Genomic DNA, 57,671 nt, shown 5'->3' with positions numbered 1-57,671 from the left:
ATAGTTGCACCAGCACCGGCAAAGTCGGCAAACGGCTCATACAGACCTAGTCCATCTAATATAGCACCTGCCACAACTAAAGTCGTTAAAGTATGTGCTGGTGTACGCTTGGCCACATCAAACATTAGCTGGCCAATTACACAAATCAAGCCTCCTATTACAAATGCCCAAAAAAACATTGGCAGCATACTCAATTTCCTCCCTTCTATATTTCGATTGATACTGCATGAGCAATACATGGAATAGATTCTCCCTGCTGAACCGTAAGCGGAGATAACAATGCACCTGTCGCCACGACAAGTATCCGCTTATAAACACCTCTTTTCATTTCGTTCAACAAGTGACCGTATAATACAGTCGCAGAACATCCAGGACCGCTAGCGCCTGATTGGACTGGCTGATCAGCTTTATAGATAAGTAAACCGCAGTCATTAAATTTATTTTTATCAATATGAATTCCTTTTTCCTCAAGAAGTGCGAGTGCAGAATCTCTGCCAATTTTACCCAAATCACCAGTAACAATTAAATCATAATGAGATGCATCAACACCTAAGTCATTGAAATGGGCACAAATAGTATCAGCAGCAGCTGGAGCCATTGCCCCGCCCATATTAAATGGATCAATTAAACCCATATCCATTACTCTTCCTATTGTTGCTGACGTCGTGTACGGGCAATTTTCATGCGTTCCGTCATTTTCTGTTAACAAAGCAACGCCTGCGCCTGTGACAGTCCATTGTGCTGTCGGCGGCTTTTGACCGCCATATTCTGTTGGATAGCGGAACTGCTTTTCAACAGCTGCGTTATGGCTCGAAGCACCTGTAAGGATATTCTTAGCACCTTTGTAGTTGATTATAAAAGAAGACATTGCCAGCCCCTCCATCGAGGTAGAACAAGCGCCAAACAAGCCGAAATAAGGCACTTTCAGGTCACGGGCAGCAAAGCTGGTTGGTGTGATTTGATTGATAAGGTCGCCTGCAATAAAAAATTGGGCATCCTCTGCAGACAGTCCGCTTTTTTTTAAAGCAGTCTCTGTTGCTTCCTCCAAAAGCACTCTATGCGCTTGCTCATAAGATGTCTTGCCCATCCATAAGTCTTCATGCAAAATATCAAAATCCTTCGCTAAGTTTCCGTTCCCTTCAAATGGACCGCCTGCTACACCTGTAGACTGTATGACAGGATGATTGTCAAAAAGCCATGACTGTTTTCCTTTAAGCAATTACATAACCCCCCTGGCCATTAGAATAAGCGTTTTAATTAAAGCAACAACAAAGGCAGCAAAGACACCAAATAAAATAACGGAGCCTGCTAATTTGAAGATATTTCCTCCTACACCTAATACAAAGCCTTCGGTCCGATGCTCTATTGCCGCAGAAATAATGCTGTTCCCGAACCCTGAAACCGGCACTGCACTTCCAGCTCCGGCAAACTGGCCAAGCCGGTCATAAATGCCAAATCCGGTGAGCAGCATAGACAGGAATATGATTGTGGCACTTGTAGGGTTTCCGGAAGTTTGCTCTGTAAAGTGGAAAAAATAAATATACATAAAAGACAGCAGCTGTCCGAGCATACAAATAAAGCCTCCGACAAAAAAAGCCTTTATGCAGTTCTTTACTACTGGTCTTTTCGTTTCGTATTTTTTCTCTAATTGTTCATACTGTTTTTGCTGTGGTGTTTTCTTTTTCTTCGCCATTAATACCTTCTCCTTATGTTAGTTCATTGGTGAGATTGATTATTTGCTTAAGCCGCTTATCCGCATTTTTTTCACTGTAATCGGCATTCTTCATCTTATCCCCAAGCCTTATCGCTTCTAGAAATATCTTATAGTCACTTGATACAGTGAATGTATGGTCGGGAAACTTATCACTTAAGATTTTGTTCAAGTCACTCTCAATGCCCTTCATTCTAAACCTGGACATATGCTTTACTTTATAAGCAACCAGAATTTCCTTTTGGCCTTTAATCACCGCTACGTCATAGATGGATTTAACCGAACTTGCTTCATCTTTTACTTGACGCACTAATATTTGTTCAAGCTGATCTGGATTTTTGGTAACTGTTAATGGAGCAGGATCAACCCTTTTGAATAAAGCGGTCCGGCTGGAAGGAGATGATTCTTCACAACCGGCCAGAAGAAAGCACATGAAAATAAAAAATACAAAAAAACGTTTTTGATGTGTCATATTTGTCCCTTCCTATGTAAAAGATGTATGTTTTTCCTTTGTTTATTTTTTTCGTTTTTACTGTTTTTTATGAAAAAAAAAAGGAAGCATACAGCCCCAATTTTTGTAAAGACAAAAAAAAGAACGGCAGATCCGCTCTTCTTTCTTGGCTTTTAGCCATTTGTTTTAACTTTTTTCCCACAGCCGCAGCCTTTCTTTTTCACCTTTTTTTTCCGGGAAATAGCAGCAGGTGCTTCTTCTTTTTTTGTCAGTTTTTTCATCATTACAAGCACTCCCGTTTTTTTAGAATGACATTAGAATATGTCTACCATATTGTATGAGGCTCTTTTTGTCTATGTGTAAACAACTAGCCTAAATATAGAAAATGAATTTCAATGTTATTCCGTCAATTTCTGCACGATAGCCTCGATTATAGAAGCAGCCCCTGCAATGGCAAGTATCAGTACAACTGGTGTGCAAATGCTTGGAAGGAAATAATACAATAGGACAAGAAAGCCAGTTGACCAAACTCCAGTACACCAATAACAGCTAATCAATTCCCCTAAAAAGCCTCTAACCAAACCGTCCTTTGGAACATAATATATCTCATCTTCACCATTTTCATTTTTTTCAAGCTTTTCATCAAGCACTAACATGCGAAGGAATTCCGTTATGCGGTCAAACACTAATAATCTAGTCAGGCGAAATGTGGCTAACACTAACAGCAGCAGTTCTATCCACTCTATATTCACTTTTATTACCCTCCTCTATACACACACTAATATGAAGAAAGCAGTCTTTCAGTGCCTATTTTCATGACAGACATCTAAACACACTTGGAAATTTGGGCATATGCCTAAATTTCAAGAAAAAAGGCGTTTGTCCGTAACCCATAACGGTCTTTGGCAATATGTTAGTAGTGTAGTATCACAAAGAAAGAAACAAACAAGGAGGAAATCAATTATGGGTTGTGGAAAAAAAGATGATGTTTTCGGTACTTCTAGCTGTGTTTGCGAAGTGGTTCGCGCCATTAAAGATATTCAAGATAGTGCAGAAGACAACTGCGAATGTGAAACAAACTGCTTTTCTGAGCCACTAGGTTCACTTGTTTCCCCAACAAAACGCAGTAAAGCAGATACTCGTGTATTTGTTCTAAAAACAGCTGACGGATCACCTTTCCATGCTTTCTTCAGAGGAGATGACTGTGCATGTGTGTCTATCTTCTTCCGCGTAGAAGATGTGTTTGACAACTGCTGTGCAGTATTGAGAGTGCTTGCACCAATTACTAACACTCACTCTGGCAGAGAAACACTTGATATCACAGGACCAAAAGGCATTGACCTTGGCAAAGTCTGTGAAGTGGATGGATTCCGTCGCACAAGCGACTGCATTACAGTTGACTTGAAATGCTTCTGTGCCGTACAATGCATTGCTGACGTTGATTTAGACATCTGTGATTAATATAAGCGTAATTTACACCCTACAACCAGTCATTTTATATGGCTGGTTGTTTATTTTTTTTGCAATATAGGAAACTTCATCTTATCTTACTTCGGAGGTGAGAGTGTTGATAAAGATTTTCCACAAAGCAAATCATTCTACGCAAATTGCTCTTGTTGCCTATTCCCTATTATTACTGGTAATAGGTGCTGGCTCCCTTTTCTTTAATTCCCTAGACTAAAGAAAGCTACATAAGTGCAAAAAAAAACGCACTTTTAACAGTGCGTTTTTTTCCTGAGCCGATGCTTAAATACCGACCATTCTAACATCTGTAATTTTCTTCGTAAAAAGGGAGATTTCCTCGCCATCCATCAACTTTACTGACACTTTCTTGTCATCTTTGCCAGTTATAAATCCTCTTATTTGCTGGTTTTCTTCAACCGTCAGGATACATGCAACAGGAGGAAGCTGTTTCGGAAAGTTAAAAAGATATGTCAGCCTTTCCTCTATCCCCATCTCCCTAAAGCTTTTCAGCCTGCGGAATGCAGGTTTCCGTTCTTGGCTTTCTTGTTGTTCCGCCTGCTCTACATTGTAGTCATGTATTTTATCCCGAACAGCCCCTGGAGACTCAATCATACCGATATGCTCTTTATCGGTTTGTTTTTCTGTTTTAGTTTTAGCAGCCTGCAATGCTGCGTTTTCTATTTCCTCTCTTCGCTTACGTGTTTGCGCTTTACGAGCAGAGAATGTGCTTTGCATGTTTTCAGCAGGAAAAGGAGTATGCTGAAACAAGAGAGGTGAAGCTTTTCTTGCTGTTTTTTTCCTCATAAAGTTAAAGTCACCTCCTAATACATAATATACAGCAGGTTTTTTTGCCTACTTCATCTTAATCTATGCTGGGGCATGCTTTAATGTTAATCAAGGAGTTTGTGTCAGGTATTTCTTTAAAAAAGATATTCATCATGGTGCTGCTCTATTCTGCAAAACAAAAAACGCTGACCCATTTTAGGTCAGCGCTTATTTATTGCTTATGAAATAATATGGAAGCCTGAATCTACGTGGATGTTTTCGCCTGTAATTCCTCTTGCCATATCACTGAACAAGAATACAGCCGTATCTCCCACTTCATCAGGTGTTGTTGTTCTTCTTAGCGGTGAGCGTTCTTCAATCTCTTTCAAGATTGAGTTAAAGTCACTGATACCTTTTGCAGAAAGTGTGCGAATCGGACCTGCTGAAATAGAGTTAACACGGATGCCGTCCTTGCCTAAATCAGATGCTAAATAACGGACACTTGCATCAAGTGAAGCTTTTGCAACACCCATAACATTATAGTTTCTAATAGCACGTTCTCCACCAAGATATGTTAATGTAACAATGCTTCCGCCTTCTGTCATCAAACCTTTAGCTTCCTTCGCTACAGCAGTCAAAGAATAAGAGCTGATATTATGCGCAAGCAAGAAGCCTTCTCTTGTTGTATTCATGTAATCCCCTTGCAATTCTTCCTTGTTTGCAAAAGCGATGCAATGAGCAATTCCATGAATAGTTCCAACTTCGTTTTTGATCGTTTGGAAGCACTGTGCGATATCCTGGTCATTCGTAACATCACATGGCAAAACGATGCTGTCACTTGCTTCAAGTGTTGCTACAAGATCACGAACACTTTTCTCCAGTCTTTCTCCAGCATATGTGAATACTAGACGGGCACCTGCTTTATGAAGAGATGTAGCAATCCCCCATGCAATGCTTCTTTTGTTCGCAACACCCATTACAACATAGGTTTTGCCCTTTAATGAAAAGCTCATAATTTATCCTCCTAAATTATATTACAAGTTATTAGTACCTAGTACTAATTTTACTATACTATCTTCAAAAAGAAAAGTGCTGTTACTGTAGTCATTTGGCTTATTTTTCCGTTGCCACTTAGTACTCACGTTCTAGGTTTTTTTTCAGCTCCCTGACATATTCTTCAGAACCAGTTACAATTAAATGGTCATGTAGCTGCAGCTCGGTGTCTCCATGGGGAATAACGGAATCTCTTCCACGGAAGATTCGTACAAAAATAACATCTCCAGTGAACGGGAACTTTCTTAATGTCATTCCCTCAAACCCCTTGTTCTTAATTGTAATTTCATGTAAAGATGTTTCATTATTCCCTAACAAAGCAAGGATGCTCGGAGATTGAATCATCGCTTTTAGCAGTGCTTTAGTTGATGTAAAGGATGAAAACACTTCAATTCCTTCCTTTTGCAAAGAGGCCTCTTTATCGAGATCTTCCATTCTGCAAATAACCCTATCAATCCCTGCCTGCTTTAATAAAAGACTCATTCTTTCATTCTCACTGCTATCGCCAGTAGAAACTACTACAATGTCCGCTGCCGAAATGTTTGTAGCCTTGATAACTTCCTCGGTATAATTGTCCAGCTCTGTGATTTCAAACAGAGAATTTGCAATTTGCAGATCATGTTTTTCTTGTTTTTTATGATAGAATTCCACCTTATAGTAAGGGGATTTTAACTCTTGGTATAGCTGCATAGTAATCTGATTCACACCGATGATTGAAATATTTACTGCCCTTTCTCCTGCTGTTTCCTTTGGGAAAAGTTTTTTGAAAACAATCGGTGTGATAATACAGGAAATAATTGCTACAAGAATAAATATCCCGCTCATCTGCGAGGTTATTATATTCATTCTTTCCCCAATCGCTGCAGCTGCAATTACTAGAGACAATGTCGATGTTAATAAAAACCCTGATGCTACTATTGTCCTGTTATCATACCATTTTTTCAAATAGTAAATAGGCAGCATCTTGCTTGCTAGCAAAGCAAGCAATAAGAGCGGTATAAATAAAAGAAGCATAGGATCTGTAAATAGTGACCATAAATCCATGTCAACACCAATCATTACAAAAAATATTGGAATTAAAAAGCCATAGCCAAAGGAATCTAATTGATGCACAAGCTCTTCATTCGGGGACAAGAGCGACACAAGCACCCCTGCTAAGAAAGCACCAAGAATATTTTCTGCACCGACAGTTTCAGACAGCGCTACTAAGAAAATAATTAATGCGAACACTGCCCTTGTTCCGATTTGCACTGTTCCTCTTGACATCGAATCTGAAGTGTTTTTGTTTTTGAAGCGTCTGCCTGCAAAATATAATAACACCCCTGCTGCAAATAGGATTAGTAACAGCCAAGTGTTACCGCCGCTTTCATGAATCGAAGCAAAAACTGCCAGCAATATCATTGTCGCTAAATCAGCAATGACTGCTATAAGCAGGATGATTTGCCCTATTGCCGTTTTCATGATATTTGCTTCTTTTAATGTTGGCACAACCACACCAAGTGAAATAGTAGAAATGATGATAGTCATTAAGAAAATACTATCTACAAAGCCTGCAAGGACAAACAGATAACTCAAAATAACCGATAACGCAAAAATAGCGGCAAAGATGATGACAGATGTTGAGAACGGCTTCGGTTCAAGCCTCCCATTCGGCAGTGTCTCTCTTTTTTTATTGCTGGAAAAAGATTTAAAATCTATCTCCAGCCCGCTTAAGAACATTAGAAAAATAAAGCCTAATGTTGATAAAGTCTCCAGCCAAGTATCCTGCTCGACAAGATTAAAACCGCTTTTTCCAATAATAAGCCCCATGATAATTTCTGCAACCACGACAGGAATAACATTTAGCTTTAGGCGGTGCAAAATAATCGGTGTCAATAATGCCACAATGATTACAATCATTAAGGACATTACAGAAGCGCCGTGTTCCATTTTATTTCCTCCTTGATAACTGCTTTTTTCTTTCTAAAATAACTTAACTGGTCAACAATCCCATAAACATCGTTGCCATTCCAAAATAAATGAGGATACTGATAATATCATTTAAAGTTGTAATAAATGGTCCAGATGCAACGGCAGGATCAATTTTTAATTTATTCATCAATAGAGGGATTATAGAACCTGCAATTGTCGCTACAATTAGTGTTCCTAAAATAGATGCACCAACTAAAAGCCCTAAAAAAATATTGCCTTTCCAAATATAAACGACCAATGTTACAAGTATTCCACAGACTCCACCTGTTATTAGTCCTGTTCCCGCTTCGCGCATGATCAGCTTGAACTTGCTTTCCTTCTCCAGGTTTCCTGTCGCAATGCCCCGCACTGCAACTGCGAGTGCCTGTGTCCCAGTGTTTCCTGCCATCCCTGCAATCAAGGGAATGAAAACAGCAAGGATAGAAACCTTGTTTAACGTCTCCTCAAACCTGCCGATTAAGCTTGCCGTAAACATTCCTAAGAACAACAGGATAATCAGCCACGGCAATCGTTTTTTTGCAGCAGAAACGGGATGTTGATCAACATAGTCCATATTAGAAACAGCCGCAAGCTTTGAATAATCATCAGTTGCTTCTTCCTCCAATACATCGACAATGTCATCAATCGTGATGATGCCGAGCAGCCTCCCTTGAAAATCAATGACAGGCAATGCAAGAAAGTCATAATCCCGCATCTTCCTTGCTGCTTCCTCACGGGTTTGAGTGACAGAAACAGAGTAGATACTGTCATTCATAATGTCAGCAATCACTGTACTGTCATCACTTACGATTAAATTCCTTAAGGATACTACTCCGACAAGATGCTTCTGTTCATCCACTACATAAATATAGTAAATTGTCTCCGCATTAGGTGCTTCCGCTTTAAGCAAGGCCATTGCAGCATGAACTGTCATATGAGAATACAGGCTGACATATTCAAGTGTCATGATGCTCCCTGCAGTTTCCTCCTCATAATCCATTAGTGCCTTGACATTGCTTGCCTCTTCAAGCGGCATAAGGGCGATATAACTAAGTGCTTGCTGCTTTTCCAAAGCGATGAGGATATCTGCTGCATCATCTGCTGACATATGTGTGAATATGTCAGCCACATAGGAAGGCAGCAGTCTTGCAAACAGCTCCTGGTAATCATGGTCTTCCATATCGAGATGCTCAAATAACTCTGCAATCTCCTCAGGTGATAAAAAATGAAATACACTCTCTTGTTCTACTTTCTCCAATTCCTTAAAAAATGAAGCTTGATCATATGGATGCAGCTCTAAAAATGCTTCTCTGAATGTTTGTAAGTTTTCATTTTGTAAAGAATGGAGGATTTCTTCTAGTTTTTCTTCATAGCTGCTCGTTATCTCTTTCAAAACATACTCCTTTCAAAAGTTTCTCTCTATACTAACAAATCTCTTAGAGTTTGTCGTCCATCTCACTAATTTCCAATAAAAAAATTATGATACCTTTACAAACAACCTAAAGGAAACAGGAGACAGCTAATATATATTCCCCATTCTTTTACATGTAAAACTTTAGATTGTGACCTTATAATATTTTGTTTCCCTACAAAAGATAATTGGTACGAAGGATTGAATTGGGAGGACAAATATGAAACTGGATATCATCGGTGATATACACGGCTGTTATGAAGAACTGCAAGCATTAACAAAAAAGCTTGGCTATACATGGGATTTAGGCTATCCCGTTCATCAAGAGAACAGATTGCTTGCCTTTGTCGGGGATTTAACAGACAGAGGTCCTAACTCTCTGCGTGTGATAGAGGTTGTTTGCACACTTATTGAAAAAAAACTTGGATATTATGTGCCAGGAAATCACTGCAACAAGCTTTACCGTTATTTTTTAGGAAGAAAGGTGCAAATTAAGCATGGATTGGAAACAACAGTAGAAGAATTGGAGAGCTTGAAAAAAAAGGACAGGGAAATTATCAAAAACAAGTTCATGAAGCTGTATGATCATTCTCCTTTATACCATGTACTTGATGGTGGAAAGTTAGTTATTGCCCATGCAGGGATTAAGGAAGATTATATTGGCAAGCATTCTGAGAAGGTAAAAACATTCGTTCTTTATGGTGATATTACGGGAGAAAGCCATCCTGACGGTTCACCAGTCCGACGGGATTGGGCTAAATCTTATACAGGAAAAGCAGCGATTGTCTACGGACATACTCCTGTTAAAGAGGTGCGTGCCATTAACAATACTTATAATATTGATACAGGAGCTGTTTTTGGTGGACATTTATCCGCACTAAGCTACCCTGAAATGACTGTTCAATCGGTTTCTTCTGCAATGCCTTATATAGCAGAGAAATTCCGGACATTTGATTAGCATAAATAAAGGGGATGGCACAACAAAATAAGCCTATCTAAACAAGAATAATAAAATTTCATCTAACTTTGAAACAATAAAAATAGAATATGGCTTTAAAATTAGTTCGTTTCATTGCGCTCTCGTCCCACTCGCTTTCCGCGGGGAGGAAGCTGAGCCTCCTCGTCTTCGCCTGCGGGGTCTATAGCCTTTCCTCTATTTCCCGCAGGAGTCGAGTGTCCTCCGCTCCATTCCACTAAGATTATTTATTATTTTATTTAAACGAAAACATAAAAAACCAAACTTTTTATCAATAAATAATAAAAATAGTTCGGTTTTTATGCAAATTTACAAATTTATGTCCCAGCCTGTTTATTTAATGTAAATAACCTTTTCATATCCTCAGGAAGGCTGATGGAAAATTCCATTTCCTGCTGTGTGATTGGATGGATAAAAGCAAGTCTTGAGCAGTGCAGCGCCTGCCTTCCTAACTTATAGCGTGAACCGCCATATAAATCATCTCCAATTAATGGATGGCTTATATAAGACATATGTACACGAATCTGATGTGTTCTGCCAGTCTCTAAAGACAGCTCAACAGCGGCAAAATCAGACAGCTGAGTTAGCACGTTGTAATGAGTAATGGCTGTCTGCCCGTCCTCTCTTACTTCCCTTTTAATGATGCTGTCTCCACACCTGCCGATAGGCGCATTGATGGTGCCGCTCTTATTGGAGAACAGCCCTTCTGCTAACGCTGTATAATGTCGTTTGACCAAGCGGGCCTTCTGTTGTTCACTCAAAAGATGATGAACATGACGATGCTTCGCAATAAGGACCATCCCCGATGTATCTCTATCAAGCCTCGTGACAATATGTGTTGTTGCTGCAATGCCTTTTTTCACATAGTAGCCGAAAACAGCATTCGCAAGGCTGCCGGAAGGGTGCTCTCTTGAAGGAATGGTGTTCATCCCGCTCGGCTTTTCCACGATAAGAAGATAGTCATCTTCATATATAATGTTCAGCGGTATTTCTTCGGGAAGCAAGCCCTCACTCGGCTTCTCAACAGGGAATAATACTGAAATCCGATCGCCTCTTTTCACCATATAACGGACATTCTGCTCCACCTCATTGACAGTAATCCTGCCGCCCTTGAACTTGATATCCGTCAGAGCAGACTTAGAGATGGACCTTTCTTTCAGAAACTCCTTCAGCATTATCTTCCCGTCTTCTTCCATAACCCAGTCTAGCTTAAATGTCACATGCCTTGCACTCCTAATTCTATTCTGAGATGAAAGAGTCATGAACCCTTTTCCAGAAAGGGAATGACCGATATCTCGCAAACCGTATTTTTTCTTCGGCAACTCGATAATGAATCGATTTAACCTTTTTATGCAATAATGTCAAATGATCGATGGAGATGCGAAAATCAGGCTCATTGACAGGTCTCAGCACACAAGTATGATGCTCAGGAATGATGAGCGGTGAGCCGACTGTCCGGAAAACACGGTTATTAATAGAAGCCATTTCAGCCAATTGAATGGCTCTGATAGACGGGTGCAGCAGCGCTCCCCCTAAAGCCTTATTGTACGCCGTGCTGCCGGAAGGAGTAGATACACATAGTCCATCTCCTCTAAACCGTTCAAAATGCTCTCCTCTGATTTCTACATCCATAACAAATGTGCCGTCAATGCTTTTTACAGTAGATTCATTCAAGGCAAGATATCGTGTTTCCTTATCTTCATCCTGATACTGAACAGTCACTTCAAGCAATGGATATTCGACTACACTGTATGGTGTTTTAGCAATAGCAATAACAAGCTTTTCAATTTCATCAGGCGTCCAGTCTGCATAAAAGCCGAGATGGCCTGTGTGAACACCGACAAATGCGGTTTTATCCAAGCGGCTGCTGTAGCGGTGGAATGCATATAAAAGCGTGCCGTCACCGCCGACTGAAATGACGATATCTGGCTCTTCCTCCTCATACTCCAGCTCAAAATCCAATAAATATTGCTTTAACCGCTGTACTAAATTATCCGACTTTGAATCACCTTTTGAGGTTACGGCAAATTTCATTTTCGATTAGCTCCTCTTTGAAATGATTTCCATCATTTTTTCCTGTCTTTCTGCTCCTTTTTTCGATTAAAAAAGGCTTGTGCTTCCTGAATCTCCCCTCGGATCAGCGACATTTCCTTATCCAGGCGGAATGCAGCTTCGGCAGCTCCTTGAAGTCTCATTTGGATGTCCTTCGGGAATTGCCCTTTATATTTATAGTTAAGCGAATGTTCAATCGTTGCCCAAAAGTTCATGGCAAGCGTCCTAATCTGTATTTCCATCAGGAGTTTTTTCTCTCCGTTGATTGTTTGCACCGGATAGCTAATAACGACATGATAGGAACGGTAGCCGCTCTCTTTTCGGTGGAGAATATAGTCTCTTTCCTCCACAATTTCAAAATCATTGCGAGCCCTTAATAATTCTACTACTCTTATAATATCGTCCACAAACGGACACATCATACGCAAGCCGGCAATATCCTGCATTTCTGTTCCTAATTTGTCTAAAGGTATACCCTTTTCATTGGCCTTATCAAGAATGCTTGCAATCGGCTTTACTCTTCCTGTGACAAATTCAATCGGAGAATGCTCCTCTTCATGCTCAAACTGTCTCCTCATGCCCTTTAACTTAACTTTCAGTTCATCAACCGCTTGTTTATAAGGGGCTAAAAATTGCTCCCACTGCATATATAACACCCCATTTTAAATAGGTTTCTTCTATTATGTACGTCGGTTTATATTATGAAAAAACGGCTGTTACACTAGCCTCCATCTCTTCTCCATAATTGCCGTTGCCTTCAATATTATCAATTAAGTATTCCATTTCCTCTTTCCATTCAGCCAATTCAAGGTTATTCTGTCCGTTTGACAAATACACCGGTAATTCGGCCTCTAAGCCTTTCTTTAAGCTCGGCCAAATATCTTTGCCGAGTACAATATATACGTACTGATCCCCTTTTTCAGCTAAATATATAAAGGCGAAAGCGTCAGAATCAACTAAGATCTGCCCCTTTGCAGAAAGCTCGTTAACCGGATAGCTTTCTTCCACTTTCAAGATTAAATTAGATTCAGTCATTTCTGCGTTTAGCACTTGTAGTTTTTCTTTCATTTTTTCACCCTCCAACTATGCACTATTTTACCACATTGGATAAATTTATCCTAAACATTGCAGTCAGAAACAAACAAAGAGATAATATCTATTAGAACCTTGCCTTAAGACCGTTTAAGGCATAAAAGTTAAACAGCCGGGAAAGGAATTTGGATGATGGAGAAAAACATTGAAATAGAATTTAAAAATATGCTGACTAAAGAAGAATACACCAATTTGCTTGAACATTATCAAGTCAAAGAAAATGAGTTATTTAAACAAGAAAACCATTATTTTGACACGGCAGATTTCGCCTTGAAAGAACGCAGCTCTGCACTGCGAATCCGCAAAAAACAGGCTGGCTACGAGTTGACGTTAAAGCAGCCCCATGAGGACGGGCTGCTTGAAACGAACAAGCAGCTGTCTGCAGAAGCTGGCGAGGAAATGATTCAGACAGGCCGAATTTTGGATGAACAGTTTGCAGCACTTTTGCTGGCCTTAGGTATTGCACCAGAAAAGATTCATTATTTTGGTTCTCTCACTACTATCCGAGCAGAAAAAGAAACTGGAAATGGTTTACTAGTTTTCGATCACAGTTTTTATTTAAATATAGAAGATTATGAGTTAGAATATGAAGTAAGCGATAGAAAAGAAGGACAGGCATATTTCCAACAGCTCCTTCAATCCTTTCAAATACCTGTAAGAAAGACCAAAAATAAAGTTAGAAGATTTTACGAGCAAAAATATAAGAACGGAATTTAAATAGATAACTCAGTTTACCAGTCATATGGAGGAACTACATGAAAATAGATCAATTAAAAGTTTTATTTGAATTGCAAGCATTACAGAACATGTCAACTGCAGGAACTGCTGACAGCTCTTCTTCAAATAATTTATTTCAAGAACTGCTCGGCAGTTTTTCATCGAGCGGGACAGGTGCTGCTGACAGCATCATGCAGAATACACTAGGCAGCTACGCCGGCATTAGTAGTGCAGCCAGCTCAAATCTAATGCAGACAAGTGCAACAAGCTCCCTGCTTCCTATCAGCTTAACTAAATTAGCGAAAAGTGATTCGAGCAGCAATGGAGATTTTGATGATATTATTCAAAAGGCTGCTGCTAAATACGGTGTTCCTGAAAAACTGATCAGTTCTGTTATTAAAGTGGAATCCAACTTTAATCCAAACGCGACAAGCTATGCCGGCGCATCAGGCTTAATGCAATTGATGCCTGCAACTGCCAGAGGTTTGGGAGTTAATAACACTTATGATCCTGAGCAGAACATTATGGGAGGCACTAAGTACTTGAAGCAAATGCTTACAAAGTATGATGGCGATGTCAGCCTTGCTCTAGCTGCATATAATGCAGGACCAGGCAATGTAAACAAATATGGAGGAATTCCTCCATTTAAAGAAACACAAAACTATGTCGCAAAAGTGACACAGCATTATACAGCATAACAATTTTACTTGCAGGCCGACATTCACCGGCCTGCTTTCTTACACTTTTATCCGGTACTTGTTAGTGGATATTTTTTTATGAAAAAATGACGCTGTAAATTAAACAGGCATAAACCGGAAAATGTGATAATAAAGTTTTACAAGCTATTTATTTGTACAATGAAAAGACCATTGGTAAAATAGCATTAAGTGATTTTTTATCTTATAAAAAGGAATAATTCATATTCTTTTCCTGAAAGTCCTATTATTTCAAACAAAAAGGAGTTTTAAAGATGGTCAATAAAATGCCTACTCCATATGATGTTATTGGGGAAAAAACGCTTAGCAATCTTGTTGACGCATTTTATGAGCGTGTTGGCAAACACCCCGATTTAGCTCCTATCTTTCCAGATGATTTAACAGAAACTGCAAGAAAACAAAAGCAGTTTCTTACACAATATTTAGGAGGGCCGCAAATATACACAGAAGAACACGGCCATCCTATGCTTAGGGCCCGGCATTTGCCGTTTCCCATTACGGAAAAGCGTGCAAAAGCATGGCTGTCCTGTATGAGTGAAGCAATGGATGAAGTTGAGCTAGACGACTCCATTCGTGAAGGACTTTTTTCAAGACTTGCTTTGACAGCAAAACACATGATTAATTCGGAGGAAAACTAAAGATAAAGGTGATTAAACATGATTGAAAAAGATTTGTCTACATCCATCCCGAAAACAGCCGATGACAATTGCCCTGATAGCAAACCCCTTGAAATATACATGTTTGTCGATCCTTTATGTCCTGAATGTTGGGCTTTAGAGCCTATCATTAAAAAGCTTCAGATTGAATACGGCCAGTATTTTTCCTTAAAGCATGTTTTGAGCGGAAGATTAGCCACATTAAACATGAATAAAAAGAAGAAATACGAAAATATCGCTGAACTTTGGGAACAAACAGCGAGCAGAACAGGAATGTCATGCGACGGTTCGCTCTGGTTCGAAAATCCCATTGTCTCTCCATATTTGGCTTCAATCGCATTAAAAGCAGCTGAATTACAAGGCCGTAAATGCGGCATCCGTTTTTTAAGAAAACTGCAAGAAATGCTCTTTCTTGAAAAGCAAAATATTGCTACATTTGACGTGCTGAAAAATTGTGCGGCAAGCGTCGGCTTGGATGTTGTTGAGTTTATTTCCGATATTCACTCAACAAGTGCTGCGAAAGCTTTCCAATGCGATTTAAAAATTACTTCTGAAATGGAAGTTTCCGAAATCCCGACATTGGTTTTCTTTAACGAAAACATTGAGGAGGAAGGAATAAAGGTTACTGGCTATTATCCTTATGAGGTATATGTACAAATTATTGAGGAAATGCTTCAAATCGTCCCAGAAAAAGCAGATCCTCCCCCATTGGAATCTTTCTTAAAATGCTTTAACCTTGTTGCTTCTAAAGAGCTTTCCGTTGTTTATAACAAGTCTATCCAAGAGATGGAAAAGGAAATGAAAAAGCTGCAGCTTAAACAGTTAGTAGAGCAGATTCCTGCAAAGTATGGAATGTTTTGGAAATATATTGGATAAATAAATGATGACATAAAAAAAGGGCTTGCTGTCTCAAGGCAAGGCCTTTTTTTATTAATTAACAAAGGGGATGGGAGAAATTTTTCACGGTCAAACAAAGGGGTATAAGTTTGTTTGTGATTAATTTCACAACATAATAATATCATATTATCATTATCCTTATCAATAAGTTTGTATATTTGTTCACAAAATAGACAAACTTTCATAACTAATGATGTAGAAACATACATTATTGACAGGCTAGCATTGATCTTAATGAAAGGAGATGAGTTAACATGAAGGCAATTATCCCTGTATCCCTGCTGCTTTGCATCTTGTTTGCATTCTTTTTGAATATTCTCGGGCTTATGCATATAATCCCCCTTTATATAAGCTCACCGCTTTTGTTTATCGCGCTCTTTCTATTTTTGTCGTTTATGAACAATCGCAAGAAGTTTAAAGGATTTCATAAGTAAAAAGGCATGCGGCTAAATAGCCGCATGCCTTAAACATTAAGAAAGCAGACTTTCCATTTCGTTGAGCTTTTGTTCAAATACTTTGCAAGCCTCTCTGATTGGGTCCTTGCTTGTCATATCAACTCCAGCTTTTTTCAGCACTTCAATTGGATAGTCGGAGCTTCCAGCTTTCAAGAAATCAATATAGCGATCCACTGCCGGCTTGCCTTCTTCAAGAATTTGTTTGCTTAAAGCTGTTGCTGCACTGTAGCCTGTCGCGTATTGGTACACATAGTAATCATAATAGAAGTGAGGAATTCTTGACCATTCTAAGCCGATTTCCTCATCAATAATGATATCTTCCTCGCCGTAATACTTTTTGTTTAGCGCATAGTACTCGGAAGTAAATAAATCAGCTGTCAATGCTTCGTTATTTTGCGCCTTTTCATGAATAAGGTGCTCAAACTCTGCGAACATAGTCTGACGGAATACAGTACCTCTGAAGCCTTCTAAATAATGGTTCAGCAAGTATAAGCGCTCTTGTTCATCTGTGATTGTTTTTAGCATATAATCGTTCAGCAATGCTTCATTGCATGTAGACGCAACCTCTGCGACAAAAATCGAATAATTTCCATACGGGTACGGCTGTGATTTTCTTGTATAATAGCTGTGAACAGAATGTCCGAATTCATGAGCCAAAGTAAACAGGTTATTCACATTATCCTGCCAGTTCATTAGGATATATGGATTGGTGCCGTATGTTCCTGATGAATAAGCTCCGCTTCTTTTCCCTTTGTTCTCGTGAACGTCAACCCATCGGTTTTCAAAGCCTTCTTTCAGAATGGATAAATACTCCTCTCCTAGCGGTGCAAGTCCTTTAAGGATATGTTCAGTAGCTTCTTGATAGCTGATCTCCATTTTCACATCCTTAACAAGCGGAGTATACAAGTCATACATATGAAGCTTCTCAAGACCAAGTACCTTTTTACGAAGCTTTACATAACGATGCAGCAATGGTAAATACTCATTGATTGTTTCCACAAGGTTTTCATATACCTGTTCAGGAATATTGTTAGCAGCAAGAGCTGCATGCCGTGCTGATTTATAATTTCGCACTCTTGCATTAAATGTATGGTTTTTTACTGTTCCGGATAATGTAGATGAAAACGTATTTTTGAATTTCCCATACGTATCATAAACCGCTTTAAACGCATCATGACGCACACGTTGATCTGCACTTTCCAAAAAGCGTGAATAGCGGCCATGTGTAACTTCCACATCTTCCCCATTCTCATCTTTAATGCTCGGGAATTCTATATCCGCATTATTAAGCATGCCGAATGTATTGCTAGATGCATCCAATACTTCAGATGCTTGGGCAAGAAGTGCTTCTTGATCTGCTGAAAGAACATGCGGACGCTGAAGGTTAATTTCCTCCAATGATTGTTCGTACAGGCGCAATTCTTCCTTCTCCTCAAGAAAACCCTTTATGATTGCTTCATCAATAGATAGAAGTTCTGGGACAATGTATGCGAGTTCACTCGCACTTTGTGCATATAAATTTTTTATCCGACTGTCCAGGCCTTGATAAAAGCCATTTGTTGTATCCTGATCATATCGCATATGTGCATATGTATATAATTTACCTAAACGGCTTAAAAGCGTATCCTGATATTGAAGCGCTTCGTACAAAACATCCGCACTTTCTGCAAGCTTTCCTTGATAGTCCCCTGCTTTTTTCGAGAGGGCCGTCACCTCTTCAAATTCTTTATTCCAGTCATCATCAGATGCGAAGATGTCTTCCAGTCTCCATGTGTCTTCCGTTGGAACTTCATTACGTAAAGGCAGTTTTTTTACAGTTGTTTCATTAGACATGTAAATCCTCCAATCTTTCCTTCGGATTTCGAAAAAATTTTCCTACCCGATATTTTCTATCTATTATAACTAAATTCCTGCTCATTTTTAAACTTTTGTGATTTACTAAGCTTATCATATGTAGCTTTGCTGTATTTCATTAATGATTTTTCCGTTTGGCTATTATTATTGTAAACTCCCTCCTTTTAACCTTAAATAAAAATCCTCCTCGTGTTTTGCCAGGGAGTCTGAGCTAAGGCAAGCTTCCTCACTGCTTGTAAAAAAATCTGGCCGAATCTCTTCTATCACCTTCATTTTCACAAGCACTGTTAAGTAATCATTAACTGTATTCCTCCAATTACTGTCTATAATATTGGGAAGATTGCGGACTGTGATGTCCCCCCTTTTTATTCTGCTTAGAAAAGCATCATAAACTTTATGAAGAGAAACAATTTTTCTAGCTGGCAGAAAACAGTCAATATACAAATATGCCTGCCAGATTAAAGGAGGAGTTAACAGTTTAATTCCTTCTTTCAAGGGAATGCCAATGAATGGCGGTATAACATGCGGATGCAAACCACTTTTGTAGAGATATCGCAAAAAGCGGTCATTCTCGTTTGAATGATAATGTATATGGTTATTCTTTTGTTTTTGAATGGCAGATTGCCAATCACTGTATGGAAAATTGCTGCTAAGATTTATTGTTTGTTCACGGAGGGTGACAGCAGCTAGTGGAAGCTTGTTAATAGAGGTAATAAATTTCTCTTTAGAAATGGGAATCGGGTTATCCATAATATAGAAGGATTTTTGGTATGGACAGTAAGCTGGGAGGATATATTTGCCCTTAAATGGAACAAGGAATGAGGATTGAAAAGCAGAAAATCGGGAGAAGCTCTTAGAACGTTTCACATTTTTATAACCTAATATCCAGATCGGCTGGTACTTTTCTTTTCGATATTGCTTTGTCCGTTTTTGCAAGCAGGACACTGGTATGGAAGAACATTGAAATTCTATGACATAATAAGAATTGTCCCACATGACCCCAATATCTCCTCTTTGCTTAATGGACGGAAAATACGGCTCTAGTACTGGATTTAATCCTAAATCCTTCAATCCATTATAAATCTGCAGCTTTCCGTGCAAATGATAAGATGATTCCTGCTCACTGCTTCCACTGCAGGATACATCCTTACGGTGAGCAAAATGAGGCAGCCTTTTCTCTCCGTTCTTTAACACAACCACACTTCGGCATGCTGGACAATAGAATATGCTGTTTCTTTTTTCTGCCTGAAGCTCCTTTTTCTCTTTAAAATCCAAGGCGCAAACGATGCTTCCGTCCTTATTTAACGCAGTAAACAATAGACTGCCACGCTCCTTTGAAAAATGAAATTTTACAATTAATCACAAAACAACTGAAGGCTCCTCCCTTATAAAAGGGGAGATAGAAGCCTTGATGTTGATTCGAGGATGCGGAAACCGACATGTCTTTTCCCGAATGAATCTATTTCAAGCTGCACAGCATCTTCCAAATCCTTCAAATAGATATCTGCCAGCTTTTTAGTGCTGTGGGTTTTGTATAAAAAGGCGCTTACTTCAAAGTTTAAGTGGAAGCTGCGCATATCCATATTGCATGTCCCTATGGAAGCTATTTCATTATCTACGATTAACAGCTTGCTGTGCATAAAGCCTTTTTCATACTCATAAATACGCACACCTGCCTCAAGCAGCTCAGGAAAATACGATCGGGATGCATGAAATACAATGCGCTTATCCGGCTTATTAGGAACAAGGATGCGTACATCAATGCCGCTCAATGAAGCAATCTTAATGGCAGAAAGGATGTCCTCATCAGGAATAAAATAAGGGCTTGCAATCCAGATTGATTTCGTTGCAGATGTCATCATCGAAAAAAAGATACTTTTGATGACACTCCATTCATTGTCAGGACCGCCGGCAATCAGCTGCACCCCGCCATGTGTGTTTTCTTCCGTAATCGGTGTTAGATAATCATTTGTCAAAAAGCTGCTATTCGTCATATAATACCAATCCTGCAAAAATATCAGCTGTAGCGACCGGACCGCTTCTCCTTTCACCAAAAGGTGCGTGTCCCTCCAAAAGCCAATCGACTGATTTTTCCCTAGGTATTCATCACCTATATTGAGTCCACCGACAAATCCGATATTTCCATCAATAACGATAATTTTCCTGTGATTGCGAAAGTTAAACTTGCTGTTAAGTACCGGAAATTTAACTGGACCAAATGCAACAATCTCAATTCCAGCTTGCCGCATTTCATTAATATAGCGCTTCGAAAGCTGCCATGATCCGACTGCATCGTAAAGGAATCTTATTTTCACCCCTTGGTTCGCTTTCTCGATTAGGACATCCTTTATTTGCTGGCCAATGTCGTCATGCCTCACGATATAGTATTCAAGGTGAATATGATGCTCTGCTTTTTTCAACTCAGCTAATATGGAGGAAAACGTTTCATCTCCATTTGTGAGGATAGTGGAAGAAGTGCCGAATGAAATGGGGCTGTTGCCGATTTTTTCTGCTAGCCGGAACAAATTTTGCTGATGAAGATCCATTTCCTTTTGCCTTTCTTCTGTTCCAGTGCCAATTTCTCTTTCAATTCGCAAAAATGCCTGTTTATCAAGAAAATACTTTTTACGATAAATTCTTTCTTTTCGATAATTACGTCCAAACAGGAGATAAAATATAAAGCCGACAACGGGAAAACTGCCAAGAACAACAAGCCATGTCAGTGTTTGTGTAGGATGCCTGTTTTCAAAGAAGATGACAAAGCCGATAAATATCACACAAAGACTTATAATTAAGCTAAGCTGTCCAATAATTCCGCCCTTAACGGTAATAAAAAAATTAAAAACATACACGAATATGCCTGCGGCTCCTAAAAATATTCCCAGCCTTGCTGTATGATTCATGTTAAACACCTGCCATCATTGCAATTATGTATACGCCCTATGTGAGAAAAAATTAAATGAAAAATAAAAAGCCTGTTCTCCTGTAAGGTGAAACTCACCATTACAATTTCTACTATATAGATAATCCATGACTATATATAGACTTTATAATGTGAATTTCTTGCCTTACCATTAAACAGGCTCTTTATTTATTTAATGAAAGTATTTTCTTAGCTCCATAAATACTTCGTCTTCTATGATTGCTTTGCCGTATTCTTCAACAACATGTATGGTTGTCTGCGTTTCTTGTCCATACTCAAGTAGGATGCTCAACGCATTGTCGACTTCTTCTTCATCCGTTTCTTCATCAAGAAACTGTACATACAAAAAGTATTCGTTCTTGTATGTGTAAAGTTTTGTATCGATTCCTTCCAGTCCATGAAGTTTGCTGAGGGAAATTAAGTCTTCAAATTCCTTAAAAGCAATAAGGAATTCAAGGTTTTCCCCAAAGTCATCGTCTCCATCCTTGACTGTGAAGTGCTGATCCATTAAATCTTCAAAGCGGTCATCCAATGGCAGATCCTTCAGCTTGTCTTCCGGAATGGAGATTTCGAATTTCTGACCGTCTTTTGACAGCTGTGCTCTTGTCACAAGTATTTCAAGTCCTTTATCCAATGCTTGAACTTGAATCCATAACGGCCCATCCAAAATAAAATCTTCCTCTTGATGAACTTCGTCCATCATCTCCCAAAAAAGCTCTTCGCTTCTTTCTCGGTTATACCATATTTCCTCCCGCTTAAAACCGCGTTCTTCTATATCAATATACGAAATATAAAACTTAACTGTATGATCATTAATACGTTCAATTTCCATTTTGCAACACTCCCTTCAAGCTATAATGGAAGGGACTAAACCCCCATACAGATATTCGTTTTATCCCATGTTTCATTTTTTAAAATAGAAGGTCAACTGCTATTGTACCTTGTACTTTATATTTTATGACAAAACCGCTTTAAATGGAATTAAAATATCCTGAAATCAGCAAAAACCAATGTATGCCTATATTCACGGTTATTTAAACGGTTTTTGCCTAAGTAAGGAGATTCTTTTTATAAGCGTATTCACTTCAAGCTATATTTAGTATTATTACCTCAGGAATTTAATTTCAAACCAAATTCCTTTTAAGGAGCTTGGACTTTTCCTACTATAGAAAAAAAGGTCTGACTATACTGTTCCACAATTATTGCAGAGCAGCTTTCTAGCCAGACCTATATATTATTATTTAATAATCAATTTAGTTCACTAGACGCTGTGCTTCACGCAATTGGAATGTTCTAACTTTCCTTGGTAGGAAGCGGCGTATTTCATCTTCATTATAACCAACCTGAAGCCTTTTTTCGTCCAGTATAATCGGACGGCGCAGTAATCCTGGGTTATCCTTAATTAACTCAAACAAGTTTTGTAAAGGCATTGTTTCAAGATTAACATTCAGCTTCTGGAATGTTTTGCTTCTTGTAGAGATAATCTCATCTGTACCGTCTTCAGTCATACGAAGAATCTCTTTGATTTCCTCAATGGATAACGGCTCTGAAAAGATGTTTCTTTCTTTATAAGCAATCTCATGTTCCTCTAACCATGCTTTTGCTTTTCTGCAGGATGTACAACTTGGTGAAGTGTATAATGTTACCATTTTACAAATTCACACTCCCTTTATTTAGACATGTATTTAGACCACTAGTTAATTCAAATAAATACTTGAGTATGTTATATTCTTAAATTGTAATTAATTTAATCAAGTAATTTATATTAATTATTATACACCAATTATAAGTAATTTGGTATAGTTTTTTTAAATATCATTTGTTTAGGTTTATTTAGAGTTGCTTTTTCTTTTAATATGCAGCCCATTTCAGTGTTTACGCCAATGATCACCCGCCCTTTTTCCTTATTTCCCAGTAAATTTTTGAGAATTTCAGGCTATTTAAATTGCTTACTATTATAGACGATTGAGATGTAAAAAGGTTTCATTTTTTTTAGGCGCATTTGTTTTTCTTTTATTTTTCCTGTTCTTAGTGTAAATACCCGTTTGTCCCATTACATAAACCTCTTTTATTCATTCTCAATTAAGAATCAGTTATTGAAAATAAGATAGAAACATACATACGCTTTCCATCTGTTTTCAATTATAGTCAAATTTCGTCAAATATATCTCGCTTCTCTTTATCCTCATCAAATTGGACTGCTTGTTCAACCGGATCGTATGACTGTCCATAAAAATCACTGTCACGATACGTATGGATTTTTTCGTATGTTCTTACTAGTGCATCATACACCAGTTCTTCAGATTCATTAGTTGGTGACCAGTACAGTATTTCCATTACATTAACTTCTTTTGTTGCTAAAGATCTTCTTCTGTAGCCAATTGTCTTGGCGTGCTGGAAGCCTTCTCTTTTGTAAAACTTCAAGCGTTTTTTTGTATCTGAATCTTTATAGTTAACTGGTTCTACTTCCAAAATAATCGGTTTGCCCTTTTCTTTAAGTTTTTCTAACAGTTTATGCCCTAAACCTTGTCCTCTCGACTCTCCAGAAACAAACAGATAATCAATGAAAATAAAATCCTCCACTTCCACATACATCAATACATGGTGTTTCCCTTCATCCTTATGATAAATTTCTGGAAAATCTGCTAATAAGGCTTCCATATGTTCTTGTGATTTCATCTCTTCTATCGGAAAATACTCATTTAATTTCTCATACCAATGCATATTGAAAAACTCCTATCTTTTCTTTGATTCCGCCGGTTTGTAATTCACGTTGCTTGTATACTTACAGCCTGCGTTCCAGAGAAGGAACTCTTTCACTCCATTTGCGTATAAAGCGTCAATTTGAGCTTCGACTTGCTTTTTTCCGTAAGGCTGATAATTTCCCTTTCCTAAATAAACAGCAGTGAAGTCTTGAATCCATGGCCGGGAAATTGGTGGATTGCGCAAAGTTGTCAGCTTTTGCTTCTCTACTTTCATGTACGCTTCTACAAGGCGGTATGGTTCAAGGTCAGGCTTTTTTATTCCAAAATAAGGACCCCAATGACTTGGATAAATCATGCTTGAAATAACATCAACATTTTTGCTGATTTCTGTGAAGTTCTGACCAATGCCAGGAGCTTCTTCCAGTGTTGCCGCATAGCCGAATATATCCACAGAAACTTTTACATGATACGGCTTAAGCTTTTCCTTCGCATATTTAACAAAGTCAGATACTGCTTTTACCCTTCTTTGCCCTTCACTTATATTCAGTTTCCCATAATCACCTTTAGAATAACTTAAATTAGCGCCTTTTTTTTCAAAACCTTCAGGAAAACGGACATAATCGAACTGAACTTCTTGAAATCCTAGCTGTGCTGCCTCTATTGCTGCTGCTACATTATAGTCCCAAACATCCTTCACAAAAGGGTTAATAAAGGCTTCATTACGCTCATTTTTCCAAACCTTTTCGCCATTTCTGAATGTCCACTCTGGTTTTTGCTGTGCCAGATGACTGTCCTTGAAAACAACAATTCTTGCAATTGGATAGATGCCTGCTTTCTCCAATTTTTTTAGCATGGCGGGGATACTTTTCACTTTATTAGAACCTGCGTTTGCTAACGATGAAGCTTTTGTTGGCTTATAAACGAGCTTTCCGCTGTCCTCCTTAAAATCAATAACCATCGCGTTCAAATCTGTTTGATTCACAAACTGAATTAGCTGATTAAACCGATTGCTGTTTCCTGCCGCACTGCCGCTAACATAAATGCCTCTGACTGCGTCAGGATAAGGAAATGTCAGACTTGTTTTCTTCCTTTCAGAAACTTCTTCAGGAAAACCCTTTAGAAGCTTCTCCGTTTGTTGGTCTGATAACAAATCAGGCTTTTCAGCTCCTGTTGTGTTAGGTATTAACAATAAAGCACATAATGCAAAAGATAAGTAAAAAGTAATGTATTTCATACGACACCTCCACAATCTTTCTTTTATTATGTGCCTGTTTCTATTAATTCATGGTCAAATGTTCTTGCCATTCTCCATTAACTGAAAAAAAAGCAAAAAAAATAACGATCTCAAATCGAGAGATCGTTATGAATTAACTTTTGAATTGCAGTTTATATTGATTATACTCTGCCTCCGAACAATATACGAAATGTCCTGGTTTTACTTCGCGCATTTTAAGCTCTTCGCCCTCTTTATACTGATGTACAGCAGGATCATACGCTGTTCTTGTACGAGTGCGCTCTGTCTCAGGGTCTGGAAGCGGAATAGCAGACAGCAAGCTCTTTGTATATGGGTGGATAGGATTGTTGTACAGCTCATCAGCAGGAGCTAACTCTACCAGCTTCCCAAAATACATAACGCCAATACGGTCACTAATATATTTAACCATTGAAAGGTCATGGGCAATAAACAAGTATGTTAAGCCTTTTTCTTTTTGCAGCTTTTTCATCAAGTTTACAACCTGAGCTTGGATTGATACGTCAAGTGCAGAGATCGGCTCATCGGCAATGATGAAATCTGGATCTACAGCAAGTGCGCGGGCAATTCCGATACGCTGTCTTTGTCCGCCGGAAAACTCATGCGGATAGCGGTTGGCATGCTCTTTGTTTAACCCAACTGTATTCAGCAGCTCATATACCTTTTCCATGCGTTCTTTTTTGGTTTTCGCTAATCCATGGATATCAATGCCCTCTGCGATAATATCAGCTACCGTCATACGAGGGTTCAAGGATGCATATGGATCTTGGAAAATCATTTGCATTTTACGATTGAATTTCTTCAAATCTGCAGTTGATTTTTTTCCGTGAACATTTTCTCCATTAAATAGAACTTGTCCACTTGTTGCTTCATAAAGGCGAATAATTGATCGGCCTGTCGTACTTTTACCACAGCCGGATTCACCAACTAAACCTAATGTTTCTCCTCTGTAGATATCAAAGGATACACCATCTACGGCTTTTACCAAATTTGGTCTGCCGACATTGAAATGCTGCTTTAAGTCTTTTATTTCAAGTAATTTCTCAGCCATTTCACAAATCCCCCTTCACTAGTACAGGTTTATCAAAGTTAGTGGATAAAGGACGGATTTTCTCCTTCACAGATGCAGGCGGTTCAACAGCTGGAGCATCTGGATGCAGCAGCCAAGATTTCACGAAATGCGTTTCTGAAACCTGATACATTGGCGGCTCTTGCTCATAATCGATTGCAAGGGCATTCGGATTTCTCGGTGCAAACGCGTCACCTACAGGAGGGTTTGTCAAATCAGGTGGTGTTCCTGGAATGGCAGCAAGCTCCGTTTCTCCATCATTATCCAAGCTAGGCATAGACGCAAGCAATCCCCAAGTATATGGGTGTCTTGGATCATAGAATATTTCATCTACTGTGCCCATTTCAACGATTTCACCAGCATACATAACAGCAACACGATCTGCAACATTCGCAACAACACCGAGATCATGAGTGATAAAGATGATGCTTGTATCCATTTTGTTTTGCAATTCCTTCATTAAATCAAGGATTTGTGCCTGAATTGTAACATCCAATGCAGTTGTAGGCTCATCGGCAATAAGCAAGGATGGTCTTGCAGCAAGAGCGATAGCAATCATTGCACGCTGTCTCATACCGCCTGAAAATTCATGAGGGTATTGATTAACCCTTTTTTCTGGCATTGGAATTCCAACAAGCTTCAGCAATTCAATTGCTCTTTCTTTTGCCTTTTCCTTCGAAATATCCTGATGCTTAATAATTACTTCCATGATTTGTGTTCCGATTCTCATCGTTGGGTTCAATGATGTCATTGGATCTTGGAAGATCATGCTGATATCCTTACCGCGGATAGCTTGCATTTCTTTTTCTGTTTTTGGAACAATATCTTGACCCTTAAACAGGATTTGTCCGCCTTTAATTTGACCAGGTGGCATTGGAATCAGCTTCATCAATGTTTGGGATGTTACACTTTTTCCTGATCCTGATTCACCGACGATAGCCAATGTTTCTCCTTTATATAAATCAAAAGAAACACCGCGTACTGCTTGAACTTCTCCTCCATACGTATGGAATGAGACTTTTAAATCTTTTACTTCTAACAATTTTTCCATTTTGCTCACTCCTTACTTACGTAGTCTTGGATCTAGTGCATCACGTATGCCGTCGCCGATTACATTAAATGCAAAGATTGTTAAACAGATAAACAATGCTGGGAAGAATACACGCCATGGGTAGTAGCTCATCGCTGCGATACCATCATTAGCCATTGTTCCCCAACTTGCTAAAGGAGGTGTTAAACCTAATCCTAAATAGCTCAAGAATGCTTCTGTAAAGATAGCATTTGGGATAGTCAAAGTTAATGTTACAAGAATAGGTCCCATTGCATTTGGAATCAAGTGTTTGCCCATGATTCTTGTTAAGCCTGCACCTAAAGTTCTTGAAGCCAAAATATACTCTTGGTTTTTCAATGAAAGCACTTGTCCACGTGTAATACGTGCCATGTTAATCCAACCGGTAATACTCATTGCCAGGATCATTGTTCCTAATCCTTGACCTAAAACTACCATTAATAAGATAACTAGAAGCAAGTAAGGAATTCCGTAAAGTACGTCTGCAATCCTCATCATTACTTCATCGACACGGCCGCCTTTATACCCAGAGATTCCCCCCCAGATTACACCAATTACTAAGTCAATGATAGCAGCTGCAATCCCGATGAATAGAGAGATTTTCGCACCATACCAAATACGAGCGAACATATCACGTCCAAGATCATCTGTACCGAAGTAATGCTCTGCACTTGGAGGCTGGTTTGCTTTCATTAAGTCGTTTTCACGATAATCATATTGTGTAAGAAAAGGTCCCAAAAACGCCATAACAATTAAAATAATTAACAGCACAAGGCCGAACATAGCAAGCTTGTTCTTTCTGAAACGCATAAAAACGTCTTTCCAGAAGGACAGACTCGGTCTGGAAATCGTTTCTGCTTCAGCGCTGCTGTTACCGACAACTTTGAATTTATCTTTTGAAATTTGCTGCATGCTTATTCTCCTTTCTTCCCGCCAGCTAATTTAATGCGTGGATCGATTAGTCCATATAATATGTCGACAAGAAGAACAGATACTAATAGGATAATACTATAGAAAACTGTTACACCCATAATTACTGTATAATCACGGTTACCGATGCTCTTGACGAAATGTGATCCAAGACCTGGTATGCCGAATATTTTCTCAATGACAAAGCTTCCTGTTACAATCCCTGCAGATAGTGGTCCCATATAGGATACTACTGGAAGAATAGCGTTACGGATAGCGTGTTTTACTGTAATAGTAGTTTGGCTCAAGCCTTTTGCTTTTGCCGTTTTAATATAATCATTGCTCAACACTTCAAGCATAGATGATCTTGTAAGTCGGGCAATGAACGCCGTTGGCCCTGCTGCTAATGCGATGGCAGGCAAGACGCTTTGTGAGAATGTTCCCCATCTTGCAACCGGGAACCAGCCTAATTTCATCGCAAATACATATTGTAAAAATGCGGCCATAATAAAGGAAGGAACAGATATTCCGAGTACTGCTATAATCATTGCTGTATAATCCTGCCATTTGTTATGCTTCAATGCAGCAATAATACCAAGTAATACACCAACTGCTAATGCAATAAAGATTGCTTCCATTCCCAGAACTAAGGAAACAGGGAATCCTTCATTGATTAAGTCATTAACTGTTTGGCTCTTATATTTGAATGATGGGCCGAAATCCCATTGTACAATGCGAAGTAAATACTCCCCATATTGGACATACCAAGGGTCGTTTAGTCCATAATGTTCGTTTAAGTTAGCTTCAATTGCCGGTGGCAGCTGTTTCTCTGATGTAAAAGGGTTACCTGGTGCCAACCTCATGAAGAAAAACGTTGCTGTTACAATAAGCAGTAAAGAAAGTAACATAAACAGCAGACGTCTTGTCAAGTACTTTATCATGATTTAAACCTCCAATATTTTCTAATCACCTCTAATTAGAAAGGAAGGTATATGAAGCAAAAGCTTCATATACCTTTTTACTTTTGACTTATATTATTCGAAATAAGCCCATTTCAATTGAGCATCACCAAGACCAGAAATTACTACATCTTTCAGGTTGTCTTTTTGTACCCAAACATTTGTATAGAAGTAAATCGGTGCGATTGGAAGCTCGTCCATTAGAATTGCTTCAGCATCTTTAAGCATTTGTTGACGTTTTGCTGCATCAGTTTCCTTTTGAGAATCGATCAACAATTGTTTAAATTCTGCATTTTCCCAGTTTGTATCGTTGTTACCGCCCTCTTTATCGCGGTATAGCTCAAGGAAGTTGATTGCATCATTGAAGTCACCTAACCAGCCCATACGTCCGATTTGGTAATCGCCAGAGTGAAGTTTATCAATGTAAACAGCCCACTCTTCGTTTCCTAATGTTACATCAATTCCAAGGTTATTTTTCCACATATCTTGAATTGCTTGAGCAATTTTCGCATGTGCTTCATCTGTGTTGTAAGATAAAGTGATAGTTGGAAGTTCTGAAGCATCTTTCAAGCCTAGCTCATCAAGACCTTTTTGAAGTTCTGCTTTTGCAGCTTCGATATCATTGTCTTTGAAGTAGCCTTCTTCGTTCTCAGGGAACATTGTTGGAGGAACAGCTGCCATTGCTGGAATTTGTCCACCTTGTGTAATTTGGTCTACAATTGATTGACGATCAATTGCATATGTCAATGCTTTACGGATATGAACGTTGTTCAAAGGTTCAACTTCCGTATTGAATTTGTACCAGTAAGTACCAGCAGTTGCTTGAGTTTTCAACTCGCCGCTGTCTTTAAGTGCTTTAATAGCATCTGTTGAAACAGTATCGAATGGAAGACCATTCCAGTCTAACTCATCGTTTTCGTACATGCTGCGAGAAGTTCCAGCATCATCGATCATAGAATATTCAACTGTTGCTAGCTTAACTGTGTCAGCATCCCAATAAGTTTCGTTTTTCTCTAGCTTAATGGATTCGCTGTGGTTCCATTCAGTCATTTTGAATGGTCCGTTTGATACATAATCATCTCCAGCATCTTTATACCAGTCTGGATTTTCTTTAGCAATTGTGCTGTTTACAGGGAAGTAAGTGTAAAAAGCAGTTAATTGAGTGAAGTATGGAGTTGGGTTGTTTAAAGTAACTTCAAGCGTTTTCTCGTCGATTGCTTTAACTCCAACATCATCTAGCTTACCTTTACCAGTGTTAGCTTCTTCAGCACCTTTTACATAGTAAAGCTGGTAAGCATATTGTGATTGGTTAGCTGGGTCAAGAGCCCATTTCCAAGCATACACAAAGTCTTCAGCAGTTACAGGATCACCGTTTGACCAGTTAGCATCTTCTTTAATTTTGAAAGTATAAGTTAATTGGTCGTCTGAAACTTGAATGTCTTCAGCCATTGCTTCCTCAGGCTCACCGTCTTTATCAATACGAGTTAAACCTTCAAAAGTTTGAAGCAATACGTTGCTTGATGTAGAATCATTCGCTAAACCAGGGTTTAGTGAGAATGGCTCTGATCTGATATTAAGACGCAAATCTTGTTTTGCCTCTTCTGAGCTACCGCTGTCGCCGTTGCCACAAGCTGCAAGGAATGCACTAAGTGCAAGTACTAATGATAGAAGTACAAGCATTCTCTTTTTCATTGTTTTACCCCCTTATATATTTTGTCCACAAGTGGAGTTTCCAAAAATTATCTTTCCCATATAAAACGCAAGAATACATAAACTTATATTTCCTAAATAGTCTGTAAATTCAAGCCCACTTATTCGCTATTCAGCAATAGTAAACAATCCTTTATGTAACCTTCGTCACTACTAAACAATTAGGCTAGTATAATAATGAATTAGGAAATAAACTTTAGTATCCAATTGTTTCAAATAGTCTGAAATATCACTTTTAATTTCCACTCGTAAAACCAATTATATATATCGACCTATTAGATTGCAAGAAATTTGTAGAATTTTGTAGAATTAAGAATAATCTAAATTAATTTAATTTATAGATTTTTCTGTGAATAATATTCTGATATACTTTGTAGCTAGAAAATTAAAATTTCCTAACATTTTCCTGATAAAGTTATCCCTTCTTTATCTTCATTGAATCAATTAGGCCTCTAAGCGTAAAATATCCCTTGCCTTCCCTTGATTTTTCCTTGTTTTTAGTTTAATTTATACATATATAGTTAATACATTTATGCTTTGATAAAGAGTAGTACTTATATAATGGTTTAAAAGAGAGTTTGTGTCTGGTGAAAACAAACAGCCAGTTATAAGGAATGGACTTTTGAGCACTGAAATAGAACTGCTACTTCTTGCATATTACATTTCAGCGACTTCCTTTCGTTACCAAGGATAAAGTGGCTTGTTTTAAGCAATTAGGGTGGCACCGCGGACCATTCGTCCCTATGTTCGTATAGGGACGTGTGGTCTTTTTTTGTGCAAAAAATTCCTTGCAGGCTTAAAAAGACGTTTCTATGTCCAACCTTTATATAGTACAAACAGCAAATGGAGGAAAAACAAATGAAAACAATCTTTTCCGGCATCCAGCCGAGCGGAACAATTACTTTAGGAAATTATATTGGCGCACTAAGTCAGTTTGTGGAGCTACAGGATGATTATAACTGCTATTTCTGCATTGTTGATCAGCATGCGATCACAGTTCCGCAAGACCGCCTTGTATTAAGAAACAATATCCGCAGCCTAGCTGCATTGTATCTTGCTGTCGGTATTAACCCTGAAAAGGCTACATTATTCATCCAATCAGAAGTGCCTGCCCATGCTCAAGGTGCTTGGATGATGCAATGTATTTCCTATATAGGGGAATTAGAGCGCATGACGCAATTTAAAGATAAATCAGCTGGCAAAGAAGGTGTCTCTGCAGCACTTCTCACATACCCGCCATTGATGGCAACAGACATTCTGCTGTACAGCACAGATTTAGTTCCAGTCGGCGAAGACCAAAAGCAGCATTTAGAGCTGACACGAGATCTTGCTGAAAGATTCAACAAGAAATATAACGACATTCTGACAATACCAGAAGTTCGTATCCCTAAAGTCGGCGCAAGAATCATGTCACTGCAAGAACCGACGAAAAAAATGAGCAAATCTGATCCTAATAAAAAGGCAACAATCACTCTATTAGATGAACCGTCAGCCATTGTCAAAAAGATCAAGAGTGCTGTTACAGATTCAGAAGGCATCGTGAAGTTTGATATTGAAAATAAACCGGGAGTTTCCAACCTGTTGTCTATTTACTCTATTCTTTCAGGGAAATCAATTGCAAGCTTGGAGGAAATGTATGAAGGACAAGGCTACGGCGACTTTAAAGCAGATCTTGCAGAAGTAGTTGTTGATACACTTCGTCCAATTCAAGAGAAATACAATGAATTAATGAACTCCCCTGAGCTTGACGAGATTTTAGATTTAGGTGCGGAAAAAGCGAATAAAGCAGCAAACAAAATGGTTAAAAAAATGGAAAACGCTATGGGCTTAGGCCGCAAGCGCAGATAATAAAAACAGGCTGATAGATAGCTATCAGCCTGTTTTTATGTCTTATAATAGAAGAAAGCAGTTATTTAATTTACCTTTGGTCCATGTTCTAATTCCCAAAGCTTCTCAAAAAAGGGCTGTCCTTTTATGATGTTTTCACAAAACGTCTCATGCTTTGGCGACCAGCCAAATTTCGTGCAGTCAAACAGCTCACTCCAAGCATCCTCAAATTCAAGGCTTTGAATATCAAAATACTTCTCTGGGCTCCATTCTGTATACCAATATCTCACTTCTGCAACATTTTCAGAGGAATGCAGCTGATCGAGTGCCATGAACAACAATTGCTTAAGCTGACGCTCTTTTCTAGTCAGCCCGTACATCATTTGCGGCTCAGGCGACAGGATATGAAACTCCTTATTTTCTTCGTTGTCTGTTTGAAAGTTGTAGTTTATAGTCTCTTGGCTTTCAAGTAACTCATATGCCAGCTGTTCCTGCCTAGGTATCATCCTGCTTTTTCTAATCGGAATGGAATAACCAAGTGTATCAACAACCAAAATCCCTATTCCATCTGAAACAACAAAGCAATAATCCAATTGGATTCTTTCATGGTTTTTTCGAAGATAAGCTTTTTGGTAAATTTCTTCAAGCAACTGCCTCGGAAGCTCTGCTAAATCATTTTCTATGTAGTTAAACAACACCGAATCAATCTTTACGAGCGGCACCTGATCAAGCAGCTCCACCCCATCTTCTTTTCTCCATTCGTGGAAATGGCAAACATTATAACCGTTTTCTTCTCCTTCAAACCAATTAACCCAAACATCATGAAGATATTGCATATTATTATCCCTCGCTTCAACAACTGTTTGTCAATCAGTATGGGCATCGAGCAGTAAATTTATTCCTGTTTTGTCATTGTTCTTATAAGTTTCTTTTCTAGAAAGCATGTAATCTTTGCACTCGCCCATTCATAGTATGTTTATTATTATGATACATTTCTCTTATATATGTACAAACTCTCCATAGATTTAAAAAGCAAAAAAGCCTTTCTATGTAAGAAAGACTTATTACCTTTATATCTATAGCCTTTTATAATTGTACAGTAAACCTGTTAATCATTAACGTTTGGATTTTGGGTTGAAGGCATCTTTTAGGCCTTCGCCTATGAAGTTAATGGATAGGATAGTCAATGTTAGTATTGCTGCTGGGGGAATCCATATCCACCACTTATTCATTAGTACATCGGGACTTCTTGCTTCTTGCATCATATTGCCCCATGTCGGCGTAGTCAACGGCACTCCAAAACCAAGAAAACTTAAACTAGTTTCCACGACAATCATCGTCGCTAGTGTTAAAGTTGCCTGTACAATAATAGTAGATACGACATTTGGCAACAAATGTTTAAAAATAACTTTAGCTGGCGAACATCCTATTGATATGGAGCTTAAGACGTATTCATTTTCCTTCTCGGCCATTATCTTACTCCTGACCAGTCTGGCAATACCTGTCCAGCTGAGAATACTTATGACAAATATCAGTGTGCCAATACTGCTACCTGGAAAAATAGCAGCAAGAACAATAACAAAAATCAGGAATGGAAAGTTCATGACAAAGTCGGTGAACCTCATGAGTAGGTTGTCTACCCATCCTCCAAAATACCCAGCAATTGCTCCAATCACTGTGCCAATTATTACAACCGAGGCAGTAATGGAGAATGCTAGTAGCAAGGAAGTCTGTCCACCAAGCAGTGTTCTAGCGAAAATATCTCTTCCAGACTTATCAGTACCAAAAAAATGCTCTGAAGATGGTGTTTTGCTTATTTGCGAAAAATCTATTCGATTGTTTTCTTCAACTGACATCGTAAGTGGTTCTGCCAAAACGGATAATATCGTAATTAACAACAAAAATAATAAACTTATTAGGGCCAACTTATTTGCAAGGAATTTCCTGCGGGCAATCGCCCATGGAGATTGGCTTTTAACAGGTTTATTCAAATTCGGTGTCACTCTAGTCTGCTTCGATAATGATGGTTCCAATCTCATTCCCTCCTAACTTAAACGAATCCGTGGATCGACTAGCCCATATAATAAATCCGCAATCAGATTTCCCACTAGAGACATAACTGTCAACAGCAGGGAAATAGCCATCATAACCGAATAATCCCTGTTGTTTACTGATTCATAGAACAAATTCCCGATACCAGGATATGTAAATATTGACTCTACTATAACAGCGCCACCAATTATATTTGCTATATCGAATCCTAATAGTGTGATAATCGGGATAATAGAATTTCGCAATATATGCTTATTGTAAATCGCTGATTCTTTCGTACCCTTTGCTCTTGCAGTACGAACATAATCTTTACGAGAGCTTTCAATCATATCATTTCTTAAAAACTGTGTATACGATGCAGTTGACATCGCTCCTAATACAATAGCAGGCAAAATTGTATGCTTAGCTTTGCTCAGGATATACTCAAGACTGCCCGGTTCCACACCTGAGCCGACACTGCCGCTTGCTGGTACCCAGCCTAAATGGATGGCAAAAATATAAATAGCTACCAATGCTGCTACAAAGCTTGGAATAGCAAGCATTAAATAATTTAAGCCAGATATTAAATAGTCTCCAACTGTATATGGCATTCTTCCAGAATATCTTCCCATAAAAAATGCTAGAACATAGGTAATAATTAATGCTGTAATGCCGAGAATAATTGTATTTGGCAATCTCTCTCCAATAAGTTCCATAACCGGCTGCTTATGCTGGAATGAATCTCCAAAATCTCCTTGCAGAACTCCGCCAATCCATCTCAAATATTGTATATGAATTGGATCATCTAACCCTAATTGATCACGCATTTCGGCAATATAAGCAGGATCTGAATTAAGCGGGTCTATTTTTCCAGATAGGGCATCCCCTGGCATTAACTTCGCCAGGGAAAATACCACTACTGAGATAAGGAAAAGAATTGGAATCATACCGATTAGCCTTCTAATTGCGTATTGCAACATATTCCATTCTCCTTATCAATTAAACTTTTATTCAACAATATGCCATTGGTGGAAATCTTCTGTTCCAAATGGAGTAACTTTAACGCCCTCTACTCGTTTATTAATGGCCCAAGCGTCTTCACGCTGTTCAAAGAAGATTGTCGGTAATTCCTCATTTACAATTTTTTGCCATTCATAATAAATTTCTTTTCTGTACTCTTGCACATCTTGATTTGCATCTTGCGGATATTGAATACCTTTTTTGATTAATTCATCCGATTTTTCATTGTACCAGCGTGAATAGTTCCAAACATCTGTTGATAACCATAAGCCAGATGGATCTGGGTCATTCGCAAGCCCCCATGCACCCATGAATACTTCTGACTTATCTGCCTCTACTGTATCGTAGAACAAGTTAAACTCTTTTAATGAACCACCGTTCAGTTCTGCTTTAAGACCAACATCACCCCATGACTGCAAGATGAATTGCGCACGTGCTTCAGATGTTTCCACGCCACTCATAGCATCAAATTTAATTGTGAACGGTTTGCCATCTGGATCTTCACGGAACCCATCTCCGTCAACATCTTTATAGCCTGCTTCATCAAGCAATGACTTCGCCTTTTCTTGATCGAATTCATATGAATTGATTTGATCATCAGGGATTTTCGCCCATGATACAGTAGGATATGGTGTATTTAACGGTTTACCTAATCCAGAAGCAAAATTGTCAATAAAGGCTTGGCGATCAATTGCATATACCATCGCTTGACGTAATTCTTTGCTTTGATATTTTGGATTGTCCATAACAACTTTTCCTGCTTCTTTATCATAATGACCAAAATTAAAGCCAATATAGGAGTAAGACATAGCATCAACAGTAACTGGATTAATATTGTCTAACGCCTTAATAGTTTCCCATTGGTCTTTAGGTGCTTCAATTACATCTACTTCTCCATTTTGAATAAGGCCTGAAGCCAATGAACCGTCTATAACTTTATAAACGACACCATCCAATTTGGGTTTACCTTGCCAGTAATCATCAAAACGCTCATATTCAATGCTTTCACCTGGAACAATTGTTTTTACTTTAAATGGTCCTACACCTATTGGATTTTTCCGTACTTGGTCAGCCTCAGACACCTTGTCTGCCGCAAGATCACCATAATAATGCTTAGGTTCTGGATAAGTCCAGATATTTTCCAGCACATTGACTTGTGGCTCAATTAATGTAACTTCAATCGTATAATCATCGACTACCTTAATGCCTTCAATCGTATCTGACTTTCCATCATGATATTCTTGAACCCCTTTAATCATGGCAACGTTTGCGTAACGAGGTCCATTATAATTAGGGTCAGCAATCAAGTACCAAGCATACTCCATATCTTCTGCTTTTAATTCAACACCGTCATGCCATTTTACGCCTTCTTTAATTTTAAAAGTTAGTACTGTATTATCTTCGGAAAACTCATATGTAGCCAGGTTTGGCTCTGCAACCAAATCATCATTTGTCTTAAGTAAACCTTCTTGCATAAATTGAAGGGCATTAGCATCATCTTCACCTTCATAATAAGCATAAGATAAGACACCTTTAAATGGCTGTGTAAAACCAAATGTTACTGTTCCGCCTTCCACTTCCTTTTTCTCACCGCTGTCTTCCCCTGAACTAGTAGTGTCCGAGCATGCTGCCAAAAAAGCCGATAATACTAGCAGCAATGAAAAAAGCAATAACATAGACTTCTTTTTCATAATCTTCCCCCCATACATATATTTTTAGTTATAAAGATGACAAGCGACTTGATGTCCTGGCTTCACCTCCTTTAATTGTGGTTTAATGCTTGAGCATTCTGGCATTGCATGCTTGCAACGCGGATGAAAAGCGCAACCTTTCGGTGGGTTTATTGGGCTTGGCACATCTCCTTTAAGAATAATTCGCTCTTTTCTTTTTCTTGGATCAGGCTCAGGTATAGCTGATATCAAAGCCTGTGTATATGGATGAAGCGGTTCTTCATAAAGGCTTTCCTTTGCAGAAATTTCAACAAGACCACCTAGATACATAACTCCAATTCGATCACTCATATGCTTAACTACACTTAAATCATGGGCAATAAATAAAAAGGTTAGGTCAAACTCTTTTTGCAAGGATTTCAACAAATTTAACACTTGAGATTGCACGGAAACATCAAGTGCTGAAACAGGTTCATCAGCAATAATTAGCTTCGGTCTTAAAGCTAATGCTCTAGCAATTCCAACCCTTTGCCTTTGACCACCAGAAAACTCATGTGGATATTTATAATAAGCATCCTCTGGCAAGCCAACCTTCATAAGTAGTTCAAGAATCTCTTGTTTCAAAGCTTTACCGTCTTTTCTATAATAATTTCTTATAGGCTCAGAAATTAGGTCGCCTACCATCATAGTCGGATTAAGAGAAGCATAAGGATCTTGGAAAACCATCTGGAAGTCCTGACGTATTTTCCGTAAAGTTGCTCCTTTTACCTTCGTTATATCTTTACCGTCAAAAATGATTTTTCCATCGGTCGGCTCTAACAGCCGCAATATGGTTCGTCCTGCTGTTGACTTGCCGCAGCCAGACTCCCCAACTAACCCCAATGTCTCTCCTTTATTAATTTCAAACGATATATCGTCGACTGCTTTTACATCAGCCACTTTTCGTTGTAAAAATCCGCCCTTAATAGGATAGTTGGTTTTAAGATTTTTAACTTCCAATAAAATATCTTTATCCTTAATAGTTTCTGCTGTCATTATGCGTTCACTCCTTCCTTCGGTTTGCTTTGATCATAGAGAAGGCAGGAAACTTCATGTCCATCTTCAGTGCTTGCAAGAATCGGTGTTATGTATTTACATTCGGGCATTGCCATCGGACAGCGATCTGCGAATCGGCAGCCGGCTTCGGGCATATTTTTTAAGGATGGAACTATTCCGCTGATGGAGCTCAACAGCTCGACTTCCTCGTCCATTTTTGGGATAGCCTCCAAAAGCAGTTTTGTGTAGGGGTGTTTCGGTTCGTAGAACAGTGTATCAACGTCTGTCTTCTCGACGATTTTGCCTGCATACATGACGATTACTTCATCACACATTTCCGCAACTACACCTAAATCATGGGTGATTAGAATCACAGACATATCGTTCTCTGCTTGAATTTCTTTCATGAGATCAAGGATTTGAGCTTGAACAGTTACGTCAAGTGCGGTTGTTGGCTCGTCAGCAATCAAAAGCTTCGGCTGGCAGGCGATGGCAATCGCAATCATCACCCTTTGGCGCATCCCGCCTGAAAGCTGATGCGGATATTCATCTACCAGTTTTTCCGGCCTTGATATACCTACGCTTTTCAACAATTCGATACTCTTTTGTCTTGCTTGTTTCTTGGTGATATCGTGGTGATTTAACAATACCTCCATTAATTGAAAGCCTATTGTGAAAACAGGGTTTAATGAGGTCATTGGTTCTTGAAATATCATGGAAATGTCACTGCCTCTAATACTGTTTATCTCTTTATCTCCCATTGTTTCAAGATGGACTCCATCAAAGATAATTTCACCTGAGCGGATAACTCCAGCTCCTTTAGGAAGAAGCTTCATAATAGACAGGCTAAGGACTGATTTCCCACACCCAGATTCTCCAACAATTCCGACAATTTGGCGCGGCTTCACTTGGAAGGATACATTATCGACAGCGTTATACAGCTTTCCGTCGATAGAGAAGGAGGTTTCTAAGTTTTTAACCTCCAGCAAATAACTATCATTTGATGTGGAAGCATTACCGTTCATTTTACACCTCTGACATATTGTGACTTTTATTACATTAAAATCTATTTGTTAAAATACTATTACAGATTTATTTGAATTGCAATATTTTTTTAAATATTAGCATAAGTCTAAATTGTGTAGAAAAAGAGAAACCCTATAGTATAAAGGTTTCTCTCTATTTTTATGCTGTATTTACTTTAAAAATTCTTCGCTTTTCAAAACAAAATATGCTTTTTCAGAAAAACTTTTTTGTTTTTTAAATTTAGTAATCATATAAAATCCGTAGCAGTAGCCCAGCATATCCGGAAAGCTTCCTAGACCAAACAGCAAAGCATCATGCAAATATTCGCTTTTATTAATATCCAAATTCTCTTGCAGATGCTTTTCCCAGAAGCCCTCTAATTCATCCTCTTTATATTTACGGCACCAATCTGCATTATACTTCTCTCCACAGTGGTTTTTAACAGCATGCTCTGCCAGCCCTTCCATAATTATTGAGTCCAGAAGGGTGTATTCATCGACATCCTTTTTTTGATAGTGTATTCGGCAAACATGATGATATTCATGAATTATTAAGGCTTCCAGCTCTTTTTCATCTTCTATATCTCCAATAAAGAGGAATAGCATATCAGGAAATGACAGCCCTGATTTCTTGTCACTTCTTCTGGAAGATTGATTAAAAGGAAAAATATAAATAGGAATATCAGGACCTTTCCATAAGCTTTTGTATTTTAAGTAAATTCGTTCACACTTCGCCCATACATCTTCTTTAACAAGTGAATCATATATTTCTTTTGTTTTTCTTGAAGGCTTATACATCCCAAAATTGGCAAGATGCTGATATACCTGTCTTGACGGCTCTCCTTCGAAGGCGCCTTTAAGCTCACTGCAAATCGCAACTGGTTTATAAAATTTTTCATCGAGCCACTCTCTTGTGTTCACTACCCCAAATCATTTCCCCCTTTCCCTCTACAGACTGAGAATATAACGTTATAGTTTATGTTCTGACAAATCATATGGTGTTCATTCATAAGACCAGTTAATGAAAACAAAAACTCTGCACATCTTTTGTGCAGAGTTTTAATTCAAATGCTTTTTTTTCGTTTATCTACGATCATTTTGAATCCGCAGCCGCAAAGGATGGAATGCTTTAATCTTTGGATTGGCTGTTTACATACAGGACAAACCTGCTGCCCAGATTGTTTATTTCTGTTCACAGCTGCTGCATGTCCCGTAGAACTGGAGGTTATGGGAGCTAATGTTGAATTTCGATATGGATTGGGCAAATACTTCTACCTCCTTTAAAGCTGGGTACCATACATCTACCATTTCTCCACATTTACTGCAGACGATATGATAGTGGTCTTCTTGTTTCCATTCATACTTGCTTAATGATTCTCCAAACTGAATTTCTTTCACTAAACCTATCTCACAAAATAACTTTATATTATTATAAACTGTTGTAATACTTACAGATGGCATGGACTCATTTAACAGCTGATATAACTCCTCTACTGTCCAATGTTTATTTCCTTTGGAAAGAATATTTATTAGTTCATGTCTTTGAGGTGTTAAGCGAATATTTTTCTCCTTTAATGCCTGTATTGCTTTTTCGATACTTAACATATTATCCTCCTTTGCTAAACAAGCGATGTTAAATTGATAATCAGTCTGTCATAATGAGAAAAGAGCTAACTTCTTAAGCAAGCGCTTACTTAGTTCTAGAAATAAAGATTTTCATAATTGTTATTATCCGCAAAAACTTTTTATACTCTATATTTAATTATATACATTTTTTAATTATAGTCAATTTTAATTTATAATAATTATTATTAACATAAATTAAAAACAGGCTAACCTATTAAAGGCTAGCCTGGTTTATTATTATTGATATTTCTTAAAGATAATTGTTGCGTTATGTCCACCAAAGCCTAATGAGTTGCTCATTGCCACGTTAACTTCTTGTTTTCTATGCTTGTTTACTACATAGTCTAAATCACAATCAGCATCTGGTGTTTCATAGTTGATTGTTGGAGGAATTACGCTGTCTTTAATGGAAAGAATACTGAAGATCGCTTCAACTCCGCCTGCAGCCCCTAACAAGTGTCCTGTCATTGATTTAGTTGAGCTGACTGGCAATTTATAAGCATAGTCTCCGAAGACTTCCTTAATAGCCATTGTCTCAAACTTATCGTTATATGCTGTGCTTGTTCCATGTGCATTCAAGTATGATACTTCTTCTGGCTGTAAGCCTGCATCATTGATTGCCATTTTCATCGCACGTGCACCGCCTTCTCCGCCAGGAGCTGGAGAAGTGATATGATATGCATCACCAGTTGAGCCGTAACCAACGATTTCTGCGTAGATTTTTGCTCCTCTTGCAAGTGCATACTCTAATTCTTCCAGCACTAGAATACCTGCACCCTCACCGATAACAAATCCGTCACGGTTTGCATCAAACGGTCTGCTCGCTGTTTTTGGGTCTGGGTTTGTGGAAAGTGCTGTGTTCGCACAGAAACCTGCAACTGACATTTTTGTAATTGGCGCTTCTGCTCCGCCTGTAATCATTGCATCAGCATCACCGCGCTGAATAACTTTGAAGGCATCGCCGATTGAGTTTGTTCCTGTTGCACAAGCAGTTACTGTACATGAGTTAACCCCTCTTGCACCAAGCGTGATAGAAACCTGTCCTGTTGCCATGTCTGGAATAAGCATTGGCACGAAGAACGGACTAACACGTTTATAGCCTCTCTTTTGGAAAATTTCGTATTGATTTTCGAATGTTTCCATACCGCCGATTCCTGAACCGATCCAAACACCAATACGTGCTGAGTTTTCTTCGGTAATTTGCAAGTCTGCATCCTTCACAGCCATTAAAGAAGCAGCAAGAGCATATTGAGTAAAGCGATCCATCTTTCTTGCATCCTTCTTATCCATGAAATCTTCTGCGTTAAAGTCATTTATTTGTGCTGCTACTTTTGCAGGATATTCATCTGCATTTATTCTCGTAAGCGGCCCAATGCCAGAAACTCCATTCACGATATTTTCCCATGTTTTTTCAGCATCATTACCAACCGGCGTTACTGCACCAATACCTGTAACGACTACTCTTCTATTACTCATGATTGTAATCTCCTTTGATTTATTCATACACTCTAAGTGTTAAAATTTTTTAATTATCTGCCCCAGCGCAGAGCGATTGCGCCCCATGTCAAGCCGCCGCCGAAGCCTACCATAACGATGACGTCATCGTCCTTAAGCTTACCTGCCTCATACTCTTCCACAAGTGAGATTGGAATCGAAGCTGCACTTGTATTTCCATACTTATGAACTGTTTTTGACATCTTCTCTTCAGGAAGATTCAAACGCTGTCTGGATGCTTCCATAATGCGAATATTCGCTTGATGCGGAATCAGCAAGTCAACATCCTCTTTAGAAAGGCCTGCTTTTACCAATACATTTTCACTGCTTTCACCCATTTGACGAACAGCAAATTTAAATACTTCTCTGCCGTTCATTTGGATAAAGTCTTCTTCATCTTGGAAAAGATGCTTACCGCCAGAGCCGTCTGCACCTAGCTCAAAGGAAAGAATTCCTCGTCCTTCTGAAACCTCTCCCAATACGACAGCTCCGCCGCCATCGCCAAAGAGCACAGCTGTATTGCGGTCATCCCAATTCGTGATTTTCGACAGCTTTTCCACACCAACAACAAGAACGTATTTATAAGCTCCATTATCGATGAACTGTTTAGCTGTAACCATTCCATACATAAAACCTGCGCATGCTGCACTTAAATCCATTGCTGCAGCTTTAATACAGCCAAGGCGTTCTTGAAGCATGCAGGCAACTGTCGGAAACGGCTGATCTGGTGTGACTGTTGCCACAAGAATCATGTCTATATCCTCTGGGCTGATGTTAGCATTCTCAATTGCCTTTTTTGCAGCTTCATATGCTATGTCAGATGTATTTGTATTATCATCTGCAATTCTTCTCTCCTCAATGCCTGTACGTGTACGAATCCATTCATCATTCGTGTCCACCATTTTTTCCAAATCAAAATTTGTCAAGATTCTTTCAGGCAATGCACGGCCAAGGCCAATAATTCCTGTACTCAAAGCTGTCAGCTCCTTTAATATGTCCGATTATACTTTATTTGCTTGTAAATTGAAAAATGAAAGGCATTTTTCGACGCAATCGTATTCTATATATTATTATCAATTATTATGACTTGGTACTAATTTTATCAAATTTCTCATATAGTATGCAACTTTTTTTCACTTTATAAGCGCCTGTCTAAACAACTTCTTAAATTTATTCATAAGATAAACATAAAGAGCTAATATTGCCTGGAATAAAGGGGGGAACTGCGTTGGATGAGGATATTCAAAATGCCGTCGATGAACAGGATGACAGCGTGAAAGCAGAGGAAGATTACTATTATGACTTCATGCTTGGCAGAAAGGTTTATCGTAAAAAACAGCATGATGATGCTTTATATGAAAGAAGGGAAAGAAGGGAAAGAACGAAAGGAGATTCCTGGATTTTAGGTCAGCATGGCAGACAGCGCGAGGAGGATTCGCAGCAACCAGAAGATAATAACAAAGTGATGAACTTTTTGGACGAAATAGATATGAACTTAGTTTTTAGTAATATTGAGCTATTTATGAGTTCTGCTAATGAGCTAAAGCCGCTGATTAACAAAGTTAAGCCAATGTTAAAAAAATGGATGGACTAACCTTTAGTGCAGCTCCTGCTGGAGAGAAAAAGCTTGCATCTCCTCCTCCACAAAGAGCAAAATGCAAGCTTTTTATCATTGGTTATTAGGAAATTTGCCTGTCTCTTTATATTGCTTCATTTCCTTATTGATTTTTTGGATAAATGCCGCATCAATATTAGGGCTGAACTTTCCTAATGTGATGACATTTTCCTTCATTCCGTAAGATATATCGCCTGATACGAGCTTGCCTTCGTTAAATTTGCCAGCAAGTATATCAAACATTTTTGATACATTTTGCACGGTGCTTGTTAAAACAGTCATTCTGCCAAGATCAGATTGTTCAGAAACATAACCAATTGCATAAAGGCCCTTCGCCTTTACTTGTTCGATGATATCGATATTAAATCCGTCACCTGCAGGATAAATAATATCAGCATCTTTGGCAATCGCCGAATCGAGCAGCTTCAGTGCCTGTTCACGATTATCCCACCCCTGTACAAAATCAGTCAGAACCTCCACATTTTTATTCTCATACTTAGCTCCGTCTATAAATCCTTGTATCTCAGGCTGCCAGTCAAAGGCTCCAATAACAGAGATTGTATTGGTCTTTGTCATATGGCCTGCGACCATTCCTCCGAAAAAGCCCATCGCATAGCCTTCAAACGAGGCGCTAGTTGTATTATCATTTTTAGCGCTGCCATTAAAGCTGATAAAATGGATGTCAGGATATTTTTCAGACAAAATATTAAAATAATCCGCAAATTCACTGCCATGCCCAAAGATGAGATTTACCCCTTTTTGATCGAATTCCTCGATCGCTCTTTCTGCAAGGGCAAGGGAATCAATATACTCCTTATAATAAACATCCACATTATAATGTGATTGTATATTTAACAGCCCCTTATATCCTTTCGTGCCCCAGACTTGGTCTGTAACCGTTCCAGTCACGAGCAATCCTACACTTTTCAATTGCCCCTTTTTTTCGGCTTGTCCGCAGGAGGCAAGAAAAAAGGTGCTCAGCAGGATGAAAAGGGACAGCATTAGCTTCATTTTTTTCATTTGAACGCCTTTCTTTCACGCAATTTTTCATATAAACTACTACACTACCACTTATACATCTTAATATGTCTTCTTTGCATTTCCAAGTTATCTGCAATATTGTTTTTATTATCAACTGTATACGACTGTAAGCAGGAAGGAATCTGATAGCGCGGAATTTTTACCGGAAACTCTTTTATTGCTTTTTTACCGTGCATCCAATGATTTTTGATGCCGCTCGTCAAGAAAAGACAGGCTGTGCTTGTTTCCATCATCAGCTTTTTCGTTGCAGCTGCTGCATCATCTATAAAAATAGCATCTTCCTTATACTCCAGCTCGCTTAATTCTATATCATTACAGTCTTCTAATAATTGAACAAATAAAAACTCCTTTGGCTGCCATGGTCCATACACGGTCGGATAATAGATAAACCTGAAAGGAATACCAATACTTTTCAGCATTGGAAAGAGTTCTTCTTCATGCCGGGTGAAATCCAGCACATTACCTAGAAAGATTAATTCATGCTTTCTATCTGTCAAATCCTGAATATTGCTTTCTATATGCAAATCATTTTTTATTTGGCTGATTATTTTATCGCTGTTTAGTATGTCATAACAATCATAAATAATCTTGCCGCTGTTTCCCTTAAATTTCTCTTCCCAGCCTATTTCTTCGTAATTGGCATTCCTTCCTATTTCTAGCTGCTTATCTTCGGAATCTTCCAGTTTCAGATTTGGATAAGATACTCCATAAACAGTTTCTCCATCTTCCAATAAAGAGCGGCAAAGGTGAAAGCCGATAAATTGGTATGTACCGACAATTACTGCATTCTCCATCTAAAGAAGCCTCCTTGAAGTCAGGTTAGTGTATCTTATGCAGAGATAAGAGCAATCATGATTATCATCAAAGAGCTGCTATCTTAGAATAAAAGAAGCTGAAACTAATCGCTTCAGCCTCTCTAACGTAAAAAAAGGGACAGCTAGAGGGTTTTTTCATACTGTCCAAAAAAGCGGATAATTTGCCCGGGGATTGCACTCCTTTTTTCTGGCAAAACATAAGATACGAAGATGGGCAGCTCTTCTTGATCCCATTTTCTAATTCTTTCCTTCAGCAGCTGGGATTGGTAATAGGATTTGCCGTTATGAAGTATATGGATGATTTTCGCAGGGGTGTCTGTCTCTTCTAGATGATTTTCTTTTATTTCTTTTATAAAGTCAGGGATAACTTTAGCATTTTTATCATAGGCAGCTGCTATTTCATTACAAAGCTTTTTAAAGAAAAATTTATGCTCCTTTTCTTTCTCAAGATGTTCACTTAAAGACAGAATAGGGTTGAACAAGACGACTGAACGGATATTTTCCTTCATTTCCATCATCAGCTTTATCGCAACCAATGCTCCCATTCCTTCTGCAATTAAATGTATTTTCGGGTTGAGGATTTCTGAGCGAATCATATGCTCATACAGTCTTTTAGCAAGCATTAAAGATCTTTCGCTTCCCCAGTTCTTTCCATAGAGATTAGAATAAAAAATGGTGTATCCTTTATTTCGCAATGAATCAATAATTGATTTCTTCCCTTCATTCTGTACCCAAAAGCTATTCTTTGCATCTACAAAATGTCTGTCGTCACCAATAATTAAGATACCGAAACCGTTAGGCTGCTGTGTTGGATAATGTATCATATTCCATTCGGTATCCAGTTGGAAGTTCCGGTTCTCCATCTCTCAAAACTCCTTTTTAGGTTTTCCTTTTACTAATGTATGACCATTTCAGCAAAATGTAAGGGAGTTTGCCCAAGTATTTCATGTTTTAAGTATGACAGAAGCGATAAATGATTTTTTTATGTTATTTAAGAAAAAAAGGAGATTATATATGATTTATTATTTTGGCCCTGTATGATACTATTAGAACAGACCTTAAAAATAAGTGTGAGGTGATTGTATGCGGTATATCGTAACGATTTTTTGGACTTTCCTATTAGCGCAAATGCTTACATATGTTATTAGTTCTATGAACGGAATAACTTACAGCTTCTCTATGGGAGTAGTGTTAACAGTTGTCTTTTCTGTTGTCATTTTCCTTTTGGCTGCTGTATTGCCAAATGATGAACCGAGTCATGAGGAAGGTTCGCATTAATCTCTAGCTTAATTATCGGGTGAAAGCAGCTGCTTTCACCCTTTTTTATTTTATTTTCTTGTAAGGAAGATGCCATCCTCTGCAGCGTCAATTTCAACGTGATCGTTTTCCTTGACCTTCTCTGCGATTATTTCTCTTGCCAATGCTGTTTCAACCGTTCTTTGCAGGAAACGTCTGAGCGGCCTTGCTCCAAATACAGGGTCGAAGCCATTTACTGCAATATATTCACCGGCACGGTCTGTCATGCTTATGCTGATATGCTGGTCAGAAAGTCTGCTTTGCAATTGACTGATAAGCTTTAAGACAATTTCTTTTATTTCCTTTAATGCCAATGGCTTAAATAAAATAATTTCATCAATCCGATTCAAGAATTCAGGGCGAAAATGTCCTTTTAATTGATTCATGACACCATCTCTGATGTGCTCAGGAATGGAATCGGAATCTTTGCCCTCGAGCAGAAGATGGGAGCCAATATTAGAGGTCATGATAATGACCGTATTCTTAAAATCAACTACCCTTCCTTGTGAATCGGTGATTCTTCCATCATCAAGCACTTGGAGCAGGATGTTGAAAACCTCTGGGTGGGCTTTTTCCACTTCATCCAGCAATACGACACTATAAGGCTTTCTTCTGATTGCCTCGGTTAGCTGTCCGCCTTCTTCGTATCCAACGTACCCTGGAGGTGCTCCAATTAAACGGGAAACAGCATGTTTTTCCATATATTCCGACATATCAATCCGAATGATTTGTTCTTCACTGTCAAACAAACTGGAGGCCAACGCTTTCGCTAGCTCGGTTTTGCCGACACCTGTCGGTCCTAGGAACAAAAACGAACCAATCGGCCTATTTGGATCTTTGATGCCTGCTCGTGCTCTTAATACAGCATCACTGACAAGCTTAACAGCCTCGGCTTGCCCTACCACTCTTTCATGCAGGATGCTCTCAAGACGAAGAAGCTTCTCTCTCTCCTTCTCCATAAGCTTAGTAACAGGAATTCCAGTCCATCTCGCTACAATTGCAGATATCTCCTGCTCTGTTACTTCTTCCCTAAGCAGCCTTTCTCCTTTTTTTGTGCTGGTCTTATTTTCAAGCTGCTCTAATTCTTTCTCTAATGCAGGGATGCTGCCGTGTCTGAGTTCAGCTGCTTTATTTAAGTCATAATTATTTTCTGCTTCTTCCAATTCTCTGCGTTTTCTTTCTAATTCTTCTTTTTTCGCCTGAACATTTAACAGACCTTCTTTTTCAAGCTGCCATTTAGCCTGAAGTGCATTTGCCTTTTCACGCAAATTGGAGACTTCCTTGTTTATGACAAGCAGCCTTTCCTTACTTAGCGGGTCTTCTTCCCCTTTTAAGGCAGCTTCTTCAATCTCTAGCTGCATGATTTTTCTTGTCAGCTCATCGATTTCAATTGGCATAGAATCTATCTCTGTCCTAATCATCGCACAAGCTTCATCTATTAAATCAATTGCTTTATCCGGAAGGAATCTGTCTGTTATATAGCGGTCTGATAAGGTTGCTGCAGCGATAATTGCTCTATCTTGAATAGAAACACCATGGTGTATTTCAAATCTTTCCTTCAGTCCTCTAATAATAGATACTGTATCCTCTACCGTCGGCTCAGCAACTAAAACCTGCTGAAATCTTCGCTCTAATGCTGGATCTTTTTCGATATATTGTCGATGTTCATCTAAGGTTGTCGCCCCGATGCAATGAAGCTCACCTCTTGCAAGCATCGGCTTAAGCATGTTTCCCGCATCCATTGCTCCATCTGTTTTTCCTGCGCCGACAATTGTATGAAGCTCATCAATAAACAGGATGATTCTGCCTTCACTATTTTTCACTTCTTGCAGGACCGCTTTAAGCCGCTCCTCGAACTCTCCCCTGAATTTTGCTCCAGCGATAAGGGCACCCATATCTAACGAGAAAATAGTCTTATCTTTCAGTCCTTCAGGTACGTCCTTTCTGACAATTCGCTGAGCAAGACCCTCGACAATCGCCGTTTTGCCGACGCCAGGCTCTCCGATTAATACTGGATTATTCTTTGTTTTTCTCGATAAAATTCTAATAACATGCCTAATTTCATTATCTCTGCCAATGACAGGGTCCACTTTTCCTTCTTTCACATCTGCTACAAGATCCCTGCCGTATTTGGAAAGGGCCTCATAAGATGCTTCTGGGTTTTTACTAGTCACTCTTTGGCTCCCCCTTATATCTTTAATTTTTATTCTGACCTGTTGGCTGTTTATGCCGATTTTATCAAATAGACTGCGCACTGCCGAGTTTCCGACAGCAAAGACAGCGAGCAGTATATGCTCGACTGAAAGATAATCATCACTCCATTTTTCCTGCTCTTTTTCTGCTTCATGCAGGACTTGCTGTAGTGTATTGGTTATATAAATGGAACTAGACTGATTACCGCTAAGTGTAACCTTAGGCTTCTTATCAATTTCCTTCAAAAGCTCCTGCCGTACCAACTCTGTGTCTTTATCCAGTTTTTGCAATACAGAATCCAGCAAATTATCGGGACGCTCTAAAATTGCCAAAAATAGGTGAATATCATCTATTTCTTGATGGTTCTGTTTAAGGGCGAATGCTTGGGCATCACTAAAAGCTTGTTGCACTCTTTCCGTCATCATCTCAGGATTCATAAAAAAGCACCTCTTTTGACCATATTTGACCTTTACTTTTATTATAGTATTTCTTCTCCATATGTAAAGCCATCCGAATGATCGGATGGCCATTTTTTATTCATTAAACCCGGCTTAGTTACGGCCTTCTTTGGTATGACCAAAGGCGGTTATGGTTCGATGTTTCTGGGAAACGATCTCCAGCTTTCAATTTAAGTTTTTGGGGATTATTGACATTACTTCCTGTTTCACCGATTTCTATATATACACCGTTATTCGGGGCTTTCTGCCCTGGTCGAAACTGTCTATTTTGTCCCATATAAACCCTCCTAAGCTTTAAAGATCCACAGTGTCTTCCATGAACTGCATTATTATTATTTCCCGTTTTTCCAAGCTAATAACGGAAATTATTAACTTCATTAACGCTAATTTATTATTAGTTTAGTGGAGATAATAAGCATAAAGAAAAAAGCCTATCGAAATAGGCTTTAGAAACTTAACTCAATAATTCAACAAGCAATGCTTTTTGGGCATGCATTCTGTTCCCTGCTTCTTGAAATACGTACGAGTTCGGTCCGTCAATGATTTCAGCTGTTACTTCCTCTTCCCTGTGTGCAGGCAGGCAGTGAAGGAACATGTAATCAGCTTTAGCATGTGCGACGAGCTCTTTATTAACTTGGAAACCTTGGAAATCCTTTAGTCTTTGTTCGTTTTCTTCTTCTTGACCCATGCTGGTCCAAACGTCTGCATAGATAGCATCTGCATCTTTCACTGCTTCCACTGGATCTTGGACAATGGAAACGGCGCTGCCGCTTATCATTGCAAAGCTTTTTGCTAAAGCAACAATTTCATCGTTCGGCTCATAATTTGCTGGTGTTGCTACAGCGATATCTATTCCAACTTTTGCGCAAGCAATCATGAGCGAATGTGCGACATTATTTCCATCGCCAATATAAGCTAGCTTCAGCCCTTGCAGAGTCCCCTTCACCTCAAGAATAGTCAGCAAATCAGCCAGCGCTTGGCATGGATGATGAAGATCTGTTAATCCATTAATGACAGGGATTGTAGCATGTTCTGCCAATTCTTCGACCGTTTCATGTGCAAATGTTCTAATCATAATCGCATCCACATATTGAGATAAAACCTTTGCCGTATCAGAAATAGGTTCTCCTCTTCCAATTTGCAAGTCGCGGGAGCTTAAGAAAAGGGCCTGCCCCCCGAGCTGAAACATTCCAGTTTCAAAGGAAACTCTTGTTCTTGTTGAGGACTTTTCAAAAATCATTCCCAGCGTTTTTCCTTTTAATGGTGTGATTATTTCTCCATTTAAATGTGCTTCTTTCAATTCCTTCGCTTTATTAACAAGCTCGACAATTGTCTCTGAAGAGTATTCAGCCAATGTGAGTAAGTCTTTGCCCTTCAAGTCTGTTAGTGACGTTAATATCATACGGTGCTCACACCCTTTTTCGATTTATTATGCCATTCATTAATAGATTGGACAGAAATAGAGTCTGCTTTAAAGGACTCAATGAATGCCTCTAAGCTTTCCTGTTGTGTAAATGTAATTAGACGATTTCTTGTTGCTGTTTCACGGAGAAGCTTGTCATCTGCTCCATTTTCTGGGTTATAAAACGCGACTGTTTGGTCTTCAGCCAACAGCGGTCCAGCTTCCTCTGCTGTTTTTACTGTTAATCCAACTGCCTCTGCCTTTTGCTTTATAGCAATGTCGAAGTTGTCAGATTTTATGATAATTTGTTTATTCTCGACTTTTTTCAATGTCGGATGGAATACCTTTTTCAAGCCTTCTGCTATTGAATCTGCAAGAGCAATTCCTTCCCCAGTAGATCTCATTTCCGGACCGACTTTGGAATCAAGTCCTTTGAGAGCATAATTTGAATAAACTGGGTATTTTATGCAGACAAAGTCGAGATCATTCTTGAAGGTTTTCTCTTCTTCTGACAAATTATATTTCCCGAGCAATATTTTTGTCGCAATTTGAACTAATGGGACACCTGTCACCTTGCTGACAATTGGAACGGTTCTGCTTGCACGTGGGTTTACTTCTAATACATATACCTTCTCGCCATCAATAATATATTGAATGTTCATAAGACCTTTGTATTTTGTATTGCCGACAATCTTTTTCGCATATGTCAGCATTTTGTCTTGTACAGACTCTGTCAGAGTTTGGGCCGGTAGCATCGAAAGACTGTCACCAGAATGGACACCTGTCTTTTCGATATGCTCCATGATTGCTGGAACACATATGTTTTCTCCATCTGCTGCCAAATCCAATTCTGCTTCATACGCCTCTAGGAATTGATCAACAAGGACTGGATAAGGAATGTCTGTTTGCAGATAAGCATTCAAATCATCGTCATTATTGATTCTTTCCATCCCTTTTCCACCGATAACATAGGAAGGTCTAATGAGGACAGGGTAAGTCAATTTATTCACAGCAGTTAGCAAGCCTGCTTCGTCAAAGGCAATATCTCCTTCGATATGAGGAATGCTTTCTTCATCAAGCATTTGATAAAACAGATCTCTGTCTTCTAAAACATCAATTGTTTTGCTGTCTGTGCCGAGAATTTTCACACCGTATTCTTCTAATCCTTTTGCCACATTTATGGCAGTCTGTCCGCCAAGCTGAACGATTGCTTCTTTAATTCCCTCTGAATCTACGACATTCATAATATCTTCGATTGTCAGTGGTTCAAAATACAATCTGTCTGCTGTCGCAAAGTCTGTGCTCACCGTTTCTGGATTATTATTGATGATGATGGTTTCGATATTTTCCTGCTTTAAAGCAAATACACCATGAACAGAGCAGTAATCAAATTCAATCCCTTGACCGATGCGAATCGGACCGCTGCCGATAACAAGCACTTTACGCTTGCTGCTTTCTGTCTGCTCGTTCTCTCCATAATAAGTGGAATAGTAGTAGTTCGTTTTTGCTTCAAATTCTGCTGCACATGTATCAACCATTTTATACACAGGCAATATACCGAGAGCTTTGCGTTTGTTGCGCACATCCTGTTCTGTACACTGCCATGCTGCTGCAAGGAATGCATCGCTGAATCCTTTTTCTTTCCATAACTGCAATGCTTCTTCTCCTGCTTCTTCAAGAGAAGTGGAAAGAATAGCCTTCTCCATCTTTACAAGCCCATGGAAAATCTGTAGGAAGAACAAATCGATTTTCGTTAAGTGATGGATTGCTTCCATCGTTTCTCCTCTGCGGAGCAATTCTAACAACACAAAAAATCTTTCATCTGTTTGATCTTTAGCCTTTGCATACAATTCATCTGTACTTGCAGCAGCTATTCCGGGAACAGTCAAATCATTCCCTTTAATTTCCAAAGATCGAATTGCTTTTAACAGCGCTCTTTCAATATTGCGGTCAATTCCCATAACTTCTCCAGTTGCCTTCATCTGTGTTCCCAGCTTTCTAGTAACACTTGGGAACTTGTCAAATGGCCATTTTGGAAATTTAACAACTGCATAATCAAGAGCTGGTTCAAAGCTCGCAAACGTATCTCCTGTAACTGGGTTCACGATTTCATTAAGTGTATAACCAACCGCCAATTTCGCTGCCATTCTGGCAATCGGGTACCCTGTCGCCTTTGAAGCAAGTGCTGACGATCTGCTGACCCGTGGATTGACTTCAATCAAATAATACTTCTTGCTGTTCGGATCAAGAGCAAACTGAATATTGCAGCCGCCGATAATTCCTAAGGCAGAAATAATTTTAATAGAGGCAGAGCGAAGCATTTGGTATTCTACATCCGTCAATGTCTGTGAAGGGGCAACAACGATACTGTCACCTGTATGGATACCGACTGGGTCAATATTTTCCATATTACAAATCGTGATACATGTATTCATGCTGTCACGCATTACCTCATATTCGACTTCCTTAAAGCCAGCAATGCTTCTTTCCACTAGACATTGGCCGATGGCACTTTCTTTAAGACCGCCGCTGACAAGTCTTTTAAACTCCTCCATATCGTCAGCAATTCCGCCGCCTGTTCCTCCTAAAGTGTAAGCAGGGCGTACGATAATGGGGAATCCAATTTCTTCCGCAAACTCAATTGCTTCTTCTACTAAATGAACGATTTTGCTTTCTGGAACTGGTTCATTCAATTCATACATGAGCTGGCGGAATGCTTCACGATCCTCTCCCTTTTTAATGGATTCAATCGAGCTTCCTAACAGCTTAACATCGTATTTTTCAAGGATTCCTTGTTCACTTAATTGGAAGGCAAGATTTAAACCTGTTTGCCCGCCTAATGTTGCAAGCAAGCCATCAGGCTGTTCCTTTGCAATAATCATTTCCAATACATCTGGAGTAAGCGGTTCGAAATAAATCGAATCTGCAAAGGTTTGATCTGTCATGATGGTCGCTGGATTATTATTGACAAGGATGACCTGGTAGCCCTCCTCCTTTAATGCCATGCATGCTTGTGTGCCAGCATAATCAAACTCTGCCGCTTGCCCAATAACAATAGGGCCTGAACCAATTACTAATATTTTTTTAATACTGTTGTCTTTAGGCATATGCAAAAACTCTCCCATTGTTTGCTTTAACATTTTCTATAAATTCATCAAATATATAATGGCCCTCTGAAGGTCCAGGATTTGCTTCCGGATGGAACTGCACTGTCTGCAAAGGATACACATTATGTGTCATACCTTCGACAGAATTATCATGCAAGTTAAAGAATCTTGCCTCACAGCCAGTGTTTGCTAGACTGCCTTCTTCCACCACATAGCTGTGGTTTTGTGAGGACATAATCACTTTGTTATTTCGCTTATCATAAACAGGATGATTTGCCCCTCTGTGTCCGAATGACAGCTTTGTTGTGTCACCGCCAAGAGCTAATGCTGCCAGCTGGTGACCAAGGCAAATTCCTAATGTAGGATAAGCTTGAATTAACTGTTTTATAGTCGGCAATACACTCGTTAGCTCTTTGGGATCTCCAGGTCCGTTTGACAACAAAATTCCATCTGGCTGCAGTTTCTTAACTGCTTCAAATGCTGTGTCATAAGGTACGACGGTTACCTTACAGCCTCTCTCCACAAGGGCATCGAGCATGCTTTCCTTTTTGCCGAAATCGACCAGCACGATATGGTAGTCGCCTTCGCTGTATGTTTGCTGTGCCTTTTCTGACACTTTCGGTACCTTCGAATCCTTTATTAATGAGAAGCCTGCTTTATCAACTTCCCCGTTTCCTGAAAGAATGGCAGGCATGGAGCCTTCCGTACGGATGTTCTTCACGATTGATCTTGTATCAACATGGCTCAGCAAAGGAATATCCCATTTTTCCAAATATTCAGCAAGTGAATGTTGTGACTGATAATGATAAGCCTGCTTGTTTGCTTCATAAACGATTACACCTTTAACATGCGGCTTTTTACTCTCAAAATCTTCTTTGTTAATGCCATAGTTTCCTATAAGCGGATACGTAAAGACGATGATTTGATCTTTATAAGAAGGATCTGTTAAAACCTCCTGATATCCTGTCATTCCTGTAAAGAAGACGATTTCTCCACAAATTTCTTCCATTGCGTTTGTAACGAATTTTCCTTTATATTTCGCTCCATTGCTTAAATGCAAGTATCCTTCCATCTTTAGCACACCTCTATAAGTCTTGTATATTTATTTTAAATTTCTTATAATTATACATCACACTGCAAAAAAATACATCTTAAATTGCAATATTGCTGTAAATTTTTAGTTTGCTTGCTAATATTTCTACTGCTTCCTTTAACTGTTCTGTAGTTATATTCAAGCTTGGTAAAAGTCGTATTACCTTTTCTCCTGCATTCAGAACAATCAAGCCCGATTCTCTTAAGTCACTAAGCACATTGGCTACAGGTACTTCAAGTTCAATTCCTATCATCAAACCTAATCCGCGGATATCCTTTACCGCTGTATTTTCCTTCAGATTTTCTGTTAACAGGCTAATAAGAAATTCGCTTTTTTGCTCTACTTCTTGCAGAAAGCTTTCTTCAAAAATAATCTCCATTGTTTTTGTCGCTGCTGCCATTGCCAGAGGATTGCCTCCAAATGTAGTGCCATGACTTCCAGGTCCAAAAAATTCTACTAATTCTTGTTTTGCTGCAATTGCTCCGACTGGAAGGCCATTTGCTAACCCTTTAGCCGATGTGATGATATCGGGATTTAAGGAAAAATGCTGAAATGCAAATGGTTTTCCTGTTCTGCCGATTCCTGTTTGAATCTCATCTATGATTAACAATGCACCTTTGCTTTTTGCTAGCGCTTCTGCTTCTTGCAGAAATTCTTGACTAGCTACATGAATGCCGCCTTCACCTTGAACAATCTCAAGCATGACTGCCGCAACTTCATCTGTCAGCACAGCTTTTAATGCATCTATATCGTTAAATGGCACATATACGAACGTTTCAAGCATTGGACCAAAGCCATGCTTAATTTTCTCTTGCCCTGTTGCCGACATTGCTGCAAAGGTTCTGCCGTGGAAGGACTGCTCAAATGTGATAATTTTTGTTTTGCCGGTAGCTTTTCTTGCAAGCTTGATTGCTGCTTCATTTGCTTCTGCACCACTGTTGGCAAAGAATACTGCATCCATTGAACTTGCTTTCGCCAATGCTTCGGCTGCTTTTTCCTGTATTTCTACCGGGAAAAGATTAGAAACATGCCAGAATTTTTCCAGTTGTGCTTCAACTGCTGCCTTTACCTCTTCATGGCAATGGCCGAGATTGCAAACACCGATACCTGCAGTAAGATCCAAATATTTCTTACCTTCTGTACTGTACATATAGCTTCCTTTAGCTGATGCTGGCTCAATTTCCCATTTAGAATAAGTAGGAAATAAATGACTCATTTACATAACCTCCGCTTTCGCTACAATTTTTGTTCCGTTCCATCTCTCATCTGCATAAAATTCTTTTTTTCCTGATACGATCATGGCACTGTTTAAGCCACTGTCAATAGCAGCTAACGCGGAAGTAACTTTCGGGACCATACCTCCTGTAATCTGCCCTTGTTCAATATACTGCAGCACTTCTTCTTTTCCTATTAAACTGGCAATATCTCCATCAATGATAATGCCGTCTACGTCTGTTACAAAAAGACATTGCTCAACCTTTAAGCTTTTAGCAACAGCTGAAGCAGCATAATCTGCATTAATGTTCAGCTTAATGCCTTCTGCTGTAATTCCAAGGGGAGTCACAACTGGAATATAGCCTTCTTCTAACAGTCTTAAGATTAGCTTATTGTTTACTTCCTCCACATTGCCAACAAACCCAAGATTTTCTTCATCGATAATACTTGCTGTAAGACAGTTGTCATCCGTTCCGTTTAAGCCGACTGCATAAAGATTATTCTTCCTTAATAAATCGACCAGTTTCCTGTTGGTTTTTCCAGAAAGGACCATCTCCACAACTGCAAGGGCCTCTTTTGTTGTTTTTCGCAGCCCATTATGAAATTCGGCTTTTACAGATAATAAATCAAGCATTTCATTGATGTCAGGGCCGCCGCCGTGGACAAATATAATGTGAAAGCCATCTTGTTGCAGTTTTTTTATGCTGGTGAAGAATCCTTCGGAAAGCTGATCAATGACGCTTCCTCCACATTTAATAAGTATTGTCTTCATCACGTGCACACTCCTATGTTCGATAGCTTGCATTGATTTTGACATAATCATAGGACAGGTCGCATCCCCATGCTGTTCCTTGTTTGTCGCCATTATGCAAATCAACATGAACTTGAATAT

Annotated in this window: 56 protein-coding genes and 1 other annotated feature (2 of these 57 cut by a window edge); of the genes, 10 read left to right on the top strand and 46 right to left on the bottom strand. The window is 38.9% G+C overall.

Annotated elements, in window-relative coordinates; genetic code table 11:
* The 5 genes from spoVAE to M3600_RS08320 form a co-directional block, all read right to left on the bottom strand.
* Nucleotides 1–188, bottom strand: the 5' portion of a protein-coding gene (gene spoVAE, locus M3600_RS08340) for a stage V sporulation protein AE (RefSeq protein ID WP_233316747.1). Its footprint begins 169 nt before the window's first position; only the first 188 of its 357 coding nucleotides appear in the window; it begins with the start codon at nucleotides 186–188; the stop codon falls past the left edge of the window.
* A 17-nt stretch (nucleotides 189–205) separates the two neighbouring features.
* Entirely contained in the window at nucleotides 206–1,219 is a 1,014-nt protein-coding gene (gene spoVAD, locus M3600_RS08335) for a stage V sporulation protein AD (RefSeq protein ID WP_237940969.1), read from the bottom strand.
* Nucleotides 1,220–1,693 carry a stage V sporulation protein AC gene (gene spoVAC, locus M3600_RS08330; protein ID WP_233316745.1) on the bottom strand — a complete coding sequence of 158 codons (474 nt, stop codon included), beginning with the start codon at nucleotides 1,691–1,693 and terminating at the stop codon, nucleotides 1,220–1,222.
* 13 nt (nucleotides 1,694–1,706) lie between these two features.
* Nucleotides 1,707–2,183 carry a sporulation protein gene (locus M3600_RS08325; RefSeq protein ID WP_233316744.1) on the bottom strand — a complete coding sequence of 159 codons (477 nt, stop codon included), beginning with the start codon at nucleotides 2,181–2,183 and terminating at the stop codon, nucleotides 1,707–1,709.
* 377 nt (nucleotides 2,184–2,560) lie between these two features.
* Nucleotides 2,561–2,914: a DUF1360 domain-containing protein gene (locus M3600_RS08320; RefSeq protein ID WP_237940967.1), complete on the bottom strand. Its 354-nt coding sequence runs from the start codon at nucleotides 2,912–2,914 to the stop codon at nucleotides 2,561–2,563.
* A gap of 211 nt (nucleotides 2,915–3,125) precedes the next feature.
* Here M3600_RS08320 and M3600_RS08315 point away from each other — a divergent pair, with 211 nt between their 5' ends.
* Nucleotides 3,126–3,623, top strand: a complete 498-nt coding sequence (locus M3600_RS08315; RefSeq protein WP_233316742.1) for a CotY/CotZ family spore coat protein — start codon at nucleotides 3,126–3,128, stop codon at nucleotides 3,621–3,623.
* Between the two features lie 285 nt (nucleotides 3,624–3,908).
* On the opposite strand, the gene M3600_RS08310 is transcribed toward M3600_RS08315, so the two are convergent.
* The 4 genes from M3600_RS08310 to mgtE form a co-directional block, all read right to left on the bottom strand.
* The gene (locus M3600_RS08310) at nucleotides 3,909–4,430 is read right to left on the bottom strand and encodes a CotO family spore coat protein (RefSeq protein WP_233316741.1); all 522 of its coding nucleotides are present in this window, start codon (nucleotides 4,428–4,430) and stop codon (nucleotides 3,909–3,911) included.
* A gap of 200 nt (nucleotides 4,431–4,630) precedes the next feature.
* The gene (fabI, locus tag M3600_RS08305; protein ID WP_233316740.1) at nucleotides 4,631–5,404 is read right to left on the bottom strand and encodes an enoyl-ACP reductase FabI; all 774 of its coding nucleotides are present in this window, start codon (nucleotides 5,402–5,404) and stop codon (nucleotides 4,631–4,633) included.
* A gap of 118 nt (nucleotides 5,405–5,522) precedes the next feature.
* Nucleotides 5,523–7,373, bottom strand: coding sequence for a monovalent cation:proton antiporter family protein (locus M3600_RS08300; RefSeq protein ID WP_251645336.1), 1,851 nt, complete (start codon nucleotides 7,371–7,373; stop codon nucleotides 5,523–5,525).
* Nucleotides 7,374–7,416: 43 nt separating this feature from the next.
* Nucleotides 7,417–8,778, bottom strand: coding sequence for a magnesium transporter (mgtE, locus tag M3600_RS08295; RefSeq protein ID WP_396953797.1), 1,362 nt, complete (start codon nucleotides 8,776–8,778; stop codon nucleotides 7,417–7,419).
* Nucleotides 8,779–9,025: 247 nt separating this feature from the next.
* Here mgtE and prpE point away from each other — a divergent pair, with 247 nt between their 5' ends.
* Entirely contained in the window at nucleotides 9,026–9,763 is a 738-nt protein-coding gene (prpE, locus tag M3600_RS08290; RefSeq protein ID WP_251645331.1) for a bis(5'-nucleosyl)-tetraphosphatase PrpE, read from the top strand.
* A 335-nt stretch (nucleotides 9,764–10,098) separates the two neighbouring features.
* On the opposite strand, the gene M3600_RS08285 is transcribed toward prpE, so the two are convergent.
* Genes M3600_RS08285 through M3600_RS08270 form a run of 4 tightly spaced genes read right to left on the bottom strand, consistent with a single transcriptional unit; the run spans nucleotide 10,099 to nucleotide 12,901 of the window.
* A complete protein-coding gene (locus tag M3600_RS08285; RefSeq protein ID WP_396953791.1) occupies nucleotides 10,099–11,043 on the bottom strand; it encodes an RluA family pseudouridine synthase in 945 nt (314 codons plus the stop codon).
* Entirely contained in the window at nucleotides 11,021–11,815 is a 795-nt protein-coding gene (locus tag M3600_RS08280; RefSeq protein ID WP_233316735.1) for an NAD kinase, read from the bottom strand. The genes M3600_RS08285 and M3600_RS08280 overlap by 23 nt, the downstream gene beginning before the upstream one ends.
* 32 nt (nucleotides 11,816–11,847) lie before the next feature.
* Nucleotides 11,848–12,480 carry a GTP diphosphokinase gene (yjbM, locus tag M3600_RS08275; protein WP_245399842.1) on the bottom strand — a complete coding sequence of 211 codons (633 nt, stop codon included), beginning with the start codon at nucleotides 12,478–12,480 and terminating at the stop codon, nucleotides 11,848–11,850.
* A gap of 52 nt (nucleotides 12,481–12,532) precedes the next feature.
* Nucleotides 12,533–12,901, bottom strand: coding sequence for a UPF0738 family protein (locus tag M3600_RS08270; protein ID WP_233316733.1), 369 nt, complete (start codon nucleotides 12,899–12,901; stop codon nucleotides 12,533–12,535).
* Nucleotides 12,902–13,057: 156 nt separating this feature from the next.
* Here M3600_RS08270 and M3600_RS08265 point away from each other — a divergent pair, with 156 nt between their 5' ends.
* From M3600_RS08265 to M3600_RS08245, 5 genes are all read left to right on the top strand, one after another.
* Nucleotides 13,058–13,642 carry a CYTH domain-containing protein gene (locus M3600_RS08265; protein ID WP_233316808.1) on the top strand — a complete coding sequence of 195 codons (585 nt, stop codon included), beginning with the start codon at nucleotides 13,058–13,060 and terminating at the stop codon, nucleotides 13,640–13,642.
* A 38-nt stretch (nucleotides 13,643–13,680) separates the two neighbouring features.
* Complete coding sequence (locus M3600_RS08260) at nucleotides 13,681–14,340, top strand: lytic transglycosylase domain-containing protein (RefSeq protein WP_237940958.1); 660 nt, start codon at nucleotides 13,681–13,683, stop codon at nucleotides 14,338–14,340.
* Between the two features lie 272 nt (nucleotides 14,341–14,612).
* A complete protein-coding gene (locus M3600_RS08255) occupies nucleotides 14,613–14,996 on the top strand; it encodes a globin domain-containing protein (protein WP_233316732.1) in 384 nt (127 codons plus the stop codon).
* Between the two features lie 18 nt (nucleotides 14,997–15,014).
* Nucleotides 15,015–15,890: a ClpXP adapter SpxH family protein gene (locus M3600_RS08250; protein WP_233316731.1), complete on the top strand. Its 876-nt coding sequence runs from the start codon at nucleotides 15,015–15,017 to the stop codon at nucleotides 15,888–15,890.
* 275 nt (nucleotides 15,891–16,165) lie between these two features.
* Nucleotides 16,166–16,345, top strand: a complete 180-nt coding sequence (locus M3600_RS08245) for a hypothetical protein (RefSeq protein ID WP_233316730.1) — start codon at nucleotides 16,166–16,168, stop codon at nucleotides 16,343–16,345.
* 36 nt (nucleotides 16,346–16,381) lie between these two features.
* Here the strand turns inward: M3600_RS08245 and pepF are convergent, their stop codons facing one another.
* The 12 genes from pepF to M3600_RS08185 all read right to left on the bottom strand — a co-directional run bounded on the left by pepF (nucleotide 16,382) and on the right by M3600_RS08185 (nucleotide 30,798).
* Complete coding sequence (gene pepF / locus M3600_RS08240; RefSeq protein WP_237940956.1) at nucleotides 16,382–18,199, bottom strand: oligoendopeptidase F; 1,818 nt, start codon at nucleotides 18,197–18,199, stop codon at nucleotides 16,382–16,384.
* 165 nt (nucleotides 18,200–18,364) lie between these two features.
* Complete coding sequence (locus M3600_RS08235; protein ID WP_251645329.1) at nucleotides 18,365–19,537, bottom strand: competence protein CoiA; 1,173 nt, start codon at nucleotides 19,535–19,537, stop codon at nucleotides 18,365–18,367.
* A gap of 68 nt (nucleotides 19,538–19,605) precedes the next feature.
* Nucleotides 19,606–21,123: a cardiolipin synthase gene (cls, locus tag M3600_RS08230; protein WP_233316727.1), complete on the bottom strand. Its 1,518-nt coding sequence runs from the start codon at nucleotides 21,121–21,123 to the stop codon at nucleotides 19,606–19,608.
* 192 nt (nucleotides 21,124–21,315) lie between these two features.
* Nucleotides 21,316–21,975 (bottom strand): adaptor protein MecA, encoded by a 660-nt coding sequence (gene mecA / locus M3600_RS08225; protein ID WP_233316726.1) that lies wholly within the window; start codon nucleotides 21,973–21,975, stop codon nucleotides 21,316–21,318.
* Nucleotides 21,976–22,396: 421 nt separating this feature from the next.
* Nucleotides 22,397–22,792 (bottom strand): transcriptional regulator SpxA, encoded by a 396-nt coding sequence (gene spxA / locus M3600_RS08220; RefSeq protein ID WP_233316725.1) that lies wholly within the window; start codon nucleotides 22,790–22,792, stop codon nucleotides 22,397–22,399.
* A 499-nt stretch (nucleotides 22,793–23,291) separates the two neighbouring features.
* Complete coding sequence (locus M3600_RS08215) at nucleotides 23,292–23,867, bottom strand: GNAT family N-acetyltransferase (protein ID WP_233316724.1); 576 nt, start codon at nucleotides 23,865–23,867, stop codon at nucleotides 23,292–23,294.
* Nucleotides 23,868–23,879: 12 nt separating this feature from the next.
* The gene (locus M3600_RS08210) at nucleotides 23,880–25,082 is read right to left on the bottom strand and encodes a putative glycoside hydrolase (protein WP_251645328.1); all 1,203 of its coding nucleotides are present in this window, start codon (nucleotides 25,080–25,082) and stop codon (nucleotides 23,880–23,882) included.
* Between the two features lie 133 nt (nucleotides 25,083–25,215).
* A complete protein-coding gene (locus M3600_RS08205; protein WP_233316722.1) occupies nucleotides 25,216–26,151 on the bottom strand; it encodes an ABC transporter ATP-binding protein in 936 nt (311 codons plus the stop codon).
* A gap of 1 nt (nucleotide 26,152) precedes the next feature.
* A complete protein-coding gene (locus M3600_RS08200) occupies nucleotides 26,153–27,220 on the bottom strand; it encodes an ABC transporter ATP-binding protein (RefSeq protein WP_245399841.1) in 1,068 nt (355 codons plus the stop codon).
* 12 nt (nucleotides 27,221–27,232) lie between these two features.
* On the bottom strand, nucleotides 27,233–28,150 hold the full coding sequence (locus M3600_RS08195) for an ABC transporter permease (RefSeq protein ID WP_233316720.1): 918 nt from the start codon (nucleotides 28,148–28,150) through the stop codon (nucleotides 27,233–27,235).
* 2 nt (nucleotides 28,151–28,152) lie between these two features.
* Nucleotides 28,153–29,088, bottom strand: coding sequence for an ABC transporter permease (locus tag M3600_RS08190; RefSeq protein ID WP_233316719.1), 936 nt, complete (start codon nucleotides 29,086–29,088; stop codon nucleotides 28,153–28,155).
* Between the two features lie 93 nt (nucleotides 29,089–29,181).
* Nucleotides 29,182–30,798 carry a peptide ABC transporter substrate-binding protein gene (locus M3600_RS08185; RefSeq protein ID WP_233316718.1) on the bottom strand — a complete coding sequence of 539 codons (1,617 nt, stop codon included), beginning with the start codon at nucleotides 30,796–30,798 and terminating at the stop codon, nucleotides 29,182–29,184.
* A 546-nt stretch (nucleotides 30,799–31,344) separates the two neighbouring features.
* Nucleotides 31,345–31,562 (top strand) — a binding site (T-box leader).
* Nucleotides 31,563–31,674: 112 nt separating this feature from the next.
* On the opposite strand from M3600_RS08185, the gene trpS reads away from it, so the two are divergent.
* Nucleotides 31,675–32,664, top strand: coding sequence for a tryptophan--tRNA ligase (gene trpS, locus M3600_RS08180; protein ID WP_251645327.1), 990 nt, complete (start codon nucleotides 31,675–31,677; stop codon nucleotides 32,662–32,664).
* 65 nt (nucleotides 32,665–32,729) lie between these two features.
* Here the strand turns inward: trpS and M3600_RS08175 are convergent, their stop codons facing one another.
* The 10 genes from M3600_RS08175 to M3600_RS08130 all read right to left on the bottom strand — a co-directional run bounded on the left by M3600_RS08175 (nucleotide 32,730) and on the right by M3600_RS08130 (nucleotide 43,518).
* Complete coding sequence (locus M3600_RS08175) at nucleotides 32,730–33,479, bottom strand: YjbA family protein (protein WP_233316716.1); 750 nt, start codon at nucleotides 33,477–33,479, stop codon at nucleotides 32,730–32,732.
* A 279-nt stretch (nucleotides 33,480–33,758) separates the two neighbouring features.
* A complete protein-coding gene (gene opp4C / locus M3600_RS08170) occupies nucleotides 33,759–34,676 on the bottom strand; it encodes an oligopeptide ABC transporter permease (RefSeq protein WP_396953790.1) in 918 nt (305 codons plus the stop codon).
* A 12-nt stretch (nucleotides 34,677–34,688) separates the two neighbouring features.
* The gene (gene opp4B / locus M3600_RS08165) at nucleotides 34,689–35,654 is read right to left on the bottom strand and encodes an oligopeptide ABC transporter permease (RefSeq protein WP_251645325.1); all 966 of its coding nucleotides are present in this window, start codon (nucleotides 35,652–35,654) and stop codon (nucleotides 34,689–34,691) included.
* A 27-nt stretch (nucleotides 35,655–35,681) separates the two neighbouring features.
* A complete protein-coding gene (gene opp4A / locus M3600_RS08160) occupies nucleotides 35,682–37,385 on the bottom strand; it encodes an oligopeptide ABC transporter substrate-binding protein (protein ID WP_251645324.1) in 1,704 nt (567 codons plus the stop codon).
* Between the two features lie 24 nt (nucleotides 37,386–37,409).
* The gene (locus tag M3600_RS08155) at nucleotides 37,410–38,399 is read right to left on the bottom strand and encodes an ABC transporter ATP-binding protein (RefSeq protein WP_251645323.1); all 990 of its coding nucleotides are present in this window, start codon (nucleotides 38,397–38,399) and stop codon (nucleotides 37,410–37,412) included.
* On the bottom strand, nucleotides 38,399–39,424 hold the full coding sequence (locus M3600_RS08150; RefSeq protein ID WP_233316711.1) for an ABC transporter ATP-binding protein: 1,026 nt from the start codon (nucleotides 39,422–39,424) through the stop codon (nucleotides 38,399–38,401). Before M3600_RS08150 ends, M3600_RS08155 begins: the two co-directional genes overlap by 1 nt.
* A 171-nt stretch (nucleotides 39,425–39,595) precedes the next feature.
* Nucleotides 39,596–40,345 (bottom strand): DUF2268 domain-containing putative Zn-dependent protease, encoded by a 750-nt coding sequence (locus tag M3600_RS08145; protein ID WP_237940943.1) that lies wholly within the window; start codon nucleotides 40,343–40,345, stop codon nucleotides 39,596–39,598.
* 261 nt (nucleotides 40,346–40,606) lie between these two features.
* Nucleotides 40,607–41,029 (bottom strand): Fur family transcriptional regulator, encoded by a 423-nt coding sequence (locus M3600_RS08140; protein ID WP_233316709.1) that lies wholly within the window; start codon nucleotides 41,027–41,029, stop codon nucleotides 40,607–40,609.
* A 258-nt stretch (nucleotides 41,030–41,287) separates the two neighbouring features.
* Complete coding sequence (gene fabF / locus M3600_RS08135) at nucleotides 41,288–42,526, bottom strand: beta-ketoacyl-ACP synthase II (RefSeq protein WP_233316708.1); 1,239 nt, start codon at nucleotides 42,524–42,526, stop codon at nucleotides 41,288–41,290.
* 53 nt (nucleotides 42,527–42,579) lie between these two features.
* Nucleotides 42,580–43,518, bottom strand: coding sequence for a beta-ketoacyl-ACP synthase III (locus tag M3600_RS08130; protein WP_233316707.1), 939 nt, complete (start codon nucleotides 43,516–43,518; stop codon nucleotides 42,580–42,582).
* Nucleotides 43,519–43,772: 254 nt separating this feature from the next.
* Here M3600_RS08130 and M3600_RS08125 point away from each other — a divergent pair, with 254 nt between their 5' ends.
* Nucleotides 43,773–44,138, top strand: coding sequence for a hypothetical protein (locus tag M3600_RS08125; protein WP_233316706.1), 366 nt, complete (start codon nucleotides 43,773–43,775; stop codon nucleotides 44,136–44,138).
* Between the two features lie 75 nt (nucleotides 44,139–44,213).
* Here M3600_RS08125 and M3600_RS08120 read toward each other — a convergent pair whose 3' ends face one another.
* From M3600_RS08120 to M3600_RS08110, 3 genes are all read right to left on the bottom strand, one after another.
* A complete protein-coding gene (locus tag M3600_RS08120) occupies nucleotides 44,214–45,179 on the bottom strand; it encodes a BMP family ABC transporter substrate-binding protein (protein ID WP_237940941.1) in 966 nt (321 codons plus the stop codon).
* A gap of 44 nt (nucleotides 45,180–45,223) precedes the next feature.
* Nucleotides 45,224–45,994, bottom strand: a complete 771-nt coding sequence (locus M3600_RS08115; RefSeq protein WP_233316704.1) for a hypothetical protein — start codon at nucleotides 45,992–45,994, stop codon at nucleotides 45,224–45,226.
* A gap of 143 nt (nucleotides 45,995–46,137) precedes the next feature.
* Nucleotides 46,138–46,878, bottom strand: a complete 741-nt coding sequence (locus M3600_RS08110) for a lipase family protein (RefSeq protein ID WP_233316703.1) — start codon at nucleotides 46,876–46,878, stop codon at nucleotides 46,138–46,140.
* A gap of 220 nt (nucleotides 46,879–47,098) precedes the next feature.
* Between M3600_RS08110 and M3600_RS08105 the strand changes: the two genes are divergently transcribed.
* Nucleotides 47,099–47,293: a YjzD family protein gene (locus tag M3600_RS08105; RefSeq protein WP_233316702.1), complete on the top strand. Its 195-nt coding sequence runs from the start codon at nucleotides 47,099–47,101 to the stop codon at nucleotides 47,291–47,293.
* Nucleotides 47,294–47,343: 50 nt separating this feature from the next.
* Here M3600_RS08105 and clpB read toward each other — a convergent pair whose 3' ends face one another.
* From clpB to argJ, 8 genes are all read right to left on the bottom strand, one after another.
* The gene (gene clpB / locus M3600_RS08100; protein ID WP_233316701.1) at nucleotides 47,344–49,941 is read right to left on the bottom strand and encodes an ATP-dependent chaperone ClpB; all 2,598 of its coding nucleotides are present in this window, start codon (nucleotides 49,939–49,941) and stop codon (nucleotides 47,344–47,346) included.
* A 118-nt stretch (nucleotides 49,942–50,059) separates the two neighbouring features.
* Nucleotides 50,060–50,239 carry a YjzC family protein gene (locus M3600_RS08095; protein ID WP_127735956.1) on the bottom strand — a complete coding sequence of 60 codons (180 nt, stop codon included), beginning with the start codon at nucleotides 50,237–50,239 and terminating at the stop codon, nucleotides 50,060–50,062.
* Between the two features lie 177 nt (nucleotides 50,240–50,416).
* Complete coding sequence (gene argF, locus M3600_RS08090) at nucleotides 50,417–51,364, bottom strand: ornithine carbamoyltransferase (RefSeq protein WP_251645319.1); 948 nt, start codon at nucleotides 51,362–51,364, stop codon at nucleotides 50,417–50,419.
* On the bottom strand, nucleotides 51,361–54,471 hold the full coding sequence (locus M3600_RS08085) for a carbamoyl-phosphate synthase (glutamine-hydrolyzing) large subunit (protein WP_233316699.1): 3,111 nt from the start codon (nucleotides 54,469–54,471) through the stop codon (nucleotides 51,361–51,363). The genes argF and M3600_RS08085 overlap by 4 nt, the downstream gene beginning before the upstream one ends.
* Entirely contained in the window at nucleotides 54,464–55,543 is a 1,080-nt protein-coding gene (locus tag M3600_RS08080) for a carbamoyl phosphate synthase small subunit (RefSeq protein WP_233316698.1), read from the bottom strand. Before M3600_RS08080 ends, M3600_RS08085 begins: the two co-directional genes overlap by 8 nt.
* Before the next feature lie 79 nt (nucleotides 55,544–55,622).
* Nucleotides 55,623–56,780, bottom strand: a complete 1,158-nt coding sequence (locus M3600_RS08075) for an acetylornithine transaminase (protein WP_233316697.1) — start codon at nucleotides 56,778–56,780, stop codon at nucleotides 55,623–55,625.
* Nucleotides 56,781–57,551 carry an acetylglutamate kinase gene (argB, locus tag M3600_RS08070; RefSeq protein WP_233316696.1) on the bottom strand — a complete coding sequence of 257 codons (771 nt, stop codon included), beginning with the start codon at nucleotides 57,549–57,551 and terminating at the stop codon, nucleotides 56,781–56,783. It lies immediately after the preceding gene.
* A 13-nt stretch (nucleotides 57,552–57,564) separates the two neighbouring features.
* On the bottom strand, nucleotides 57,565–57,671 hold the final stretch of the coding sequence (gene argJ, locus M3600_RS08065) for a bifunctional ornithine acetyltransferase/N-acetylglutamate synthase (RefSeq protein WP_251645312.1). Its footprint extends 1,135 nt past the window's final position; 107 of the gene's 1,242 nt are visible here — the last part of the coding sequence; the start codon falls outside the window, past its right edge; it ends in the stop codon at nucleotides 57,565–57,567.

This window comes from Niallia sp. MER 6 (genome assembly GCF_023714395.1).
Taxonomy (GTDB): domain Bacteria; phylum Bacillota; class Bacilli; order Bacillales; family Cytobacillaceae; genus Niallia.
The sequence above is the reverse complement of the archived record's forward strand: the minus strand, read 5'-3'. Positions and strand labels throughout refer to the sequence as shown.

Coding starts and splice junctions, on each gene's coding strand:
- M3600_RS08185 (WP_233316718.1), bottom strand. CDS start 30,798: ATGAAAAAGAGAATGCTTGTACTTCTATCATTAGTACTTGCACTTAGT.
- M3600_RS08215 (WP_233316724.1), bottom strand. CDS start 23,867: ATGCATTGGTATGAGAAATTAAATGAGTATTTTCCGATAGAAGAGATG.
- M3600_RS08260 (WP_237940958.1), top strand. CDS start 13,681: ATGAAAATAGATCAATTAAAAGTTTTATTTGAATTGCAAGCATTACAG.
- M3600_RS08300 (WP_251645336.1), bottom strand. CDS start 7,373: ATGGAACACGGCGCTTCTGTAATGTCCTTAATGATTGTAATCATTGTG.
- argB (WP_233316696.1), bottom strand. CDS start 57,551: ATGAAGACAATACTTATTAAATGTGGAGGAAGCGTCATTGATCAGCTT.
- M3600_RS08095 (WP_127735956.1), bottom strand. CDS start 50,239: ATGGGACAAAATAGACAGTTTCGACCAGGGCAGAAAGCCCCGAATAAC.
- M3600_RS08315 (WP_233316742.1), top strand. CDS start 3,126: ATGGGTTGTGGAAAAAAAGATGATGTTTTCGGTACTTCTAGCTGTGTT.
- fabF (WP_233316708.1), bottom strand. CDS start 42,526: ATGAGTAATAGAAGAGTAGTCGTTACAGGTATTGGTGCAGTAACGCCG.
- M3600_RS08200 (WP_245399841.1), bottom strand. CDS start 27,220: ATGGAAAAATTGTTAGAAGTAAAAGATTTAAAAGTCTCATTCCATACG.
- clpB (WP_233316701.1), bottom strand. CDS start 49,941: ATGAATCCTGAGATGATGACGGAAAGAGTGCAACAAGCTTTTAGTGAT.
- M3600_RS08250 (WP_233316731.1), top strand. CDS start 15,015: ATGATTGAAAAAGATTTGTCTACATCCATCCCGAAAACAGCCGATGAC.
- cls (WP_233316727.1), bottom strand. CDS start 21,123: ATGAATCATACAGCAAGGCTGGGAATATTTTTAGGAGCCGCAGGCATA.
- M3600_RS08205 (WP_233316722.1), bottom strand. CDS start 26,151: ATGGCTGAGAAATTACTTGAAATAAAAGACTTAAAGCAGCATTTCAAT.
- M3600_RS08325 (WP_233316744.1), bottom strand. CDS start 2,183: ATGACACATCAAAAACGTTTTTTTGTATTTTTTATTTTCATGTGCTTT.
- M3600_RS08195 (WP_233316720.1), bottom strand. CDS start 28,150: ATGCAGCAAATTTCAAAAGATAAATTCAAAGTTGTCGGTAACAGCAGC.
- spoVAC (WP_233316745.1), bottom strand. CDS start 1,693: ATGGCGAAGAAAAAGAAAACACCACAGCAAAAACAGTATGAACAATTA.
- pepF (WP_237940956.1), bottom strand. CDS start 18,199: ATGTCTAATGAAACAACTGTAAAAAAACTGCCTTTACGTAATGAAGTT.
- M3600_RS08245 (WP_233316730.1), top strand. CDS start 16,166: ATGAAGGCAATTATCCCTGTATCCCTGCTGCTTTGCATCTTGTTTGCA.
- M3600_RS08285 (WP_396953791.1), bottom strand. CDS start 11,043: ATGACTCTTTCATCTCAGAATAGAATTAGGAGTGCAAGGCATGTGACA.
- trpS (WP_251645327.1), top strand. CDS start 31,675: ATGAAAACAATCTTTTCCGGCATCCAGCCGAGCGGAACAATTACTTTA.
- M3600_RS08310 (WP_233316741.1), bottom strand. CDS start 4,430: ATGAGGAAAAAAACAGCAAGAAAAGCTTCACCTCTCTTGTTTCAGCAT.
- M3600_RS08255 (WP_233316732.1), top strand. CDS start 14,613: ATGGTCAATAAAATGCCTACTCCATATGATGTTATTGGGGAAAAAACG.
- M3600_RS08190 (WP_233316719.1), bottom strand. CDS start 29,088: ATGATAAAGTACTTGACAAGACGTCTGCTGTTTATGTTACTTTCTTTA.
- M3600_RS08140 (WP_233316709.1), bottom strand. CDS start 41,029: ATGTTAAGTATCGAAAAAGCAATACAGGCATTAAAGGAGAAAAATATT.
- M3600_RS08120 (WP_237940941.1), bottom strand. CDS start 45,179: ATGAAAAAAATGAAGCTAATGCTGTCCCTTTTCATCCTGCTGAGCACC.
- prpE (WP_251645331.1), top strand. CDS start 9,026: ATGAAACTGGATATCATCGGTGATATACACGGCTGTTATGAAGAACTG.
- M3600_RS08085 (WP_233316699.1), bottom strand. CDS start 54,471: ATGCCTAAAGACAACAGTATTAAAAAAATATTAGTAATTGGTTCAGGC.
- M3600_RS08105 (WP_233316702.1), top strand. CDS start 47,099: ATGCGGTATATCGTAACGATTTTTTGGACTTTCCTATTAGCGCAAATG.
- fabI (WP_233316740.1), bottom strand. CDS start 5,404: ATGAGCTTTTCATTAAAGGGCAAAACCTATGTTGTAATGGGTGTTGCG.
- M3600_RS08075 (WP_233316697.1), bottom strand. CDS start 56,780: ATGAGTCATTTATTTCCTACTTATTCTAAATGGGAAATTGAGCCAGCA.
- spxA (WP_233316725.1), bottom strand. CDS start 22,792: ATGGTAACATTATACACTTCACCAAGTTGTACATCCTGCAGAAAAGCA.
- opp4B (WP_251645325.1), bottom strand. CDS start 35,654: ATGTTGCAATACGCAATTAGAAGGCTAATCGGTATGATTCCAATTCTT.
- M3600_RS08280 (WP_233316735.1), bottom strand. CDS start 11,815: ATGAAATTTGCCGTAACCTCAAAAGGTGATTCAAAGTCGGATAATTTA.
- M3600_RS08110 (WP_233316703.1), bottom strand. CDS start 46,878: ATGGAGAACCGGAACTTCCAACTGGATACCGAATGGAATATGATACAT.
- M3600_RS08210 (WP_251645328.1), bottom strand. CDS start 25,082: ATGAAATACATTACTTTTTACTTATCTTTTGCATTATGTGCTTTATTG.
- M3600_RS08270 (WP_233316733.1), bottom strand. CDS start 12,901: ATGAAAGAAAAACTACAAGTGCTAAACGCAGAAATGACTGAATCTAAT.
- M3600_RS08265 (WP_233316808.1), top strand. CDS start 13,058: ATGGAGAAAAACATTGAAATAGAATTTAAAAATATGCTGACTAAAGAA.
- M3600_RS08155 (WP_251645323.1), bottom strand. CDS start 38,399: ATGACAGCAGAAACTATTAAGGATAAAGATATTTTATTGGAAGTTAAA.
- opp4A (WP_251645324.1), bottom strand. CDS start 37,385: ATGAAAAAGAAGTCTATGTTATTGCTTTTTTCATTGCTGCTAGTATTA.
- M3600_RS08080 (WP_233316698.1), bottom strand. CDS start 55,543: ATGGAAGGATACTTGCATTTAAGCAATGGAGCGAAATATAAAGGAAAA.
- M3600_RS08115 (WP_233316704.1), bottom strand. CDS start 45,994: ATGGAGAATGCAGTAATTGTCGGTACATACCAATTTATCGGCTTTCAC.
- M3600_RS08150 (WP_233316711.1), bottom strand. CDS start 39,424: ATGAACGGTAATGCTTCCACATCAAATGATAGTTATTTGCTGGAGGTT.
- argF (WP_251645319.1), bottom strand. CDS start 51,364: ATGATATTAACGTCACTAACAGACTTGAAGGGCAAAGACTTACTCACA.
- M3600_RS08175 (WP_233316716.1), bottom strand. CDS start 33,479: ATGCAATATCTTCATGATGTTTGGGTTAATTGGTTTGAAGGAGAAGAA.
- yjbM (WP_245399842.1), bottom strand. CDS start 12,480: ATGCAGTGGGAGCAATTTTTAGCCCCTTATAAACAAGCGGTTGATGAA.
- mecA (WP_233316726.1), bottom strand. CDS start 21,975: ATGGAAATTGAACGTATTAATGATCATACAGTTAAGTTTTATATTTCG.